We start from the raw sequence: 54546 nt of genomic DNA on the forward strand, positions 1-54546 counted from the left end.
CTGGAACGTCAGACCGCCTTGATGGATATCGCGCAAAGCGATGCCCGGCGTTTGCTGGCGGATGACCCCGATCTGACCGGCCCGCGAGGCCGCGCGGTGCGCAGCCTGCTCTGGCTGCTGGATCAGGATCGGGCGATCCGGCTGATTTCTGTCGGCTAAACAATTCAAGCACTTGTGACCCTTTTGGCGCGGAACCCTGCGGCGTTCCGAGGCGTTGTTCTCATATGTTCTGAAATGTTCTCAAAAAGTTCTTTACAGGTTGTGAACAATATGAGAACAATCAGGCATCAGAGAGCAGAGGAGGTTACCATGCTGAAGGAAGTGAAAAACATCTTCGCCCGGTCGTCCACGCTGGTGGAGGACGCGATCGGCACCGCTGCTATCTTCGCACTTTTGATTGTCGGGCTGCATCTGCTGCCCGCGACGGTTTGATCCCGTCACGTCTTTGAGTTTCTGCCTGCGATCTGACTATCGGCTCGCATCGACCCCAAGCGATGCCCGCGTCACTGTCCCGACGCATCTTGCCCATCAGATACGCGACTGCCGCCGCGAGCCATGCTCGTGGCGGTTTTTTTATGCGCAATCAGGGCTTTGCTGCGTCCAGCAGGGCCGCGATGCTGGCATCCAGCGCCAGCAGGATCGAGGCGTGGCGATTGGTGTAATCGCGGGCAGGGGTCAGCACCTCATAGGCAGGAAAAGGCGGGGGGGCACCTGTGGTCAGCATGGCCGCAAGCCCCGCCCGCGCGCTTTGCAATTCGGGCAGATTACGCCCGATCACCTCATCGCCGAGGATCGCCGCCGAGGCCTGACCAAGCGCGCAGGCCCGCACCTCTTGCGCGAATTGGGTGATGCGACCGTTCTCCGCCATGACATCGACGGTGATGGTCGAACCACAAAGCGGCGCGCGGCATTTCGCGCTTCCATCCGGGGCGGGCAGGCGGCCCTGATGCGGGATATTGGCGGCCAGTGCCAGAATCCGGCCGGAATAGAGTTTCACCAGATCGTCGCTCATCGCTTTTCTCCGCCGCCTGAAGCGCCTAGATAAGCGGCGATCCCCGGATTTGCAAAGGAGCCGCGTATGGCCTTCGATCCCGCCAGCCTGAAATATGACGCCCATGGGCTGATCCCGGCCATCGCCCAGGACTATGCCACGGGCGAGGTGCTGATGATGGCCTGGATGAATGCCGAAAGCCTTGCCCGCACACTGGCCGGCGGCAATGTCACCTATTGGTCACGCTCACGCCAGGCGTTCTGGGCCAAGGGCGAGACTTCGGGCCATGTGCAGCGGCTGGTGGAATTGCGGGTGGATTGCGACCGTGATTGCCTGCTGCTGAAGGTGACGCAGGAAGGGCCGGCTTGCCACACCAACCGGCGCTCGTGCTTCTATACGCTGGTCGAAAACGGTGTGGAGCGCATTACAGCCGATCCAATGTGTTGAGGCGCGCCGCCGTCTCTGGCAGGCGGGCGAGACTGCGCCCGATATGGTCACGCCATTTCGGGCCGCGCGCCATCGCACCGGCATAGGCCTCGGCCAGCTCATCTGGGCGATCCTCGGCCAAGGCGGCAATCAGGAAGGCGGCCTGACGGCGGTCCTTTTCGGATTTAAGCGCATCCGGCCCGCCGCGCCGCCGGTCGGCCACGATCAGCTTGTGGATCGCAAAAGCCTCCGGTCGCGGGATCTGGATCAACACGCCGGAGCGATACAGAAGTGCCGCAGGGATCGGCTGCGCGATCAGGTAATTCAGGAAATGCAGCGACTGTGCCGAGACCCCGAGCGCGGGCAGTGGACGGATATCCTCCTCGGGCCGGAAGGAGGGGGTCAGGAATTCGACCAAGGTGCCGGAACTGCTTTGCCGCCAGCGCCAGACGGCGCTGTCCTGCAGGGATGGCACGGGATCAAAGGCAAGGCCCCGAAACGTCTCTGCCAGATCCTCCTCGACATGATCCCCAAGTGCGACAGAGAGGCGTTCAAACGAGGCAATGTCGAGATCATCGGTTTGCGCCATGGCGTCGATGCCGTAGCGCAGACCCAACTCCATCTCGTAAAGCCGGAAGGCCTGCGTGCCGACCACCGTGCCGCCGAGCCGGAACACCCCATTGCGCGCCAGCGCCGACAGAAGCGCGCCGGTCATCCGGTCGGCCATGGGTGCCCCCTCGGCGCGCAGCAGACGGATCAAGCGGCTGCGTTCGCGGCTGCGGGCCTCGGCTTCGGCTTGCAGGGCGGTGTGACGGGCGATCCTGTCGCGCAGCTCCGGGCTGTCCTCACCGATATAACGGTTCTGCACCGAGGATCCGAGGCGGAAAAGATCATACCAGTAGGCCTTCCCGCCACGCTCCACCAGATGGGGCTTGCCAAGGATTGCGCTGGTGCCATCGTCACGCAGCAGGCGCTTCAGGTCGAGATAGGCGCTATGTGCGATCAGGGAATGCGGTTGGGTCATGGTGTGTTCGACAATGGATGATCATGTATAGCATGGATCGTGCTATACTCCAATCGTATATGTATAGCAGGCGTGTGCTATACTGTAGATTCCTGCGTATAGCATGACTCAGCCCAAAGAAAAACCGCGCGAAGGTTGCCCCTCGCGCGGTTTCAGGTCTGTCGGTGCGATCACTCGTCCGAAGCGGCAGCGCCGACTTCGTCGAACAGCTCGGCGATCTCGAACTCGGCCGCGGCTTCTGCCTCGGCTGCCAGTTCCTGGATCGATTTGCCCGAGGCTTGCAGCTCGGCTTCTTCAACCGAACGCGCGACATTGATGGTCACGCGGACGCTGACTTCCGGGTGCAGCACGACGCTGACCGAATGCAGACCGAGGTCCTTGATCGGACGGTCGAGCACGACCTGGCCACGGGCCACGGTGAAACCGCCCTCGGTCGCGGCTTCCGCCACGTCGCGGGTGGTGACCGAACCGTAAAGCGCACCGGCGTCGGAGGCCGAACGGATGACGATGAAGGCCTGGCCGTCGAGCTTTTCGCCCACGACTTCGGCTTCTTTCTTCGTTTCCAGGTTCTGCACTTCGAGCTGGGCCTTGCGGGCCTCGAAGCTCTTGATATTGGCGTCGGTCGCGCGCAGCGCCTTGCCTTGCGGCAGCAGGAAGTTCCGGCCGTAGCCGTCCTTCACCTTCACCACATCGCCCATTTGGCCAAGTTTGGCCACGCGCTCAAGAAGGATGACTTGCATGTTCGTCGCTCCTTATTTCACGGCATAGGGCAGCAGGGCGAGGAAGCGGGCACGTTTGATGGCTTGCGCCAGCTCACGTTGCTTCTTGGCCGAGACTGCGGTGATGCGCGACGGCACGATCTTGCCACGCTCGCTGATGTAGCGTTGCAGCAGACGCACGTCCTTGTAGTCGATCGCCGGAGCATTCTCGCCCGAGAAGGGGCAAACCTTGCGGCGGCGGAAGAAGGGTTTATTCGCCATGATGAGGTCCTTTCCCTGTCAGATCAACGACGACGGTCGCCGCCGCCGAAGCTGCGCTCACGACGTTCGCCGCGCTCGCCCTCGGGACGGTCGCCACGGTCACCGCGCTCGCGCTCGTCGCGCTTTTGCATCTGGACGGACGGGCCTTCGACATGGGCGTCGACCTTGATGGTCAGCACGCGCATCACGTCATCATGCAGGCGCATCAGGCGTTCCATTTCCTGAACGGCAGCGGCAGGCGCGTCCGATTTCAGGAAGGCGTAATGGCCCTTGCGGTTCTTGTTGATCTTGTAGGCCATCGTTTTGACGCCCCAGTACTCGTTTTCAACGACTTTGCCGCCGTTATCTGCGAGGACGGTGGAGAAATGTTCGATGAGGCCTTCAGCCTGCGCGTTGGACAGATCCTGACGCGCGATCATGACATGCTCGTAGAGAGGCATGTAAGCTCCGTATATAAGGCGCATTTCATAGGGCGGGCCTTTGGCCTTCCACGGCCCGTCCACGAGAGGCTGCGCCGGTTCATGGGTTTGCGGAAGGATACGCGCCTATACACGCGCGCACCCTCTGTCGCAAGCCTTATGCGCGCCTGGCCGGGCTTGTGCAGCGTTTCGGCGGGGATTGGCGCATGGTGCGGGCATGTCAGCCGCTATCGGCGCTTTGCTATGGCATATCAAGCGGCATTCGGCTTTGGCTGGGGGCAAGTCAGGAACCCGAAGCGTGGTTATGCGTTGGGTCAGGCGAATCGTGAAAGGACTGCCTATGAGACGGCTTCTCATCGCAACCACCGCGCTTTCTGTGGCGCTTTCCAGTATCAATCCAGGCTTGGCGCTGGCCGAGTCCAATCCGGGGCAGGTCTGCCCGGCGATGCCCGATGGCAAATGCGGCCCCGATTTCAGCAAGCCCGCCAAGAAGCCCGCAAAGCCCGCGGGCGAGGCAGCAGGCAAGAAGCCGGCCAAACCCGCCGAAGGCAAGCCCGCCAAGCGCAAGGGAGAGGGCAAGCCCGCGGAAGGCCAGGGCAAACCGGCGAAACCGGCGGGCGAAGGCGCGGGCAAGAAGCCCGCAAAACCGGCTGATGGGGCAAAGCCCGCCAAGCGCAACGGCGCAGGCAAGCCTGCCGAGGGGCAGGCCAAGCCCGCGAAACCTGCGGGTGAGGGCAAACCGGCCAAGCCCGCCAAGCGCAACGGCGAAGGCAAGCCCGCCGAAGGTCAGGCCAAACCCGCGAAACCCGCAGGTGAGGGCAAGCCTGCCAAGCCCGCGAAACCTGCCGAGGGTCAGGCCAAGCCCGCAAAGCCCGCCGCCAAGCCGCAAGAGGCCAAGCCCGCGCGCCCGGAAGGTCCGTCTTTCGCGCTGCCCGAGGGGCAACGCGCCTCTGGTCAGGCCGAGGCTCCGGCCCGCAAGCCGCGCCCGCTTGATCCGCCGGCCAAGGATGCGCAGACTGCGCTGGACGATATTTTCGCACAGCCCGCGCCTAAGCGCGGCCAGGATGGCAAGCGTGCCCAGGAAGGGCAGGCTGCGGCCCGCGATCAGCAGGATGCGCCGCGCCGCAAACCTGCCGCAGCCCTGGCTGAAGGCAAGGGGGACCGCGCCCGTTCCAGCGAGGATGGCAAGCCCTCGGGTGCGCGCAAGCGCATCACCCGCGATGACGTGCGGCGTTCTGACCAGGACTTCTCTGCGCTGTTTGCACAGCGCGATCAGGCTGACCGTCCGGGTCAGGCACCCAGTGAGCCGCAGGCGAAGAAAAAGAAAGGTGGCCTGTCCGATCTGGAGAAAGCCGGTCTTGTCGTGTTGGGGGCTCTGGCGGTCGGCGCGCTGATGAAGAATGGCGACCGTGTGGTGTCCAACAGCGGCGACCGTGTGGTGGTCGATCGCGGCGACGGGCGCTATGTCGTGCTCAAGGATGATGACACGCTGCTGCGCCAGCCCGGCACCGATGTCGAAACCGAGAGCTTTGTCGATGGCTCCACCCGCACCACGGTCTATCGCGCCGATGGCAGCCGGGTGATCACCGTGCGCGACGCCGCCGGGCGGGTGTTGCAACGGGTGGCGGTGGATCGCGCCGGCCGCGAGACGCTGCTGATCGACGATCTGGCGCGAGAGGTGCGCCCGGTTGATGTGACGACGCTGCCGCGCGCGGTGCCGCGTCAGGTGTCGGTGTCATCTTCGGATCAGGATGCGGCGCTGCGCGCGGCCCTGGCCCGGGCGCAGACCGAAGAACTGGGGCAGAGCTTCACACTGCAACAGATCCGCGACTATCCGCAGGTGCGCGCATTGGCCCCGACCATCGACGTGGAAAACATCGGCTTTGCCAGCGGATCTGCCGCGATCGACCCGGCCGAGGCGCGCAAGCTGTCGGCGCTTGGGACCTTCATGGCCGATACGATCCGCGCAAACCCGGCCGAGATGTTCCTGGTCGAAGGCCATACCGATGCCGTGGGCGATGCCGCGATGAACCTTGCCTTGTCGGACCGCCGGGCGGAAAGCCTGGCATTGGCCCTGACCGAATATTTCGGGGTGCCGCCGGAAAACATGGTGGTGCAAGGCTATGGCGAGGGCGAGTTGCTGATCCCGACGGAGGCCGCAGAGGTGCAGAACCGCCGCACAGTTGTGCGGATGATCTCGCCGCTGCTGGCGCGTGACTGACGCCGCAGACCAGATCGCAATATGAGAACGGGGGCCGCAAGGCCCCCGTTTTCGTTCTGGTCATTCGTTTCGGTGATTGCGCTTATTTCGGCGCGATCATCATCACCATCTGGCGGCCCTCAAGCTTGGGCATCGACTCGATCTTGCCGGTCTCGGTCACGTCGGCGGCAACCCGGTTCAGCAGTTCAAGGCCAAGTTGCTGGTGCGCCATTTCGCGGCCCCGGAAGCGCAGGGTGATCTTCACCTTGTCGCCTTCGCCAAGGAATTTCTGCACGGCGCGCATCTTCACATCGTAATCGTGGTCATCGGTCCCGGGACGGAACTTGATTTCCTTGATCTCGATGATCTTCTGCTTCTTGCGCGCCTCTGCCTCGCGCTTCTGGGTCTCGTATTTGAATTTGCCGAAATCCATGATCTTGCAGACCGGCGGCTCCGCATTGGGCGAGATCTCTACCAGATCAAGCCCGGCTTCCTCTGCCATCGCCAAGGCGCGCGCCGGGGTCACGACACCCACATTCTCGCCATCGGCGCCGATCAGGCGGATTTCAGGAGCGCGGATACGTTCGTTCACACGGGGGCCCGTCTCGCGCTGCGGCGGGGCGTTGTGGGGTCTGCGGGCTATGGCTGTGATCCTTCTTGCCATGAAATTCCGGCGCAAAATAGTGCTGCACCGCGCCCATTTCAACCGGAATCGCCATGATTTCAGGGGGGATCGGGCATTCGGCTGTCATTGAATCGTGATTTCGCGGGGCGTGGCGGTGCGCCTGATGCGGAAATGGGTGAATTCCCCCCGGAAATCACCGGAAAGCCCTTTCAATCTTGCGCCGTGACTGCCATCTGAATGCCAGCCGTGCGGTGAAACACGGGTCTGGATTGGAGTATCACATGAACAGCAAGGTCATCATCGGTGGGGTCGTGATCGCGGCAGCGGCTGCGGGCTATTACCTCTACGGACAGAATGCCGGCCAGGTGGCGCAGGAAGCGACCCAGGCCGCCACCGAAGCTGCGGGCGCTGCGACCCAGGCGGCACAGGATGCAACGACCCAGGCCGCGACCGCGACCGAGGCGGCGGCTGATGCCGCGCAAGGCGCAGGTGAGGCGGCCGTGACTGCCGCCACCAATGCCGCCGAGGCCGCAGGGGCCGCCGCGAATGAGGCCGCCACCGCCGCAACCGATGCCGCTTCGGCCGCAACCGAAGCCGCCTCCGAGGCGGTGAATGATGCCGCGAATTCCGTGGGCGATGCCGCCTCGCAAGCGGCAACCGATGCCGCCGCCGCCGCAACTGCCGCAGCCTCTGCTGCAGGCGAGGCAGCCAGCACCGCGGCGGATGCCGCCAGCACCGCAGCCACCGCAGCGACCGAGGCTGCGGGCGACGCCGCTGCCGCCGTCGGCACCGCCGTCGATGATGCGGCCACCGCCGCAGGCGCGGCTGCCACTACGGTGACCGGGGCTGCGACCGAGGCCGCGAATGATGCCGCAGCCACCGCAACGGCGGCCGCAAGCGAGGCCTCGGCCGCTGCCGCCGATGCGGCCGCTGCCGCCGACAAGGCCGCGACCGATACGCTTTCGGTGCTGGACCCGGCAAACTTTGACGCGGCCAAGGTGAACGCGCTGATCGACGCTGCGACGACGATCGATGACAGCACCAAATCCGTGCTGAAGGCCGCCGTCGATGGCGCAGCCAAGAGCCCCGCGCTGGTCGATGCGGCGCTGAAGCAGGTCAAGACCGCGCTCGGTCTCTGATCCAGCCGGCAGGGCAAAAGAAGACGCCGCGAGGAAACTCGCGGCGTTTTTCCATATTGCGTCTGATGGTCCGGTGTCTTCTGGCGGCAGGACAGGCAACCGATGCGGGGCCTGTCTGCGCAGCTTCAGATGCCGTCGCCGACAAAGGCCTTTTCGACCACATATTCGCGCGGTTCAGAATTGGCACCTTCGCGCAGGCCGAAATTCTCCAGCACTTCCATGACATCCTTGTTGAAGGCAAGGCTGCCGCAGACCATGGCGCGATCGGTTGCCGGGTCCATCGGCGCAAGGCCCAGATCGGCAAAGACCTTGCCCGAGGACAGGTTGTCGGTGATGCGGCCCATATGGTGGAAATCTTCACGCGTGGTGGTCGGGTAATATTTCAGCTTGTCGCCGACAAGCTCGCCGATCAGCGGATCATCCTTCAGGCTTTCCACCAACACGCGGCCATATTCCAGCTCATCCACCGTGCGGCAGGTGTGCATCATGATGACTTCGTCGTATTTCTCGTAGGTCTCCGGCTCGCGCATCAGCGATGCGAAGGGCGCAAGCCCGGTGCCGGTGGCCAGAAACCAGATCCGCTTGCCAGGCAGCAGCGCGTCATGGACCAGCGTGCCCACGGGCTTGGGGCGCAGGATGATCTGATCGCCGGGCTGGATATGTTGCAGCTTGGAGGTCAGCGGACCTTCCGGCACCTTGATCGAATAGAACTCCAGTTCCTCATCCCAGGCGGGCGAGGCGATGGAATAGGCGCGCAGCAAGGGTTTGCCATTGTCGCCCATGAGGCCGATCATGACAAATTCGCCAGATCGGAAACGCAGCGAGGCCGGACGCGCGACGCGGAACGAGAACAGGCGATCCGTCCAATGCTTCACCGTGGAAACGGTCTGCGCATCGGGCAGGGTGACTTTGGCAGCATTTGTATCGGACACGGGTTTTTGCTCGGTCATGGTTTATCCCTTCCTGAATAGGTCAGCCGTGGACAGGAAGAAAGCACGAAATCAGGCGCGCAGGCGCGACTGATAATCATGGGCCTTCCAGTTGGCACGGAATTTCCACTGATCTTCAGGCTGGCGTTCGGCGAGCGCATCAGGGATTTCCACCGCGTCAAAGCCGACGCGGCGGGCCATTGCATATTGATCGGAGATGACTGGGCCAAGGGCGCGCAATTCGCCCGTGTAGCCCAGCATCCGCAAACGGCGTGCGATGGTGAAGGCGCGGCCGTCGCTGAAGGACGGGAAGGCCACGCGGATCAGCGTCAGTTGCGCCAGAAGCGGCTCCAGCGCGGTCGGGTCATCGGTATGGGCCAGATCGACGGCCGCGCCGGTGCCCAGATCGGCCAGGCCGGGGTTCACGGTGTCGGCGACAGGGGTGAAGCCGGTATCGGTGACGATCACGCTCATGCCGCGTTCTCCTCGGATTTGCCGGTGACGGCATTGCTGCGCACCGGCTTGCCATTGATGAAATGGATGCCGCATTCAGTTTTCTGGCTGCCGCGCCAGCGGCCCGCCCGCGGATCTTCGCCCGGCTTTACCGGGCTGGTGCAAGGCGCGCAACCGATGGAGGGGTAGCCCTTGGCGACCAGCGGATGCCGGGGCAGGCGGTTGTTGACGATATATTCCTCAAGATCCTCGCGGCCCCAATGGGCCAGCGGGTTGACCTTGATGCGTGTCTCGCCCTCGGCCTCGAAAAATTCGACCTCCTGCCGCGTGCTGCCCTGAAAGCGCTTGCGCCCGGTGATCCAGCCATCGAATTGCGACAGGGCGCGCTCCAGCGGCTCCACCTTGCGCACGGCGCAGCAGGCATCGGTGTTGAACTGATGCAGCGTGCCGTCCGGGTCCTCGAACTCCACCTTCTTGGGATGGGCGCGGATGGTGCGGATGTCGCAAAGCGCCAGCTTCTCGGCCAGCTCGCGCTGGTAATCCAGCGTTTCCTGAAACAGCATCCGCGTGTCGACGAACAGCACCGGGGTTTCCGGCGCGATCACGCTGACCAGATGCAACAGCACCACCGATTCCGCCCCGAAAGACGAAACAAGGGCCACGCGGCCAAGATCGGGGTCGCCAAGCGCGCGTTCCAGCACCGTCGTCGCGCCGTGATGGCGGTAGCGGCCGTTCAGCGCAGCGACCCGCTCGACCACAGAGCCAAGCGGACCATGCGATGTATCACGCGGCATCCTTCGCCCCTTCCGCCGGGTAAAGCGCGGCCTTGAACGGCGCGAGGCCGAGGCGGCGATAGGCCTGAAGGAAGGTTTCGGCCGGGCCGTCGCGATGTTCCAGATAGGCCTGAACAATGCGCTCGATGGCGGGGACGATTTCGTCATAGGCAAAGCCGGGGCCGGCGCGCTCGCCGATCACCGCCGTTTCGGTGCCGTCGCCACCCAGCGTGATCTGGTAGTTTTCCACGCCCGCGCGGTCCAGCCCGAGGATTCCGATATGGCCGACATGGTGATGCCCGCAGGCATTGATGCAGCCCGAGATCTTGATCTTCAGCGGCCCGATCTCGTGTTCCAGCTTCAGCTCGTCAAAGCGCAACGCGATCTGCTCGGCCACCGGAATGGCGCGGGCGGTGGCCAGTGCGCAGTAATCCATGCCGGGGCAGGCGATGATATCCGAGATCAGCCCGACATTGGCCGTGGCCAGCCCGTGCTGCGACAGGATCGCATGGATCTTGGGCAGGTCCGATTTGTGGACATGCGGCAGGATCACGTTCTGCTCATGGCTGATGCGCAGCTCGTCATGGCCGAACTGTTCGGCCAGATCGGCCAACACGCGCATCTGTTCGCCCGTGGCATCGCCCGGGGTCTTGCCATGCGCCTTCATGCTGACGGTCACGATGGCATATTGAGCATTGCGATGCTCGGCCAAGTTGGTATCGGCCCAAGCCCGGAACACCGGATCGGCCTTGTAGAAGGCGTCATAGGCATCCACCGGCGCATTGCGGAAGGCGGGCGGGGCAAAGGCCGCGCGGATATCGGCCAGCAATGCCTGGTCATGGCCACCAAACAGCGGGCGCAGTTCGGCAAAGCGCGCCTCGATCAACCGGGTGATCTCATCCTTGCCGGTCTCGTGCAGGGTGATCTTGATGCGGGCCTTGTATTTGTTGTCGCGCCGTCCCAGCGTGTTGTAGACGCTCAGCACCGCCTCGACATAGGGCAACAGGTCTTCGATGGGCAGGAATTCCCGCACCACCATGCCGACCATCGGCGTGCGACCCAGACCGCCACCCACCAGCACCTCGAACCCGGTGACGCCCTTGTCATTCTTCACCATGCGCAGGCCGATATCATGCGCGCGCGTCACCGCACGGTCATTGGGGCTGCCGGTGATGGCGATCTTGAACTTGCGCGGCAGGAACTGGAATTCCGGGTGGTCTGTTGACCACTGGCGCAGCAGCTCCGCATAGGGGCGGGGGTCTTCCAGCTCATCGGCGGCGGCACCGGCAAAGTGATCCGAGGTCACGTTGCGGACGCAATTGCCCGAGGTTTGGATCGCGTGCATCTCCACATCGGCCAGTGCCGACAGGATCGCGGGCACGTCGGGCAGTTTCGGCCAGTTGAACTGGATGTTCTGCCGCGTGGTGAAGTGGCCATAGCCCTTGTCCCAGGTCTCGGCGATCATCGCAAGCTGGCGCATCTGGCGCGGGTTCAGCGTGCCATAGGGGATGGCCACGCGCAGCATATAGGCGTGCAGCTGCAGATAGAGCCCGTTCATCAGGCGCAGCGGGCGAAATTCCTCTTCGGTCAGCGCGCCCTCTAGGCGGCGCTCCACCTGCTGCGAGAACTGCGCCACACGGCTGCGCACGAAGGCTTCGTCAAATTCGGAATAGCTGTACATGGCGTGGCTCTTCGGGTGCGTGGCGGATCAGGAGGGGGGCGGATCAGAGGGGCGGCTACGGTCAGGATGCGGGGGGCGCAGTCAGATCAGTTCGGCCTGTTTGCCAAGGAAGTAATTGGACGGGCCGCGGGTGCGGAACACTTCGCGGAAATGCGCAGGCTCCGGGCCGTTGGGGCCGGGTTTGGCATCAGCCAGATAGGCCCCGACCACGATCTTGCCCTGACCCATTGCATAGAGCAGGCGCAGCTGGGCATGGGCCTCGTCATCCAGATACTCGGCCTCCTGATGGCGGCGCGACCAGCGATTGTCGGCGGTCAGATAGACCACATCGCCCTCGACGAGCGCATTCGCGGTCACGACCTTGGGGGTGAAGCGGGCCATATGTGCCTCCGGGTTGAAAACTCTGACCAGTATATAGGATATTTTCCCATAATCCGGCCAGATACCCCTTGCAGATAAGGAAATATGTTCCATTGTGGCGTCGGAATGGGACATGGTTCTTGTCAGCATAGGAAAATCGGAATGACAGCCCGCCTGGACGAGATCGACCGGAAAATCCTTGCCGAGTTGCAGGAGGATTCCGGCCAGTCACTGGATGAAATCGCGCGCAAGGTCGGCTCCAGCAAGACCCCGGTCTGGAATCGGATCAAGCGCATGAAGGAAACCGGGGTGATCACCCGGCAGACCGCGATCCTTGACACCGAGGCGCTTGGGCTGGAGGCATGTTTCTTCGTGTTGATCCGCACCTCGGAACATGAGGCCGACTGGCAGCGCAAATTCCTGCAAACGTTGCGGGATCGCCCCGAAGTGCTGGAGGCGCATCGCCTGGCCGGGGATATCGATTACATCCTGAAAGTGCGGGTCAAAAACGCCCGCGCCTATGACCAGTTCTATCAGGCGCTGATCGCGCAGGTGAAGATCCACAACGTCACCGCGCTGCTCAGCATGGAAGAGATCAAGTCGACCACGGCCCTGCCGTTGTAAGGCCGAAGGCGCGCGCCAAAGAGGGGGGCTTTGCGCCCCCCGCCTCCGTGCCGGAGGCGCCCCCCGCAGGATATTTTTGAACAGATGAAATGGGGGCGGATCTGTCCGCTCACCTGTTTTCAAATATCCCCCGGGGTGAATGGGGCCGTAGGGCCCCAGAGGGGGCGGGTAGCCCCCTTTTCTCAATCGCGCGGGCGTGATGGAACATGGCCTGCGCCGCGTTCAATCTGCCCGCACCATCAGGCGCGTCAGCCCGTGGAAATGGTAGACATCGCCATAGACCGGCGCTTCGGTCAGCCGCAGTTTCGGCAGGCGGTCAAACAGGATCGGCAGCGCGATCTGCAATTCCATCCGTGCCAGCGGCGCGCCGACGCAGAAATGCACGCCCGCACCGAAGCTCGCATTGGGTTTGACCGGGCGGCCGGGGCGGAACGTATCTGCATCCTCCCACACGCCCGGATCACGGTTGGCGGCGGCCAGCAACAGTTGCAGCTCGGTGCCCTTGGGGATCAGGGTGCCCATCACCTCGATATCCTCATAGGCCCAGCGGGTGAAGATATGCAGCGGCGGATCGAAGCGCAGGGTTTCTTCCACCGCGGCCTCGATGGAATTGGGGCCAAGTGCCGCAAGCGGGGTCGCGGTTTCCAGCAGCGTTTTCACCCCGTTGCCGATGCTGTGCACCGTGGCCTCATGCCCGGCATTCAGCAGCAGGATGCAGGTGGTGATCAACTCATCGGTCGACAGCTTCTCCCCCGCCTGTTCCGCCGCGATCAGGGCGGAGATCAGATCGTCGCGCGGCGTGCCGCGGCGTTCCTCCACATAAGACCGCATGAAAGCCACGAAATCCTCGGTCGCCTGTACTGCCCGGTCTTCGCGCGCGCGGTCGCGGCCCGCCATATACATGCCGACCATCGCATTGGACCAGCGCAGCAGGTCGTCGCCCATCTCCTCGGGCACGCCCAGCAGGCGGGCAATGACGGTGACCGGCAGGCGTTGCCCGAAATGCTGCAGCAGGTCAAATTCGCCTGTTGGCAGGGCATCGACCAGATCATGACACAGTTGGGTGATTTCCGGTGCCAGTGCCGCGATCCGGCGCGAGGTGAAGGCGCGCAGCACAAGGCCGCGCAGCCTTGTATGGCGCGGCGGCTCCAGCTCCAGCATGGAATGCGCCTCGACCGCGTAGAAGGGTTTCAAGTGATCGGGGATCGGGCTTTGCCGATCTGCCGGCACCTCTCGGCCAAAGCGGCGGTCGCGGAAGATCGCGTTCACCGCCGCCGCATTGCCGGTCGCGATATGGCCGTAATCCTGCCAGTAGAAGAACGGCCCCTGCGCCCTTGCGCGCTCATAAAACGGATAGGGGTTCTGCACGAAACCCGGATCGGTCGGCGACTGGTGCAAGATGGCGAGGTCCGGCATGGGGCAATCCTGTGGTCAGACGGTCTTTGGCTTGCTGCGCTATCAGGCCGCAGCCGGGCGGTAAAGGGCGGGGCGGCTTTGCGCGATCAGCACCCCAAGCCCCACGATCAACGCGCCGAAGGTCTGGGTCCAGCTCCACTCCGCGCCCAGCAGGAAGGTGAAGATCATCACATAGAAGGGGGCGGCATTCAGGTGAAGCGAGGCAAGCCCGATGCCCAAGGGGCCGACGCCCGCAATCCACAGCAGTTGCGTCAGGGCAAGGCCGATCACGCCGAAGACCAGGAGCGCGGCCCCTTGTGTCCAGCCAAGCGCCGGCCATTGCGGCGCGGGCAGGCCGAACCCGGCTCCGATCAGCGCCAGCATCACCATCACGCCCGCCGCCCCGGCAAGGGTGATGGTGCTGCGGCCCAGCGGGCTCATCCCCGGCAGGCTGGTGATCGTCAGGCGCGAGCCAAGCGTGTAGAAGAAGACCGAACCGAAGGCCGCCAGTGCCCCAAGTCCAAATTCGACCTGACCCAGCGTATCCGACAGCGCGAAGACCCCGCCCGCCAGTGTCAGGCCAAGGCCAATCACCAAGGCGGGTGTGATGCGGCGGCCGTCAAACAGCGTTTCCAGCGTGATGCCGATGATTGGCGAGGTGGCCGAGATCACCGCGACGGTCACCGCATCGGTGCGGGCCTGCGCGACGACGATCAGAAGGCCCGGCAGGCCGAGCATGACAAGTCCGATCAATGTGCCACGCCACCACGGCGCGCGGCCGAGTGTGGGCGCGCCTTCGACCATCAGCCAGAACGGCACCAGCATGATTGCGGCCACGCCAAGTCGCGCCGCAGCCAGGGGCAGGGGCGGAACAAGCCCGATCAGCAGATCGGCCGCGGGCAAGCCCATGGCCCAGGCGATCATCGACAGCAGGCAGAACAGGTTGGCCCGGAAAGCCGACATGGAAGCAGGCGCGGTGGAGGCAGGCGACATGGAAACAGGCGACATGGCAGACCCTCATCGCGCGACATATGCCGTGACGATGCTGGGCAATCTGGTCCGGGGCTTTGTCATCTGCGACGGATTCTGTCGCGGTTGAGCTGCCGATTGCGGCGGGTCAACCCGCAGATCAGGCCGAAAGCGCCGCGACGATGGCACCGAAATCGGCGGCCTTCAGGCTGGCCCCACCCACCAGCGCGCCGTCGACATTGGCCAGTGCAAAGATCTCTGCCGCATTCGAGGGTTTGACCGAGCCGCCGTAAAGCAGCCGCACGCCTGTGGCCTGATCGCCGATCCGCGCCGCCAGTTCGGCACGCAGAAAGGCATGAACTTCGGCAATCTCGTCCAGCGTGGGGGTGCGGCCGGTGCCGATGGCCCAGACGGGTTCATAGGCGATGACCACGTTTTCGGCCGTGACCGCATCGGGAACCGATGCCTTCAACTGTGCGCCGACCACGGCCAGGGTCTGGCCGGCATCGCGCTGCAATTCGGTCTCACCGACGCAGACGATGGCGATCAGCCCCGCGTCCAAGGCGGCCTCGGCCTTGGTGCGCACCTCTTCGTCGCTTTCGCCGTGATCGGCGCGGCGCTCGCTATGGCCAAGGATGACATAGGTGGCACCGGCATCCTTCAGCATCGCGGCAGAAATGTCGCCGGTATGTGCGCCCGCGGCCTTGGCGTGGCAATCCTGCCCACCGATGCGCAGCGCAGAGTTGCGCGCGGCCCAGTTCATCTGCGCGATCAGCGTGGCGGGCGGGCAGAGCAGCATCTCGCAGGTCGGATCGGGATGCGCGGACAGCAGCGCCGTCACCTCGGACAGTGCGGCCGCATTGCCATTCATCTTCCAATTGCCTGCTGCCAGTTTGCGCATCGCGATCCCCCGCTTGTCTGGTGTCGCGGCAGTTATGGCAGGCGCGGGCGGTAAGGAAAAGTCCCCAATCCCGCGTCACGCCGGATCGGGCGTGGGATCGGGGATAGGGCCCAACCCCGCATCAGGCGCGATCCCCCGCAAGCCCTCCGCGATGCGCAGCCCGATCCGGCCTCAGGCCGTCGGCTGGTCCTTGAACTTGATGGATTCCCCGCAGCCACAAGCCTCGGAGACATTGGGGTTGTTGAACTTGAACGCGGCTTCCAGCGCGGAAATCTGATAATCGATTTCGGTGCCGAACAGGAACATCTGCGCCATGGGCGCGATCATGACCCGCGCGCCATCCTGTTCAACCACTTCGTCCAGCGGATTCACTTCGGTCACATAATCCATGGTGTATTCCATGCCCGCGCACCCGCCCTTCTTGATGCCGATGCGCAGACCCTGCGAACCCTGCTTGGTCATCAGTCGCGCGATCTGCTTGGCGGCGGCGGGGGTGATGGTGACGGCCTGCTTGCCGGGGATGCCGAACATGGGATGGTCCTTATGCTATGGCACAAAGATAGGATTTCGCGCAGGGGGCCTCAAGGGGGCGTCGCGCTTTGCCGGGGGATTTGTGGCGAACACCCCTCGCGCATTCGCCCCTGCGTGCATTGCCCTTGGCGGCAACGCTTGCCCGTCTCATCGGATCGGCTGATCGGATTGCCCGATCAGGCCGGGCTTAGATCTGGCAGGGCTTACATGAAGCCAAGTTCCAGCCTGGCCTCATCCGACATCATCTCCATGCCCCAGGGTGGGTCAAAGGTCATGGCGACCTGAACCGATTTCACGCCGGGCACGGATTCGACCGCATCGCCGACCCAACCGGGCATTTCGCCCGCGACGGGGCAACCCGGGGCGGTCAGGGTCATCACCACATTCACATCGCCTTCTTCGGCAATCTCGACGGTATAGACCAGGCCGAGGTCATAGATATTGACCGGAATTTCCGGGTCAAAGACCGTGCGGCAGGCTTCCACCACGCTGTCATACAGCGGATGTTCGGTGGTGGAGGGCTTGATGAGCGGGGCGCCTTCCAGCGGCAAGGTTTGCTCGGTCATGTCGGGTCTCGCGCTTGGTTGAGCGTTTATATAGGGAATGGCGGGCCCAAGGTCCAGTGGGCGTGGTCGGGTTGGGCCAACTGTTCTGCCCGGTCACAACAGCCGCGCGGCAAGACCGCTGCGGCGCAAGGCCCAGACCCCAAGGCAGGACCCCAGGACGGCAATGGACCAGACCGCCGGGCGATAGGCCGGGTCGGTCAGGAAGGTATGGCGCAGCAGCAGCGCGACAAAGGCCACATGCAGGAAGTAGATCCCGCTGGCGTAATCGCCAATGGTGCGGCCCGTCATGCCGCCGGGCCATTGCAGCGCGGCGATCATCAGCGCGGGGGCGGCGAGTGTCAGGCTCAGCATCGTGTCATGCGCAATGCCGCGCGGGGCAATATAGCCCACAGCCAGGGATTCGACGGGGACCAGAAAAACTGCCAGCATGGCCACCATGAGCACCGGGCCCCGCGGCAGAGTTGCGGCCAGATCCAGCCGCCGGATCAGCATTCCGATCAGCATGTAAGGCAGGCACAGCGTCAGCGCATTGCGATGCGCGGGCAGCGGATCCTGCCACCAGGGGCTTTCGATACGGAACATATCGAAGGACTGGCCGTAAAACAGCGCCAGCCCGAGGCCGAGACACCCCGCCGCCAGCAGCGCCAGATGCCGGGGCGACCAGCGGGCGATCGGCAGGATCAGCGCGGTGGCCAGTGCCATGCCCGACAGATACCAAAGATGCCAATAGCCGAAGACCAGCATCCTCAGGTTCTGCCACCAGTTTTGCGCCATCAGCGCGGTCCAGTAGATCGGCAGATAAAGTGCCATCCAGATGAGATAGAGCGTGACCGCGCGGCGCAAGGTGGCAAGGCCGCGCCCCTTGGTCAGCGCGGCCTGCAGGAAATAGCCGTTCAGCAGCAGGAAGATCGGCACCGCCAGCCGGTAAAGCCCCTCGCCGGTGATCAGCATCGCGGTGCGGCCCAGCTCGCGGAAGGGGTTGGCATGGATGCCCACCACCATCAGCGCGAGGAGCAGCTTCAGCAGATCAACGGCGCGGCTGCGCCCGGCGGCTGACATGGTCTTGCCGCTCAGAACGGGATTTCGTCATCCATGTCGCTGCGGCCACCGGAATTGCCCCCCCCGGAATTGCCGCCGCCATAGCCGCCCGAATTGCCGCCGCCATAACCGCCACGGCCGCCACCCGAATTGCCGCCACCATAGCCGCCACGGCCACCGCCGGAACTTCCGCCCGAGCCGCCCTCGTAATCGCCGCCGCCCTGGTCGTCATAGCTCGGCCCGCCGCCGCCATCGCCGCGCCCGCCCAGCAGCGTCAGTTCGCCACGGAACTGGCGCAGCACGATTTCGGTCGTGTAGCGATCCTGCCCGGACTGATCCTGCCATTTGCGGGTTTCCAGCGCGCCCTCGATATAGACGGTGGAGCCTTTGCGCAGATATTGCATGGCGATCTTGCAGAGGTTTTCGTTGAAGATGGCGACCGAATGCCATTCGGTGCGCTCTTTCCGTTCTCCGCTGTTGCGGTCGCGCCAGGTTTCGCTGGTGGCGATGCGCAGGTTCACCACCTTGCCGCCGTTCTGGAAGCTCCGCTCCTCGGGGTCGCGCCCGAGATTGCCGACGATGATGACCTTGTTGACGCTGCCCGCCATGGCGACCCCCTGATTCCGCGTGTTGCGGGCCAGTTTTACCTGAACTGGTAAAGCAAATCTTGACCCTTCAGGCCATTCCTAGACCTGTATGAAGGCTCCGTCTAGCAGGGGGTGCGGGGGCTGGCAACGACCCGAAGGCCGGTTCCCATGGTATGGCCGCTGCGGGCGGGAAGCTGCCGGGTCGGGCCGGCCTGGGCGGAAAAACGCTGGCAGGGCAGGGTGAAATCGGTATAGTTCCGCCCGAAGATCAAGAATTGCCTATGGTGACGAATGCGGCGGAAGACGATTGTGATGGCGGCTGCGGCAGCCTTGGCCCTGATCGGCCTGGGGGCGGCACCATCGGCAGCCGAGGGGCTGCGTCTGTCGGGATCGACGAAATCGCGGGCCGGTCTGTTCAGTTCGCAGACCGCGCTGCTCGACGGGCGACTGGCCAAGCAATATGCGGGTTCGAGCCGGTTGAAGCCGGGCAAGCCCAAGCTGGAAGAGGCGAGCGCGCAGGTTGTCGCGCCGGCCTATCGCGGGGCATACAAGGGGCAATATCTGGCAGTCGCCAAGGAAATGGCCCGCAAACATGGCGTGCCGGAAGATATGTTCCTGCGCCTCGTGCAGCAGGAAAGTGGCTGGAACCCCGGCGCTGTCTCGCCGAAAGGTGCGACCGGCCTTGCCCAGCTGATGCCCGATACCGCGCGCTATCTGAAGGTCGATATCAACGATCCGCATCAGAACCTTGAGGGCGGGGCGCGCTACCTGTCGATGATGTATGGAAAATTCGGCAACTGGCGCCATGCGCTGGCCGCCTATAATGCCGGGCCGCTGGCGGTGGAAAAGCATGGCGGCATCCCGCCTTACGCCGAAACCAAGAATTATGTGAAAGTGATCCTGGGTGGCTGATCTGGCACCGCAGATTTGACTGGGCCAGAGATCTGTGCACCAGCGATACGCGCGTGCCAAGGATCTGATCGAAAACAAAAAGGGGGGCTGTCTGCCCCCCTTTGCCTTTCAGGCAAACTTCCCCCAAGGGAAATTGTCGCGAAAAAGAATGATGCGGGGGCTTCGAGGCCCCCGCCTGTCGTCAATTACTCCAGCGTGCCTTGCGCCGAGATGCGCGTCTTGCCGCCCAGATAGGGGTGCAGAACGGCCGGCAGTTCGACCGAGCCATCTGCCTGCTGGCCATTTTCCAGGACCGCAATCAGGCAGCGCCCGACAGCCAGGCCCGATCCGTTCAGCGTATGGACAAATTCGGGCTTGCCCTCGGCGCGGCGGAAGCGGGCATTCATGCGACGGGCCTGAAAATCCCCACAGACCGAGACCGAACTGATCTCGCGATAGGCGTTCTGGCCGGGCAGCCATACCTCCAGATCGTGGGTCTTGGTCGCGCCAAAGCCCATATCGCCGGTGCAAAGCACGATGGTGCGATAGGGCAGCCCCAACTTTTCAAGGATGTTCTGCGCGCATTCGGTCATGCGGGCATGTTCGGCAAGGCTGGTCTCGGGCGTGGTGATCGACACCATCTCGACCTTTTCGAACTGGTGCTGGCGCAGCATTCCGGTGGTGTCCTTGCCCGCCGACCCGGCCTCGGAGCGGAAGCATTGGGTATGGGCGGTCATGCGGATCGGCAGCGTCGCCTCGTCCAGCACATCGCCCGCCACGGTGTTGGTCAGCGTCACCTCGGAGGTCGGCACCAGCCACCAGCCATTGGTGGTCTGATAGCTGTCCTCGGCGAATTTCGGCAGCTGGTTGGTGCCATACATCGCCTCTTCCTTGACCAGAACCGGGGTCCAGGTCTCGGTCAGGCCATGATCATTCACATGGGTGTCGAGCATGAACTGCGCGAGCGCGCGGTGGACACGGATCACCGCGCCGCGCAGCACCACGAAGCGCGAGCCGGACAGTTTGGCCGCAGTCGCGAAATCCATGCCGGGCTTCACACCGGCAATGTCGAAATGCTCTTTGGGGGCGAAATCAAAGACGCGGGGGCTGCCCCAGCGATGGATTTCGACATTGTCCGCCTCATCCGTGCCCTCGGGCACTTCGGGAAGCGGGCTGTTCGGGATGGTCAGCAGCATGTCGCGGAGTTCCGCATCCTTGGCGCTGGCCTCATTGGTCATCGCGGCGACCTCGGCCTTCTTTTCAGCGACAAGGGCGCGCAGACGCTCGAACTCGGCATCATCGCCACGGGCCTTGGCAGCGCCCACCTCTTTGGAGGCGGCGTTTTGCGCGGCCTGCGCAGTTTCAGCGGCGCGGATCGCGTTGCGGCGCGCCTCATCCAGCGCCAGCACGGACGACGACAGCGGCGACAGCCCGCGACGCACCAGAGCGGCGTCGAAGTGTTCGGGATTTTCGCGGATCGCGCGGATGTCGTGCATGTTGTCACCATTGGCTTAATAGGTGCCCTTCTATGCATCATCGGGACAGGCGGGGCAACATCGCGGGCGCGGGTGGGCAATGCCGGGCAGGCGGGGGCAGGAAACCGCCACGATATGACGCCGATCTCGTGATCGGGGCGCGCCTTGCCATCAGCCCCTTGCATGGATAGGGTGCGCCACCAAATTGGGGCAGGGCTTGCCCCGATCCGACATATCAGACCCCGGCCCGACCGGACGAAAACAAGGACGCTCCATGTTCGTGACCCCCGCTTTCGCACAGGCCGCCGGTGGCGCCGGTGCTGCTTCGGCCTTCACCAGCTTCGTGCCGCTGATCCTGATCTTCGCGATCATGTATTTCCTGATGATCCGCCCGCAGCAGAAAAAGATGAAAAGCCATCGTGCGATGGTCGATGCGCTGCGCCGCGGCGATCAGGTGCTGACCCAGGGCGGCATCTTCGGCAAGGTGCAGAAAGTGCATGATGACGGCGTGCTTGACGTCGAGATCGCGCCGAATGTGGTCGTGAAGACCCCGCGTTCGACCATCGTTCAGGTCATGAACAAGACGGAACCGGCGGCCTAAGGCCCGCCGACAGACGGGACATCCAGGATGACCGATACGCCCCTGTGGAAAAGCATCGTGGTCTGGGGGCTTGTTGCCCTCAGCCTTCTTTATGCCTTGCCGAACGCCTTTTATGATCGGGTGGAGCGTCATAATGACGCTGTTGCCGCGATGGAAAAGGCCGATGGCAGCGCGACGCCGGAACAGGTGGCGGATCGGGCGCTCTGGCCCGACTGGCTGCCCTCGTCGATCGTGCCGCTTGGCCTCGATCTGCGCGGGGGGGCGCATCTTCTGGCCGAGGTGAAGGTGGCGGATGTCTATGCCGCCCGCATCGACGGCATGTGGCCCGAAGTGCGCGACGCCCTGCGCGACGTGCGCGATCAGGTCGGCAATGTGCGCCGCCAGCCCTCGCCGGAAGGCGTGCTGCGGGTCGCCATTTCCAACCCAGAGGGCATTCAGGTCGCGCTGGAAAAGGTGCGCGCGCTGGCGACCCCTGTGGTCAGCCTGACCGGGATGGGATCGAGCGATATCGAGGTCTCGCTGGATAATGGTGAGATCGTCGTTCAGCTTTCGCCTGCCGAGCGCGTGGCGACCGATCAGCGCACCGTGCAACAGAGCCTGGAGATCATCCGCCGTCGCGTGGATGAGGTCGGCACCCGCGAACCCACCATCCAGCGCCAGGGCGAGGACCGGATTCTGATCCAGGTGCCGGGCATCGGATCGGCGGCCGAGCTGAAAAGCCTGATCGGCACCACCGCGAAACTGGGCTTCCACCCAGTGACCCGGGTGACCGGCGACGCCGGCACCAAGCCGGGCGCGCGCGAGGAACTTCTGCCCGCGATGGACCAGCCCAACACCTATTACATCGTCGAGAAGACCCCGGTCGTCACCGGCGAGGAACTGACCAACGCACAGCCCGCCTTTGACCAGAACGGCCGCCCTGCGGTAGAGTTCCAGTTTGACGCGACCGGCGCGCGCAAGTTCGGCGATTACACCGCGAGCAATATCGGCAAGCCTTTCGCCATCGTGCTGGACCAGCAGGTGATTTCGGCCCCGACCATCCAGAGCCATATTCCGGGTGGGCGCGGCATCATCACCGGCCAGTTCACCGTCGAGGAAAGCACCGAGCTTGCGGTTCTGCTGCGCGCGGGTGCCTTGCCGGCTGAGATGACCTTCCTAGAAGAACGCACCATCGGCCCGGAACTTGGTGCCGACTCGATCCGCTCCGGCCAGATGGCGGCGGTTGTGGGCGCGGGCCTTGTCTCGGTCTACATGATCGCAAGCTACGGTCTGTTCGGCACCTTCACCATCATTGCGCTTGCGATCAACATCGCGATGATGTTCGCCATCCAGTCGGTGATCGGTGCCACGCTGACCCTGCCGGGGATCGCGGGGATCGTGCTGACCATGGGCATGGCGGTGGATGCCAATGTGCTGATCTATGAGCGGATGCGCGAGGAGTTGCGCGACGGCAAATCCCCCTTGGTCGCGATCCATGAGGGCTATGACAAGGCGCTGTCGGCCATCACCGATTCCAACGTGACGGCGATGCTGACCGCGATCATCATGTTCTTCGTGGGTTCCGGCCCGGTGCGCGGCTTTGCCGTCACCACCACGATCGGCATCGTCACCTCAATGTTCACCGCCGTTTATGTGACGCGGGCGATCATCTCGCTTTACATGGGCTTGCGTCGCCCCAAGACCATCATCGTGTGAGGTCGCATCATGGCATTTCGTCTGAAACTGGTTCCGACCCATACCAATATCGACTTCTTCAAGTGGCAATGGCTGACCTTCGGGGCATCGGTGGTGGCGGTGGTGGTCTCGCTGCTGGCGGTCGCCATCATGGGGCTGAACTTCGGCGTCGACTTCAAGGGCGGCACCACGATCCGGGTGGAAAGCACCCAGAACATCGACATCTCGGTCTACCGCGAGGCGACCGATGCGCTTGGTCTGGGCGAGGTCTCGATCACCGATGTGTTCGACCCCTCGTTCCGGCCTGACCAGCATGTGAAAATGCTGCGCGTGGCCCCGCAGGATGGCTATGAGGCGGTGACGCCCGAGGTCATCGAACAGATCGAGGCGGCGCTGCTGCAGGTCGACCCGGCCGTGACCTTCCCTTCGGTGGAATCGGTCGGCCCCAAGGTCTCCAACGAACTGATCTGGAAGGCGCTTGCCGCCGTGGCCATCGCCTCGACCGGGATCTGGATCTATGTCTGGCTGCGCTTTGAATGGCAGTTCGCTGTGGGCTGCGTCGCCGCCCTGATCCATGACGTGATCGTGACCGTGGGCTTTTTCGCGATCTTCCAACTGAAGTTCGACCTGACCATCGTGGCGGCGCTGCTGACCATCCTGGGATATTCGGTGAACGATACGGTGGTGATCTTCGACAGGCTTCGTGAGAACCTGCCGAAATACAAGCAGATGCCGCTGCGCGATCTGATGAACCTCACCACGAACGAGACGCTGTCGCGCACGGTGATGACGATGACCACCACGGCCCTGGCTTTGACGGCGCTGGTGATCTTTGGCGGCGACGTGATCCGGGGCTTTGTCTCGGCCATGCTGTTCGGCGTGTTCATCGGCTGTTACTCGACACTTTATGTGGCGAAGAACATCGTTCTGATGCTTGGCCTTGACCGCACCGAAAAGGCCAAGAAAGAGCGCAAACCCGGCGATCACGAATTCGCCAATATCGACGCCTGAGGGTGATCCATGCGGCTGACCGAGATCGAATATGGCACGGCACAGCCGGTTGAAAGCTACGGCCCCGGATTCTTCCGGATCGGGGGCCGTATCCTGCAGGGCGCGGTGATCGTCACGCCCTGGGATGCCGGTCCCTGGGGGGGCTTGGATGACATCGCGGCGCTGACCGGGCTTGCAGGCGAGATCGACGTGCTGTTCCTTGGCATGGGGCCAGAGATTGCCCATGCCCCCAAGGCGCTGCGTGATGCGCTGGAAGAACAGGGGATCGGGGTGGAGGTCATGGCATCCCCCGCCGCCTGCCGCACCTATAATGTCTTGCTCAGCGAAGGCCGCCGCGTGGCTTTGGCGTTGCTGCCCGTCTGATCGGACGTTTTCCGGCTGACCTGTTTTGACGATCAGGCTTCCATGCCCGGTTTTCCGCGCAGGGTTGCGGGATTTGCGGCCATGCCTGATGCCGATCAGGTGCTTGCCTGAGCGGCCAAGGCAGGCAGCTTGATCCGGCGCACCGCCCCGTCCGAAAGCACAAGATTGCGTGGCACCCTGTCGCAGCGCCGGGCTTTGCCATGACGCTGCGGATCGGCTAGGGAGGGGGCATGGAATTCGTCATCGAAGATCTGGCGGTGGCGCGCGGCGGCGTCTGCGTGCTGGAGGGGGTGCGCCTTGCGCTTTCCCCCGGTCAGGCCGTGATCCTGCGCGGCGCCAATGGCATCGGCAAGACGACACTTTTGCGCACCCTGGCGGGCCTGCAACCGGCGCTGCGCGGCACCATCACCGCGCCGCCCGAAAGCATCGCTTATGGCGCCCATGCCGACGGGCTGAAATCGGTGCTGACGGTGGAGGAAAATCTGGCCTTCTGGGCCGCGATCCATGGCACGAGCGGGATAGAGCCTGCCCTGGTGCGCATGAACCTTGCCGATCTGCGCGACCGGCGCGCGGCCAACCTGTCGGCCGGGCAGAAGCGGCGGCTGGGGCTTGCGCGGCTGCTGGTCTCGGGGCGGCCCTATTGGCTTTTGGATGAACCAACCGTCAGCCTTGATACCGCCTCGGTCGCGCTGTTCGCTGACGTGCTGCGCGATCATCTGGCGGCGGGCGGTGCGGCGCTGATCGCCACCCATATCGATCTGGGCTTGCCCGAGGCGCGCGTGCTGGACCTCAGCCCCTTCAAGGCCCGCGGCGGCGTGATCGCCAGCCGCGGCTTTGACGAGGCCTTTCTGTGATCGCGCTGCTGATCCGCGATCTGCGCCTCGCGCTGCGCGCTGGCGGCGGCTTTGGCCTTGGCCTTGCCTTCTTCCTGCTGGTCGCGGTGTTGGTGCCGCTTGGCGTCGGGCCCGAGGGCACCACGCTGGCGAAAATCGCCCCCGGCGTCTTGTGGGTCGGTGCGCTGCTGGCCTGCCTGCTCAGCCTGGATCGCATCTTCGCGCTGGATTTCGAGGATGGCACGCTTGATCTTCTGGCCACCGCCCCCATCCCGCTGGAAGGGGTGGTGGCGATCAAGGCCTTTGCGCATTGGCTGGTGACAGGGCTGCCGCTGGTGCTGGCTGCGCCCGTTTTGGGGGTGCTGCTGCATCTGCCGCAGGCAGGCTATGGCTGGCTGGTGCTGTCGCTGCTTTTGGGCACTCCCGGCCTCAGCGCCATCGGGGCCTTTGGTGCGGCGCTGACCGTGGGGTTGAAGCGCGGCGGCTTGCTGCTCAGCCTGCTGGTGCTGCCGCTTTATGTGCCGACCCTGATCTTCGGTGCCGAGGTGGTCAAGCGTGGTGCGGCCGGCATGGCGGTGGAGGTGCCGCTGCTGCTCTTGGCCGGGATCACGCTGGGGGCGCAAGCGGCGTTGCCCTTCGCATCCGCGCTTGCGTTGCGCATCAATCTGCGGTGAGGCTGTCTTGCCGTTGCAACCTGACTGGATCTAGCGAGGCCCGATGTCGATCTGGGAATATGCCAATCCGAAGAAATTCATCGAGACCGCAGGCCGCATCCTGCCGGTGCTGCTGCCGTTGGCTATGGGCTTTCTGCTGATCGGGCTGGTCTGGGGCTTTTTCTTCACGCCCGAGGATTACAAGCAGGGCGCGACCGTCAAGATCATGTTCCTGCATGTGCCCGCCGCGATGATGGCGATCAATGCCTGGGGCATGATGCTGGTGGCGTCGCTGATCTGGATCATCCGCCGCCACCATGTCAGCGCCCTGGCCGCGCGGGCGGCGGCCCCCGTGGGCCTGACCTTCACCCTGATCGCGCTGGTGACCGGCGCGCTCTGGGGCCAGCCGATGTGGGGCACCTGGTGGGAATGGGACCCGCGGCTGACCTCGTTCCTGATCCTGCTTCTGTTCTATCTGGGCTATATCGCGCTCTGGCAGGCGGTCGAAAATCCCGATACCGCCGCCGATCTGACCGGGCTTTTATGCGTGGTCGGATCGGTCTTTGCGCTGCTCAGCCGTTATGCGGTGAAGTTCTGGAATCAGGGGCTGCATCAGGACAGCACGATCCTGAAGGTCGGCGAAAAGGACCCGCTCGACCCGGCCTATTACTGGCCGCTGATCTTTTGCCTGATCGGGATCGTGCTGCTGTTTCTGGCGCTGGTCCTGATCGGCACCGTCACCGAAATTCGCCTGCGCCGCCTTGCGGTGATCGAGGCGCGCGAACGTCAGGAGGCATGATGCCCGAACTTGGAAAATACGCCTTCGCGGTACTGGCCTCTTATGGCGCGGGGCTGGCTTTGCTGGGGGCTGTGGTCGCGCTTGTCGTCTGGCGCTTTCGGCGCGCGAAAGCCGCCTTGATCGCGGCCGAGGCGCGGCTTGCCGCGAGGGCGGCCCAAGGTCATCACGGCCAAGCCAATGGGGGGCGCGCATGAAAGGCCGGGTTCTGTTCTTCCTGCCGCTGGCGATCATTGCGGTCTTCATGGGGGCGATCGCGCTGCCCAAGCTGTTGAACCTTGCGGGCAATCCCGGTGCCAATGAAGACCTGCCTTCGGTCTTTATCGGGCGGCAGGCGCCGGTCCTGCCGGACACCACGCTGCCGGGCCAGACCCAGTTGCGGGCCGAGGATCTGCGCAGCGGTCAGGTCACGGTGCTGAACTTCTGGGCCAGCTGGTGCCCGCCATGCCGGGCGGAGCATCCGGTTTTGAAGAAGATGGCGGCGGATGGCATCCGTGTGGCGGGCATCAACATGATGGATCGCGACGCCGATGCCACCAAATATCTGACCGAAGATGGCAATCCCTTTTTCGCCCTGGCCACCGACCCGCGCGGGCGCAATCGGGTGGAATGGGGGGTGACCAACCCGCCAGAGACCTTCATCATCGGCGGTGATGGCACGGTGCTGTTCAAGTTCATCGGCCCGCTGGTCGGCACCGACTATGAACGCCGCTTTGTGCCAGCCTTGCAAGAGGCACTGAAGCGGTGAGGGGGCAGCCGGTGTGCCCGGCCCGCTGCCCGCACGCAGGCCATAGCCCGCACACATGCCGGTGCCTGGCTTTGCATGGATGTGCTTCCTGAAGCGGATACCTGCTCTGGTGCGGATATCGGCCCTTGCGCTGATCTGGCACGGTCCGGCCGTGGCCGAGGATCAGGTGCCGCCCGCCGAGTATTTCACTGGCACCTATCAACGGGTGGGGCGCGATGGTGCGACGCCACCGGGCTTGGTCGATGATCTGGTGCGCATTGATCCCGGGGCCGCGGGGCTGGAATTGCGGGGCTGCGCTGCGGGTGCTGACGCGCCGGCGCAAAGGCTGGCCTTCGACGGCTGGGGCGAGGTGCCCAATCTGCTCAGCGGCGGCGCGCAGGATCCGAGCCTTTGGTGCCTTTACCACAATGATGGCAACAACTACCCGCTGCTGAATTGCGCGGCCCCGGACGGGCGGCGCTTCACCCTGTGGCCTGTGCCGGATATGGCCTGCGCCCGCTAAGCCCCTGCCAGCATGATCAGCAGCGGCAGGGCCAGCAGCCATTCCTGCCATGGAAGCGTTGTGGCCCATGCCCGCATGGGCGGCGGCGGCCCCCGAGGGCGCGCGGCAATCGGATGGATTTGGGATCGCATGATGCCTCCTGCCGATGTGGTTGGGGCAAGCATGGCGGGGTCGGGTAAAGAGTGGCCTAACAGATAAAATTGGGGGCTTCTTTGGAGGGGCGGCCTGCTGGCGGCCCGGGCTGGAACGAGCCGGGCGGTCCTGCTCGCGGCGCTGCCTGCGGGGGCACGGGCAGGCCTCGCTTCAGGAGGACGGCAATAGCAGCCTGACCGGACCTGCGGGCCGCAAGGACATGCGGGCTTGGTCGAAAACGGTGCCCAATTCACCGGCCTGCCTATCACTGGCCTGCCTGTCACGGGCAAGCCTATTCCGGGCCAGCCTGGCACGGCTGGGTCTGGCAAGGGTGGTCTGGCCCGGATCTGCCCGATGGAAAAAAGGCCGGGTTTCCCCGGCCTTTTGTGCGGCTCAGTTCTGCGCCAGATCGCGCAGAACGTAATGCAAGACGCCGCCATTCTCGACATATTCGATCTCGATGGCGGTATCGATCCGGCACTTGATTTGAATCGTGATCTCACGCCCATCCGCATAGCGGATGGTGCAGGGCACAAGGCTGAGCGGTTTCAGATCACCTGCAAGGCCATGGATCGACACGGTTTCATCGCCGGTCAGACCAAGCGTCTTGCGGTTTTCGCCGGGCTGGAACTCGAACGGGATCACACCCATGCCGACAAGGTTGGAACGGTGGATGCGCTCGAAACTTTCGGCGATCACCGCCTTGACGCCCAGTAGGGCGGTGCCCTTCGCGGCCCAGTCCCGCGACGATCCCGCGCCATATTCGACGCCGCCAAAGATCACCAGCGGGGTATCGCGCGCCTGCCATTCCATCGAGGCATCAAAGATCGAGGTCTGCGCGCCATCGGGGCCCTTGGTATAACCGCCCTCGACGCCGTCGAGCATCTCGTTCTTGATGCGGATATTGGCGAAGGTGCCACGCATCATCACCTCGTGATTGCCGCGCCGCGAGCCGTAGGAGTTGAAATCGCGCACCGCCACCTGCCGCTCGGTCAGGTATTTCCCGGCCGGGGTCGTCGCCTTGAACGAGCCCGCGGGCGAGATATGGTCGGTGGTGATCATGTCGCCCAGGATCGCCAGCACCCGCGCCCCCTCGATATCCGAGATCACGCCCTTGTCGCGCCCCATGCCCTGGAAATAGGGCGGGTTCTGGATGTAGGTCGAGGCGGGCGGCCAATCATAGGTCTCGGAATCGGTGATCTGCACCGCCTGCCACCTTTCGTCGCCCTTGAAGACATCGGCATATTTGGCCTGGAACATCTCGCGCGTCACCACGCGATCGACCATCTCGGCCACTTCCTGACTGCTGGGCCAGATATCCTTCAGGAAGACATCGCGCCCGTCGGGCGTCTGGCCGATCGGATCGCGGGTCAGGTTGACATTCAGATCGCCCGCAATGGCATAGGCCACGACAAGCGGCGGCGAGGCCAGGAAGTTCGCCCGCACATCCGGGGAAATCCGGCCCTCGAAATTGCGGTTGCCCGACAGCACGGCGGTTGCCACCAGATCATGGTCGTTGATCGCCTTGGAGATCGCAGGATCCCCCAGCGGCCCGGAATTGCCGATGCAGGTGGTGCAGCCATAGCCCACAAGGTTGAAGCCAAGCGCATCAAGGTCTTCCTGCAGGCCAGAGGCCGCCAGATATTCGCCCACGACCTGGCTTCCTGGCGCGAGCGAGGTCTTGACCCAGGGCTTGGCGGTCAGACCAAGCGCGCGCGCCTTGCGGGCCACCAGCCCGGCCCCCATCATGACATAGGGGTTGGAGGTATTGGTGCAGGAGGTGATGGCGGCAATCACCACCGAGCCATCGGTGAGGCTGTAATCCTTGCCATCGACCGCCACGACCTTGCGCACGTCGCGGGGCGGAGCGGTGACGGCGCCGCCCTCGTCACCCATGCTCAGCGCATCGGGGGATACATCGATGCCGCGATAATCGGCGACCACCTTGTAGAAGGTCCGCGCCGCATCGGTCAGCGGCAGATAATCCTGCGGGCGCTTGGGGCCAGAGATCGCCGGGACGATCTCGCCCATGTCGAGCGCCAGTGTCGAGGTATAGATCGGGCTGTAATCGGCCCCGCGCCAGAAACCGTTTTCCTTGGCATAGGCCTCGACCAGCGCGATCCGCGCCTCATCGCGGCCGGTCGCGCGCATATAGCGCAGGGTCTCGGCATCGATCGGGAAGAAGCCGCAGGTCGCGCCATATTCGGGGGCCATATTGGCGATGGTGGCACGATCGGCCAGCGGCAGGTGGTCGAGTCCTTCGCCGTAGAATTCGACGAATTTGTTCACCACGCCATGCTTGCGCAGCATCTGCACCACTTTCAGCACCAGATCGGTTGCCGTGGTGCCCTCGACCATCTTGCCGGTCAACTTGAAGCCCACAACCTCGGGAATCAGCATCGACACGGGCTGACCCAGCATCGCGGCCTCGGCCTCGATCCCGCCGACACCCCAACCCAGAACCGCCAGGCCGTTCACCATCGTGGTATGGCTGTCGGTGCCCACCAGCGTGTCGGGATAGGCCACCATCTCGCCATTCTGGTCGGTATCCGTCCAGACGGTCTGCGCCAGATATTCCAGATTGACCTGATGGCAGATGCCGGTGCCCGGCGGCACCACGCGGAAATTGTTGAAGGCCTTCTGGCCCCATTTCAGGAAGGTGTAACGCTCCAGATTGCGCTCATATTCCAGATCCACATTCATCTGGAAGGCGCGGGGCGTGCCAAATTCATCGATCATCACCGAATGGTCGATGACCAGATCGACCGGGTTCAGCGGGTTGATCTTTTGCGCATCGCCCCCAAGGCCAAGGATGCCATCGCGCATCGCGGCCAGGTCGACCACCGCAGGCACCCCGGTGAAATCCTGCATCAAGACACGGGCCGGACGATAGGCGATCTCGATCGGGTTCTGCCCGCCCTGCTTGCCCCAGTCGGAAAAGGCCCGGATGTCATCGACCGTGACGGTCTTGCCATCCTCGAAGCGGAGCATGTTTTCCAGCACCACCTTCAGCGAGGCGGGAAGCCGCGCGAACTCGCCCAAACCCGCGGCTTCTGCCGCCGGGATCGAATAATAGGCAACCGTCTGGCCACCTGCGGTCAATGTCTTGCGGGTTTTGCTGCTGTCGCGTCCGACGGTGACGGTCATCTGTCGCCTCCTGGCTTTGGCTCGGAAATTCTGACGTTGATGTCTGTGCTTGCGGGGATCCTTGAAGATTTGCCGCATCATGAGGCGCTGTGCAAGGAAATCCGCAGGGCTAATGTATGCAATAGTATGCCGAGTTTCCAGCCCCGTATTCGGCCTTTTGCGGGCATCTGGGCGGATGGGCGGTTTTGTGCGCCCCTGATCGCGGCACCTGGTGCAGTTCCTTGCCGCGACGGGTTGATCACGGGGGCGGGCTCGGGCTATCGCAAAACCTTGATTGGTTCGGGATTGGGTGAACGGTTAGAACGGGTTTGCAAAAGAGGGATCCAGCATGATGATGAAGCCTTTCGGCTTGGCCTGCCTTCTGTCTCTGTCTGGGGCTGCCATGGCCTCGGCGCAGACCGCAGCGGTCGAAAGCGCGCCTCAAGGTGGCGCAGCCCCGGCCGCCGAGACGGCAACGCCGCCGGTTCTTCTGGAACTTTACACCTCGCAGGGCTGTGTCTCTTGCCCCGCTGCTGATGCGCTTCTGGCGGAACTGGTCAAGGATCCGGCGCTGATCCCGCTCGCCCTGCATGTCGATTACTGGGATTACATCGGCTGGGCCGACAGCTTTGCCAGCCCGCAATTCACCGAACGCCAAAAGGCCTATGCCCGCGCGGCAGGTAGCCGGATGATCTATACGCCGCAAATGGTGGTGGCTGGTGGCGCAAGGGTGGAGGGCAACGACCCGCAAGCGGTGGCAGAGGCGATTGAGCAGGCAAAGGCCCTGCCGCAATCCGCCGGGCTGCAGCTGACGCGCGAGGGGGACGGGCTGCGCATCCAGGGCAAGCTGGCGCAGCCGGTCGCGCCGCTACGGGTGCAACTGGTGCGCTACAAACCCGAAGAAACGGTTGCGATTGCGCATGGCGAGAATGCCGGGCGCACCGTGACCTATCACAATATCGTCACCGATTGGCAGGTGCTGGCGGATTGGCCGGGCGAGCCGCCACTGGACATCCTGGTGCCGCAGGTGGGCGAGGGGCCGCTCGTCGTGCTGTTGCAGCGGGTGGCCGAGGGCAGCAGCGGCCCGGCCGAGATCGTGGCCGCAGCGCGGATCGACTGATCGCGCGGGCCTGTTGAGCCGCTGATGGGGCCGCCCGTCTGTCTGTTCGATCGCCTGTTTCACAGGTTTGTCGATCCGTCCACCTGTCCGGGCGTCAGATCTTCCAGCGTTTATGGATCCAGAACCACTGATCCATATGCTGGCGCACATGTGCCTCCAGATGGTCATTCAATGCCTGGGTCATCGCTTCGGCATTGCTATGTGGCAGAGGCGCATCGACCCAGATATCGAAATTCAGCCGGTCGGGCAGGCGTGTCGCATAGGCCGGGATCAGCAGCGCATTGTATTTCAAGGCAAGTTCCGAGGCAGAGAGCGCCGTCATGGCATCGCGGCCAAAGAACTTCATCGGCACACCCAGCTTCATATGCTGGTCCTGCACGATGCCCAACATGCCACCACTGCGCAGGAAACGGATCATCGCGCTCATGCCCTGACGCCCGCGCGGGAACAGCGGTTCACCGAAATAGGCCATGGCAGCGACGTAATGGGCGTTGAAATAGCGGTTCGACATTGGCCGATAAAGGCCACCGATGCGGAAGCCGCGTGCGGCCAGCGCCACGCGGCTGGCGTCGTAATTGCCGAAATGCCCGGTCACCAGCACGACGGGGCGACCCTCGGCCCGTGCCTGTTCCAAGGCCGCCAGACCTTCGCCCCGGATCGGGCTTGCGGCAACACGGGCACGAAATTCCTCGCCTGAATACATCTCGATGATGGTGCGGCCGACATTGTCGGGCACCGCACGGCACATGCGCGCGACCTCTGCCTGCGGCATATCGGGCATGACAAGCGCCAGATTGTTGCGGATGCGGCGGGTATATCCGGCCAGCGGCGCGATGACATAGGCGAAGACCTTGCCACAAAGCGGCACCCGCCAGCGATAGGGCAGCAGCAGCAGCGCGCCGATCAGCCCGCGCAATATGGCATTCTGAAGCCAATGGCCCAGCCGGAAAATCTGCTTGCTGTTCTCGGTCTCGGCCATGTCTCAGCTGGTGCCCTGCACCCTTGTTTCGCGGTGCCAGACATAGAGGCCAGCCCCCGCGATCACAAGGGCACCGACCGCCGTCCAGAGATCGGGCCATTCGTCGAAGATCAGGATGCCCCAGATCGTGGCGAACAGGATGCCGACATAGCCAAAGGGCGCGATGACCGAGGCCTCGGCCAAGGTGAAGGCGCGGATCAGGAAGAATTGCGCCAGCGACCCTATCGCGCCGATCACCAGGAAACCCCAAAGATCGCCGCTGGCAATCGGCTGATAGACCACCGGCATTGCGGCGCTGCTGACCAGCGTGCCGAACAGCGCCGAATAGATCAACGAGGTGGCCGGCGATTCCGTGGCACCCGCCTTGCGGGTGGCCAGCGCAAAACCGGCATAGCAGATGGCGCAGCAGAGCGGCAGCAGCGCGGCGGGCTGGAACACACCGGCACCGGGGCGGATGATGATCAGCGCACCGACCAGTGCGGCCAGCACCCCGGCCATGCGGCGCGGCCCGAAGCGTTCCCCCAGGAATACCGCGGCCCCCAGGGTGATCAGCACCGGGTTGATATCGGTGATCGCGGTCGCCTCTGCCAGACCGATCTGGCCAAGGCTGAGAAAGAAGAACGCCGTCGCGCCGAACTGGAAGATCGAGCGCAGGATTTGCAACCATGGGCGGCCGGTGCGCAGCACCTGAAACAGCCGGGGAAGGAAGACCAGCGCCACGATCACCGTCTGGCCCAGATAGCGCGCCCAGATCACCTGAAAGGCGGGGTAACCGCTCAGGATCAGGTATTTTGCCAGCGCGTCCATGCTGGTGAAGGTGGCGACGGCCGCAAGGATCATCAGGATGCCTTGCCCGGTCTGGTTCTGCGTCATCTCTGGCTTGATCTCCCGGCCTTGCGTGCCGGGCGGACCCTAGTGGGGGGCTTACGGAAGGGCAAGGCCAGGCTGAACCCCGGCAGAGAGGATCCGGGGCATCGCAGACACCCGAGGATTGGGCTTCATGCGCGGGTCGTCAGGCGTGTTGGGCGGCTTCATCTGCGCCAAGGTGGTTGGCGATAGGATCGGACGATGACAGGATGCGCCTTGCGCGCCGCTGCGCAGACCTGCCTTGCACTGTATGATGTCTTGGAGCAGCCCAAGTCTAGGTCTAGGTCTAGGTCTAGGTCTAGGTCTAGGTCTAGGTCTAGGTCTAGGTCTAGGTCTGGGTCTGGGTCTGGGTTCAGGTTCAGGTTCAGGTTCAGGTCATTCCTCCTCCTCGTTGCGGATAAGTGTCAGTTCGCCCGCCGTCTCCATCGCGCGGATCGCCAGAACCAGGCTGGATTGCGCGGCCTCTGCCTCGCGTTCGCGCACGGTGCCGCGTTCGGCGATCTCGTCGCGCAGGGCCTGGGCCATGCGTTGCGACAGATTGGCCAGGATGAATTCTGCCGCAGCCTCACGCTCGGCCACGCCGCCGGTTCCGGCAAGGGCGGTGACCAGTGTCGGTTGATCGACCGCGCGGGTCAGTTTCGGCACGTCGCGCGGGCTGAGACGGGCGGGCAGATGCACGAAGGTGAAGATCGCCTTGCGCACCTGTTCGGCAAAGCCTGCATCGGTTTCGTCCAATCCGCGCAGCACATCCTCGCGCGTGAGTTCGGGCGAGACATTGAGGATCGCACCCACCCGTTCCACCGGGCCGGTGTCAAAGGCGCGGGCGGGCTGGCTGTCGAACTGGGTCAGCAGGGACACGCCGATCCGGCGCACGGTATCGGGGGCGACCTGGGCAGTGCGCGACATGGCAAAGGCCACCCTTCGGGCCTTTTCGCCCGGCAATCCCCCCAGCAACGCGGCGGCCTTGCTGACCGGCAGTTTCGACAGAAGGATGGCCGCTACCTCGGTGCTTTCCTCCTCCAGCAGCGGGGCCAGCGCCTCGGCCGGTTGCGCGGTGATCCGGTCCCAGGGGTCGCGGTCAGGGCGGATGCCGACCAGCCGGCGCAGCCGTGAGGCGGTGCCATTGGAGATATGCCCATCCATCAGCGCCAGCGCGCCCTCCAGGCCACCGGGGAAGGACAGGCCGACCTGTTCCAATTCCGACAGGAATTCGGTCACCACCCCCTCCACCGTACCGCGATCCACCAGCCGCATCTCGCCGATCTGCTGGGCCAGTTCGGCCTGCATGGCATCGGGCAGCGATGACAGCGGCAGGGGCGATCCCTCGGCCAGCATCAGCCGGACGATGATCGCGGCCTTTTGCCGTCGCGTCAGCGTAATTGCGCCGGGCGGGCGCGGACGGGGCACAGCCACGGGGCCAGAAGGCTTCTGGACGGGCTGGATCTGGGTGAGGGCCTGCTGTGCCATGGCGTCTCCTGATTCCGGGTCAGGATCAGCCTAGACGGGCACGGGTTAACGCGGGCTTAGCTGCTGGCGGTTTCGCAGGCGCGCGTCTCGGGGTTCCATTGCAGCCCCTCGGCGCAGCTCAGCCGCGCTTCCTCATGGCCGGAACAGGCGGCGGCTGCGATGGAAGGGGCAAGCAGGGTCAGGGCGCAGAGGGCGAAGGCAGGGAAACGGCAGATCATGGCGGTCTTCCTTTCTTGCGATGCAGATTCTGATGCTACCCCGAATCATCCGGCATCCGCGCATGAAAAATGGGCGGCGCGCAGGCCGCCCTTGCAGGAATGTGCGGGGGGATGAGGTGCCCGCAAATCAGGCACCCCAAACTCAGGCGCCAAAGACGCGCTTGAAGATCGTATCCACATGTTTGGTGTGATAGCCGAGGTCGAATTTCTCTTCGATCTCGGCGGGGCTGAGGGCGGCGGTCACTTCCGCATCGGCCAAGAGCTCGGTCTTGAAATCGGCACCCTTTTCCCAGACCTTCATCGCATTGCGCTGCACAAGGCGATAGCTGTCTTCGCGCGAGACACCGGCTTGCGTCAGCGCCAGCAGCACGCGCTGCGACATGACCAGGCCTTTGAACTTGTTCATGTTGCGCAGCATGTTTTCCGGGTAGATCACCAGTTTCTCAATCACACCAGCCAGACGGTGCAGCGCGAAATCAAGGGTGATCGTGGTGTCGGGTCCAATCGCGCGCTCCACCGAGGAATGCGAGATGTCACGCTCGTGCCAGAGCGCCACATTCTCCAGCGCGGGCACCACCGACATGCGCACCAGACGGGCAAGGCCGGTCAGGTTCTCGGTCAGCACCGGGTTGCGCTTATGCGGCATCGCAGACGAGCCCTTCTGGCCGGGGCTGAAGAATTCTTCGGCCTCCAGCACCTCGGTGCGCTGCATGTGGCGGATCTCGATCGCGATGTTTTCAATGCTGGAGGCGATGACGCCAAGGGTGGCAAAGAACATGGCGTGGCGGTCGCGCGGGATGACTTGCGTCGAGACCGGCTCGGGTTCCAGCCCCAGTTTCTCGCAGACATATTCTTCCACGAAGGGGTCGATATTGGCGAAGGTGCCGACCGCGCCGGAAATCGCGCCAGTGCGGATTTCCTCGCGTGCGGCGACTAGACGGCGGCGGCCGCGATCCATCTCGGCGTAGAAGCGGGCGAAGGTCAGGCCCATCGTGGTCGGTTCGGCATGAATGCCATGGCTGCGGCCGATGCGGACGGTGTCCTTGTGTTCCAGCGCGCGGGTCTTCAGCGCGGCCAGAACCCGGTCCATGCCGACCAGCAGCAGGTCGGCAGCGCGCACGAGCTGAATGTTCAGCGTGGTGTCCAGCACATCCGAAGAGGTCATGCCCTGATGGACGAAGCGCGCCTCGTCATTGCCGATGATCTCGGCCAGATGGGTCAGGAAGGCGATGACGTCATGCTTGGTGACGGCCTCGATCTCGTCGATGCGGGCGACATCGAAAGTCACGTCGCGGGCCTTCCAGACGGCTTCGGCATTGGCCTTGGGGATCACGCCAAGCTGGGCCTGGGCGTCGCAGGCATGGGCCTCGATCTCGTACCAGATGCGGAAGCGGGTCTGCGGGTCCCAGATGGCAACCATGTCGGGGCGGGAATAGCGCGGGATCATCGGCGGGCCTTTCGCTGCGGCAAGGGAACTTGCCTGCCGCATAGACCCAAGCGCGCGCCGGTTCAAGGCGCGCAGGGCGGAAAGGCAGCTATGGCCGCGCAGAAAGGTCCAGGCGCGCAGGGCAGGGCGGTGCAGAACCGGGGAGGCGCAGGAGCGGGCGGCAGCGCCGCCCGCAGGTCCGCGCCCTTAAAGGCTGTTCTTGCCGCGGAACAATTGCCACTCCTCGACGGTAGAACCATCGGGCAGGTGGCAATAGCCTGCCTCGCCCGCCTGTTCCTTGCGGATTTCCAGCCGCCCGCCCAGTTCCGCGCAGTATTTCGAAGCCGGGTTCGACATGGAGGCCCATTGCCCGGGGGCCTGTTTCGCCGTGCCGCCACCACCACCACCACAGGCCGAAAGCATCAGGATCAGGGCAGGGATGGCAATGCGATACATCGGGAACTCCGGCTGATGAGCGGTTGATTGTTCCAAGATCGCCACGGTTTGGCAAGGGCATCTGGCATCTGTCGCGTCCTCTTGCCGCCCCCGGTCTGGCTCGGCTAGGCTGCCGGCATGAGCCAGCCAATCCTGCAAGCCCGCCTGCCGTTCTACCCATGGATGGATCCGCGCACCGCCCGCCTGCCCGGTATCTTGCCGGTGGAGGGCGATGACTGGCTGCGCGTCGATGAGGCCTATGCCGGGCAGATGGCAGAGCGCGACATGCGGATCGCGACACAAGAGGCTGCGGTGCACGCCCTGCTGCCAGAGGCCGGGGCCGCCGCGCAGGAATTGCTGGATGCGGTTCTGGTCAAGATCGCGGGTCTTGGCGGCTTTCAGATCAGCCCCGACCGGGTCATCCGCCCCGATGGTGTCGGCGTGGCGCTGGATCGCACCCATCCCTTGCGCACGGCGGGCCTGCTGGTGCAGGAGGATCTGTGTCTGTTGCAGCATGACGGGCTTGAGCATTGCCTGACCGGCGCGATCCTGTGCTTTCCAGCCAGTTGGACCTTGGCGCAAAAAATCGGGCGGCCGATGACCACGATCCATGTGCCGGTCACACCCTATACCGAGGATGTGGCCAAGCGGGTGCAGCGCCTGTTCGACGCGATCCGCCCGGAACAGGCGCTGTGGCGGATGAACTGGCTGCTTTATGATGAATTTGCGCTGTTCCAGCCAAGGCTGGAAGGGGTGGCGCGGCCCCGTCCGGTGGAAAACCTGTTCATCCGCTGCGAGCGCCAATGCCTGCTGCGCCTGCCGGTCAGCCGGGCGGTGGTGTTCTCGATCCATACCTATCTGGTGCGGGTCGCCGATCTTCCGCTTGAGGCACGCGACAGCCTGATGGCCGCCGCGCATTGACGGGCCTCAGGCCAGATCTGCCGGGGCATCCACCCTCTGGGCCGAGATCAGCAGCGCGCCGTGAAAGCTGCGCGCCGACAGCCGCAGCGGCAGGGCCGGGCGGTCGAGCAAGGCCGCATCGGGCTGCCATTCGCCGGCCGGGAACAATCGTCCGAATTGCAGGCGGCGCATGGCCTTCGGGCCCGCCTCGGTCTGGGCGGCCTCAAGGGCGGCGCGGCTCGGAAGGCGGGCAAATTCATGCTCGGGCAGATCAAGGTCGAGCGGATGGTCACCATGGCGCCAAAGCGCCGCCGCATCCGGTGCGCGGGCCAGCAGGCGCGCCGCCAGATCGGCACAGATCCGGCGCAGCTGCGCCAGCCGGGCCGGCAACGCGGGCTTCGCCGCCTCTGGGTCGCTGCCGACCGCGAGCAGCAGCGCGCCCGCATGGCCATGCTGCGGGCGTTCGCTGACCGCGACCATCAGCCTTGCATGGCCGATCTCGAACACGGCAATCTCGTCACTGTCCCAACGCAGGCGGAAGCCGTCAGGCCAGCTTTGCGTCAGCCGCGCCTCGGCTTCGGCCAGCAGATGGGCAAGGCTCAACTCTGGCTGATCGGGGAACAGCAGGACGGCGATTGTGGTATCGGTCATCGGGTCAGGATCGGTTCCTGCTGGCGGCAATTTGTCGGGCATGGCATTGAGTGTGGCATCTGGCGGGCTGTCGGGTGGCACGCGCATGGCGGGAGCTTTCGTCGGAGTTGAAAACAACCTGACGGCGAATTGTGTCCGAAATTCGGCCAATGCTGAAAATCGACGCAACCGCGCAGCGGGCTGCAGGCCTTTGCGCGACATCCTGCCAGGTTTCAGGCGCAGTCTATGCAAAAGGGCGCCACAGGGGCGCCCTTTCCGTCCTCAAACCAGCTTGGCTCAGGCCAGAACCAGATGCGGCACCCCGTCAGAGGTGGCGCTGACCGAACGGCCATCTGCCGCGATGGTGCTGCGGATCCGCCGACGGGGCGCCTCGAACAGCGCCGAGCGCGAGACGTTGATCGGTTGATCCAGCTGGATCTCGATCTCGGTCAGCGTCGCGCCCTTGCGGCGCAGGCCATGAATGCGGCCCTCGAAGGGCTGGCCCAGATAGCGCCCGCGCACATGACCGCCAAGCTGCCAAGCGGCGGGGCCATCCTCGGCCCGCGGCTTTTGCAACTGCGCCGACATGGTGTTCCAATCGGCAAAGCCCGCGCTTTGCGCCAGCATCTCATAGGCCCGGGCCAGCGGCACGGACTGGCCGTTTTCGCCCATAAGGGTGCTCAGCCGTTTGGCCTGTGCCTTGGCCTGGGTCAATTGGGTGGTATGCGTCGTCATGATGAAGTCTCCACGGGGGAAGATCCCGCCGCTCCGGTGCCTGCATTGCCGAAGTGTCACCCCCGAAAGATGTGACATGGTCCCGGAACTTCACCAAAGGTTTTCACCCGCAGGCGGCTGGCGTCCGGCGCCGATGCGTCAGATGGGGTCTGCAGGGCCGGCTGTCAAGGGGACTGCGGCGGGGCTGCGGCGGGGCTGCGCCGCCCCCAGAGGGCCGCGCAGCATATGGGCAGGCACCGCGAGTGGCCCCGAGGCGGCGAAAGACGGATTGGCCAAAGACGGATTGCCCGGGGAAACAGCCTGCCACAGAGCGGGGAGAAAGATCGGGCGAACGGCACGCAAAGAACCCTGGGCCGGATGAAAGACCAGACTGAAAGCAGACCGGGCCGAACGGAGACTGGGCCGAACGGCGAGTGAGCCGAATGCAGAAAGGTCCGGTCGAGAAATGAAGCCAGATGAAGACGGGGCCAGATGATGAGGAAGCAAGACGAAAGATCTGGCCCGATGATAGACCGGGCTCAGCGACAGGCCAGGCTTTAGAAAGGCCGGGCTCGGCGAGAGACCGCATTCTGCGAAAGGGCGGAAGCAGAGGCGCGATCGGAGCAAACCTGCCACCACCCGCCGTCGGATTGTGGCCGTCCGATCGCCAAAGCCCATCTTTCCCCAGCCATCCTCCCCCCAAAAGGAAAAGGGCGCCCGAAGGCGCCCTTTGGCTGTTGATCGAAAGATCCGATCAGCAGGAATAATACATCGCATATTCGACCGGGTGGGGCGTATGCTCATAGGCATAAACCTCTTCCCATTTCAGGCCGATATAGGCTTCCAGCTGTTCCTTGGTGAACACGTCACCGGCCAGCAGGAAGTCCATGTCTTTTTCCAGCTCTTCCAGCGCCTCGCGGAGCGACCCGCAAACCGTCGGGATCGCGGCCAGTTCCTCGGGGGGCAGATCATAGAGATCCTTGTCGGAGGCCGGGCCCGGATCGATCTTGTGCTTGATGCCGTCAAGGCCGGCCATCATCAGGGCGGCGAAAGCCAGATAGGGGTTCGCCGACGGATCGGGGAAACGGGCTTCGACACGCTTGGCTTTCGGCGATTCGGTCCACGGAATACGGACACAACCCGAGCGGTTGCGGGCCGAATAGGCGCGCAGAACCGGGGCCTCGAAGCCGGGGATCAGGCGCTTATAGCTGTTGGTCGACGGGTTGGTCAGCGCGTTCAGCGCCTTGGCGTGCTTCAGGATGCCGCCGATGAACCACAGGGCTTCCTGCGACAGATCCGCGTATTTGTCGCCTGCAAACAACGGCTTGCCGTCTTTCCAGATCGACATGTTGACATGCATACCGCTGCCGTTGTCGCCCTTCATGGGCTTGGGCATGAAGGTCACGGTCTTGCCATAGGCATGCGCCACATTGTGGATCACATATTTGTATTTCTGGATGTTGTCGGCCTGTTCGACCAGACCACCGAAGATCATGCCCAGCTCGTGCTGGCAGGTCGCGACCTCGTGGTGGTGCTTGTCGACCTTGATGCCCATGCGCTTCATGGTCGAGAGCATCTCGCCGCGCAGATCCTGCGCCTCGTCGATCGGGTTGACCGGGAAGTAGCCCCCCTTGTAACCCGCGCGATGCGCCAGGTTGCCGCCGCCGATTTCGGCATCGGTGTTCCAGGCAGCCGCTTCGGCGTCAAGCTGGAACGACACTTTGTTCGGGGCAACCGAATAGCGCACGTCGTCAAAGATGAAGAATTCGGCCTCCGGGCCAAAATAGGCGGCATCGCCCACGCCGGAGGACTTCAGATAAGCCTCGGCCTTTTTGGCGATCTGGCGCGGGCAGCGGTCATAGGCTTCGCCGGTATCCGGCTCGACCACGTCGCAATGCACGCAAAGGGTTTTCTCGGCATAGAAGGGGTCGATATAGACCGAGGTCGCATCGGGGATCAGCTTCATGTCCGACTGGTCGATCGACTTCCAGCCCGCGATGGAGGATCCGTCGAACATGAAGCCTTCTTCGAAGAAGTCTTCGTCGATCAGGTCCACCACGATGGTGACGTGCTGGAGCTTGCCTTTCGGATCGGTGAAGCGAACGTCGACATATTCGACTTCCTCGTCCTTGATCAGTTTCAGAGCATTCGCAATCGCGCTCATCATGCTGCCTTTCGGTTGGGGTTTTGCGGGTCTGGCCATTGCGGGCCGGTGTGAGCTGTGATGTCAGGGCAGGGCGCGGATTTTCGTCGAAAATCCGTGACCCCGCGGCCGGATCAGATCGCGTCGTCGCCGGATTCGCCGGTGCGGATGCGGATCGCCTGTTCGACGGGGGAGACGAAGATCTTGCCATCGCCGATCTTGTCGGTGCGCGCGGCCGAGATGATCGCCTCGATCGCGGTGTCGACCATATCATCCGACAGGACGACCTCGATCTTCACCTTGGGCAGAAAGTCCACGACATATTCGGCACCACGGTAAAGCTCGGTATGGCCTTTCTGGCGACCGAACCCCTTCACCTCGGTGACGGAAAGGCCCTGGATGCCGGCTTCCTGCAGGGCTTCCTTCACCTCGTCCAACTTGAAGGGCTTGATGATCGCTTCGATCTTCTTCACCTTTCGACCTCCCCGTAACGTGACCTGTGACATCTGTCGCGGTCCAGTGACCACTTCCCCGGCGGCGCGACAATCGGCTAGGCTGGCTGGCATGGCCGCGCGGGTCGGGAAAACCGGGTGATTGCCTAATATATGTGCATATTGCCGCCTATTGGGGCGGTATTGGAATCCAAAAGCTGCAAAACATGCCTGAATTGCTGACCTCTGCCCAAATGCGCGCCGTTGAGCGTGCGGCCATCGAATCCGGCGCAGTCACTGGGCTGGAGCTGATGGAGCGTGCCGGGCGCGGGGTGGTGGCGGCGATTCTGGCCGAATGGCCGGAGCTTGAGCGGGGGCCGTCCGTCGCGGGGGACAGCCCCGGGGCGCTGCCCCGGACCCCGGGATATTTGGGAACAGATGAGGGGGCATTGCGGGCGGCTGTGCTTTGCGGGCCGGGCAATAATGGCGGCGACGGGTTCGTGGTGGCGCGGCTGTTGCGGGAGCGCGGCTGGGAGGTGCATCTGTTCTTCCATGGCGAGCCTGACCGCCTGCCGCCCGATGCGCGGGTGAATTATGAACGGTGGCAACAGGCTGGTGGCAAGATTCTCGGCTATTCGGAGCTTATTGAGGCAACTTGTGTCGGGTTTGACGGCTATGCGCTGATCGTCGATGCCCTTTTCGGCATTGGTCTCTCCCGCCCGCTTGATGCCTGTTGGCGCGCGGCGTTCGACAGACTCCACTGGCATCAGGATGGGACGAAGGCGATTGCCATCGACATTCCATCCGGGTTCAACAGCGATACAGGCCAGGTTGTTGAACACCCGCCCGAGTATCTGGCGCAGACCAGCTCTTGCGAGGACCCGCAGCAGATTGCCTTCTTCGACATGACGGTCACGTTTCATCGCATGAAAGTGGCACATGGCGTGCCTGAATGCGCGCGTCACTGCGGCAAGATCATCGTCGTCGATCTGGGGTTGTCGGATGGCTGAACCTGCGCGTCTCGGTCCCGAGGGGATCCGGCTTGACCTTTTGGCGAAGCCACAAGGGCACAAGTTCACTCACGGCCATGCCCTGATCCTTTCGGGTTCCATGGGCCGTGGCGGGGCGGCGCGGCTGGCGGCGCGCGGCGCGCTGCGGATCGGGGCGGGGCTGGTGACCATTGCGGCCCCGCCGGATGCCATGGCCGAACATGCAGCGCAGCTCAATGCCATCATGTTGCGTGAGGTGGCCGGGCCAGAGGCGCTGACCGAAGCCCTTTCCGACAAGCGCATCAATGCGCTCTGCCTTGGACCGGGGCTGGGGGTGGCGCGGGCGGCGGCGCTGCTGCCCGTGGCCTTGCGGGCGGAACACGGAGCCTGTGTCGTGCTGGATGCCGATGCGCTGACGGCCCTGGCAGGTATGGGCGACCTTGCGGCATGGCTTTCCCCCCGCTGCATCCTGACACCCCATGCGGGAGAATTTGCCCGGCTGTTCCCCGATCTTGCCGCCAAACTGGCCGAACCCGCGACCACCGGACCCGCCTATTCCAAACTGGATGCCACACGCGCGGCCGCTGCGCGGGCGGGCTGCGTGGTACTGTTCAAGGGGGCCGATACCGTCATTGCCGCCCCCAATGGCGATGCGGCCATCAACGCCGCCGTTTATGACCGCGCGGCACCCTGGCTTGCCACCGCAGGTTCGGGCGATGTGCTGGCGGGGTTCATCGCCGGCTTGCTGGCGCGCGGCTTTGATCCCTTTGCTGCCGCCTGCACCGCCGCCTGGCTGCATGTGGAGGCTGCGCGCTGCTTTGGCCCGGGATTGATTGCCGAGGATCTGCCGGAAGAACTGCCGAAGGTGTTTCGCGCGCTTGGGATCTAAGCTGGCCCCGAACGTGACGGTCCCTGAATGGCAAAGGCCGCCCGGTCGGGGCGGCCCTGCAAATCAATGATCGGGAGCCGGATCAGACCAGCTCGACCGCCGGAGCGATGGCCAGTTCCAGACCACCGGCATAGATCACGACATGGCTGTCGAAATCGAGCGCATAGAAGGCGGCGGGGCTGGTCTCTTCAAAGCGGATATATTCGCCATCGACCAGACGAGAGGCCTCGATCACCGCCTGATCGCAGCCTTTCAGTGCCTTCGCGCGCCAGTCGCGCACCAGAATGCGGGTATCGGCCGAGATCACCATATCTTCTTCGGGCTGTTCGATCCCGATGGCCGAGGCCGAGACACGCACCATTTTCGGGGCCGCCACCTCGCGCAGACCCAACAGCACACGGGCACCGTCGCGGGTCACGATCCGGTCGCCGGCGCGCAGCGCCTCGACCGGCAGGGCACCTTTCAGCGTGAGCACGGTGGTGCCGGCAGTCAGGGCGGTCAGGCAGGCGGTATCATGCGCAAGGGCGCCGAGGCTCTCGGGGATCATGGTGTGACCTGTGTGTTTTTGCTTCTGCTCTTTTCGGGGCAGAATATGGCAGGAATGGGCCGGGGGCGAGGTCTTTTTCCGCGCAGGCCCGCCACATTCCGGCCACAGGTGCCGCAATTGCCGGGGCGCCGCCAGCAGGGATTAGGGCCGGAAACCGGAAATGCGGCTGCGCATGCGCCATTTGCCCTGCGGATTTGTGCCATAAATGCGGCCAGAACCGACCCGACGCGCGGCATGATCCATTCCCCGAAATGGGCCCCGATTTGGGCCATGTGACAGCAAGGTCACGGGACAAGATTTTTCCCTCGCTTCCCGCGCGGGGCTTTGCTAGAAGGGCGCGGATTTTCAGGGCGCGACAGGCCTCTCAGGGGGCGTGCCGCGTGTTGGAGAAGCGGGTGTGGCGAAATTGGCAGACGCACCAGATTTAGGTTCTGGCGCCGCAAGGCGTGGGGGTTCAAGTCCCTCCACCCGCACCAGAGATGTGAAAAGGACGGAACACGCATGCAGGTCACCGAGACCCTGAACGAAGGTCTGAAGCGCGGCTACACCATCACGGTGACCGCCGCCGAGCTGGACGCAAAGGTCCAGGCCAAACTGGTCGAGGCGCAGCCCGAGATCGAGATGAAGGGCTTCCGCAAGGGCAAGGTGCCGATGGCCATACTGCGCAAGCAATTCGGTCCGCGCCTGATCGGCGAAGCGATGCAGGAAGCCATTGACGGTGCGATGCAATCGCATTTCGAGGCCTCCGGCGATCGTCCGGCGCTGCAGCCCGAAGTGAAGATGGTGGGCGGCGAGGACTGGAAAGAAGGCCAGGACGTCGTGGTCGAGATGTCCTATGAGGCGCTGCCGCCGATCCCGGATCTGGATGCCTCCAACGTGACGCTGGAGCGTCTGGTGGTGAAGGCCGATCCGGCCGCCGTTGATGAGGCGCTGGCCAATCTGGCCGATAATGCCAAATCGTTCGAAGACCGCAAGAAGGGCTCCAAGGCCAAGGATGGCGATCAGGTGACGATCGATTTCGAGGGCTTCATCGATGGTGAGGCTTTCGAGGGCGGCAAGGGCGAATCCTATCCGCTGGTTCTGGGGTCGGGTTCCTTCATCCCCGGCTTTGAAGAGCAACTGGTCGGCGCCAAGGCCGAGGATGAGGTCGAGGTCAAGGTTTCCTTCCCTGAAAACTATGGCGCCGCGCATCTGGCAGGCAAAGAAGCCCTGTTCAAATGCAAGGTCCATGCGGTGAAGGCCCCGAAAGCGGCTGAGCTGGACGACGAACTGGCCACCAAATTCGGTGCCGAGTCGCTGGAGGCTCTGAAAGGTCAGATCGCCGAGCGTCTGGAAGCAGAATACAAAGGTGCGGCCCGCGCCGTGCTGAAGCGTTCGCTGCTGGATCAGCTGGACGGCCTGGTGAAGTTCGACCTGCCTTCGAAGCTGGTGGAAGCCGAAGCCGCGCAGATCGCGCATCAGCTGTGGCACGAAGAAAACCCGGACGTGCATGACCATAATCATGGTCATGTCGAAGCGACCGACGAGCACAAGAAGCTGGCCGAGCGCCGCGTCCGTCTGGGCCTGCTGCTGGCCGAAGTGGGCCGCAAGGCCGACGTGACCGTGTCGGATCAGGAAATGACCCAGGCCGTGCTGAACGCCGCCCGTCAATATCCGGGCCAGGAACGCGCCTTCTTCGAATTCGTGCAGAAGAATGCCCAGATGCAACAGCAACTGCGCGCGCCGATCTTTGAAGACAAGGTTGTCGACCTGATCGTGTCGGGTGCCAAGGTCAGCGACAAGGAAATCTCGAAAGAGGATCTGCAGAAGGCCGTCGAGGCGCTGGACGAGATCTGATCGGAATTTTCGATCTGAAGAACGGGGCCGCGCCGAAAGGTGCGGCCCTTTGCTTTCCGGGCGGGGCGACATGCGTTCCGGCCCGTCGCAGGGCGTGGGGTCAGGCCCGGCCGCGGCGATTCATTCGGGCGATGCAGCTTGGCTGAGCGGATCGGCGATATCGGGATATGATCCCGGGGATAGGGCGAAAAGGTTTCGGGGGGCCGGCCATCGGATTGTCACCCGCATGACTGTCAGGCCAGGCCAGGCCGGGTCGCACCGGGGCGCAGGTGCAGATGAGGGCGGCGCGCCCGCGCCCGCACCGGTCGCCGCCCTGATGTCGCAGGGGCCTGTTCCGCCGTGCTGAACCATCAATCAATACAGGGCCTGGCGCGGCAGCCGGGGCAGAGGTCGGTCGCCGCCGCTGGTCAGGCCAATGCGGGGCTGCGGCTTTCCACCCGGCGTTCCTGCGCCTCGCGCCACAGCACGACCAGGCCCGATCCGACAATGATGACGATCCCGATCCAGGTGCTGCCATCCGGCCAATCGCCCCAGAATGTCCAGCCCCAGACCAGCCCCCATAGAAGCGCGGTATATTCAAACGGGGCCAGCACCGGCGCAGGCGCGATGCGGTAAGCCTGATTGAGCAGCGTCAGGCCAAGCGCGGCGATCACCCCACAAGAGGCCATCAGCCCCATATCGACCCAAGACGGCATCACCCAGCCGCGCGCCAGAAAGCCGATGCTCGGATGCAGGTCGGCACTGTTCCAGGTGCCACGCCCGAAGATCAGCGACAGCAGCAGGGCCAGCGTCAGAAAGACCAGATTGCCATGGAAGGCCAGGGCCGCCGCACTGTGCTTGGCCCCCTGCATCCGCGCCAGGATCATCGAAAAGGCATAGGCGACGCCCGCCAGCACCGCAAGGATCGCGGCCAGATCAACCGGCGCCGCGTCGGGGCGCAGGATGAACAGCATCCCCAGAAAGCCGAAGCCAATGGCAAGCCAGCGCGGCAGGCTGACCCGGTCTCCCAGCATGAAGACGGCAAAGACCACGATCATCAGGGGAGCCGAGAAATAAAGCGCGATGGTGGTGGCGATCGGCATGGCAGGCAGCGCCAGATAATAGCAGGTATAGGCGGCAAAGCTGACAAAGCCGCGCATCACCATCTGGGTCCAGCCCGGTGCGAACAGGCTGCGCGCGCCGCCCGCAGCGACCGCCAGCGCAAACAGCAGGGGGGCTGCTGCAAGGCTGCGCAGCACCATGGCCTGATGCAGCGGATAATCCCCTGACAGCCGTTTCAGGATCACATCCTGAAGCGAAAACACTGCAATCCCCGCAACAAGGCAGAAGACACCCAGCAGGGCGGAGTTGCGGCTTGGCATGGACGGAATCCTTGGGCGGAAGGGCGCGATGCGGGCGAAACTATGCGCCCTGTTGCCGAATGCTGATCCGGCTGCGACATATCTTGCCGTATTCAGGATGTCAGCGGCAGGCAAGCACCTGTGGCACAGGTCAAAGGCCAAGCACCGCATAGCATTGGCGCAGCAGATCCGGCCCGATGCGATCCGCCATGGCGGCGTGAACGGGGTGCAGCACTGAGACGAAGGCTGCGCGTTCGGAAGGCGTCATCTGATGAAACTGTGTGGTGCCTGCCGCCTGCATCGCAATCAGCGCCTGGGCGTTCTCGTCGCGCGCGATCGAATTGCCATGCAACGTGGCCTCGGCCACCGCCTGTTCCAGCTGGTCGCGCATCCGCCGGTCGAGCCGGTCCCAGAAGCCGCGATGGACGATCAGCGCATAGCCCAGATAGCCGTGATCGGTCAGCACCGCATGGCTTTGCACCTGATGCATGTTCTGGGTGAACATGTTGGAGGGCGGATTTTCCGTGCCATCCACCAGCCCGGCTTGCAGCGCCTGAAAAACCTCGGAGAACGCCATGACCTGCGGCAGCGCACCAAGGGCTGTCATCTGCGCCTCCAGCGTGCGTGAGGCCTGAATGCGCAGGATCAGCCCTTTGAAATCTGCGGGCGTGACCAAGGGACGGTTGGCCGAGAACAGCTTGAACCCGTTATCCCAATAGGCAAGCCCGGTGATGTCGCGCGTGGCAAGCTGGCCCAGCAGATCGCGGCCGATCGGGCCATCGGTCAGGCGGCGCAGCGCCGCATGGCCATCGATCAGGAAGGGCAGATCGAATAGCTCGAATTGCGGCAGGCCCAGCAGACTGAACTTGGCAAGCGAGGGGGCGAGCATCTGCACCGCGCCAAGCTGCAGCGCCTCCATCTCGTCCTTGTCCTTGTAAAGCTGGCTGTTGGGATAAACTTCGACGACCGCCGCACCCTCGGTATAGGCAGCGGCGAGGTCCGCAAATTTCTGTGCGGCCTTGCCCTTGGGCGTATCGGGGGCCACGACATGGCTGAATTTGATGGTGACGGGTGCTGCCCGCAGCGGCAGGGGGGCCGCCAGCCCAAGCGCCGCAGATCCCGCGACCAGACCAAGGCGGCGGCGGGTGATCGTCTTGCGGATTGTGGCGGGGGCGTCTGGCATCATCTCTCCGGCTATGGGGGGATCTTAGGGGGGCGATCTCATCCCGGCTCATCTTGCCACCGCCGGGCGCGGATCGCTATGGTGCAAACGCAATCTTGAACCGGCGGGAGGGGCCGAGGCTGGCACGCAAGCGCATCGATAGGCCGGTTTCCGGGCATGACGCCTGGAATGCGGCGGGGGATCTGCCGCGCCGCCGCGACCTGCTGTCGCTGGTGCCGCTGGCGGCGATTGTGGCGCTGGTCGCGGTGGTGGGGCTGCTGGTCTGGCTGGTGACGCGCAACGAGGCCGAGCAGCTGCGCATGAAGCTGGCGACGGACGCGCTTTGGGTCGAACAGACCCTGCGCTTTCAGCTGTCGGTGGATGAGGATATGCTGACCCGTCTGGCGCTGGACGCGGCGAATGGCACGGAACAGGACCTGCTGGATGCACGGGCGCGGTTGCACATCGCCTCGAACCCCGAGGTGCTGTCGATCAACTGGTATGACGCCGCGGGCCGCCTGATCCGGGTCTTGCCCGGGGGCGGTGTAGGGGATGGCGATCTGATCCGCCGGGTCGGACGGGCGTCGGGCTTGTCGCGCCCGGTCTATGGCGCGGTCGATGCCGCGGGCCGGGTCAGCATGGCGATGCCGCTGGAACAGGGGGCGGGCCATGTCGCGGTCACCCTGTCGCTGCCTTTGATCCTGGAACGCCATGTGCCGTGGTGGATCGCCGAACAATATGGCGTGCAGTTGCGCGACAGCGGCGACCGTCTGCTGGCGGAACGGCAGCGGCTGGCACCGCCGCAGGGCAACCCAAGCCACGCGATCAGCTTTGACCCGCCGCTACCCGGCACCATGCTGCGCATCACCGCCTATGATCCGCCGACCGCCGGGCGCACGGCGCTGTTGTTTGGTGCCATTGCGGCGCTGGCGGGCTTTGCGCTGCTGGCGCTTTTGGTGCTGGCGCGCAGCGCACAGCGCCGCCGAAGCGCCGAGATGCGGCTGCGCGGCGAGACCGCTTTCCGCCGCTCCATGGAGGAAAGCCTGACTGTCGGTCTGCGGGCCAAGGATCATTCCGGACGCATCCTTTATGTCAACCGCGCCTTTTGCCAACTGGTCGGATTCGAGCCGGAGGAACTGGTCAGCCGGGACCCGCCGATGCCCTATTGGGATCCGGCGCATCTGGCCGAAACCGAGGCGCGCCACCGCCAGTTGCGCGAAGGTGCTCTGACCAGCCAGAGCTTCGAGACCCGCTTTCGTCACCGCGACGGCCATGAGATCGAGGTGCAGGTCTATGAGGCGCCGCTGATCGATGCATCGGGGGTGCATCGGGGCTGGATGGGATCGGTCATCGACATCACCGAGACCAAACGCGCGGCGCGCCTTGCCCGCGCGCAGGATGAGACCATGGCCCGCACGGGGCGGCTGGTCACCCTGGGCGAGATGGCCTCGACCCTTGCGCATGAGCTGAACCAGCCGCTATCGGCGATCGCGTCCTACAGCGCGGGCATGTTGAACCTGCTGGAGCGCGGCAATCCCGATCCAGGGATGCTGCAAGCGGCAACGGGCAAATTGGCGCAGCAGGCCAGCCGCGCGGGCCATATCATTCGCCGCATTCAGGATCTGGTGAAGAAACGCGAGCCGAAACTGTCAGAGGTCGTGCTGCGCGAGGTGATCGCTGAAACCGTGGGCTTTCTGGCCGCTGACGCGCGCGAGCACCGGGTGCGGCTCGTGACCGATATGGGCACGCAGCCGGTGCCGCCGGTCGCGGCGGACCGCATCTTGCTGGAACAGGTGCTGATCAATCTGATCCGCAACGGGATGGAGGCCATGGCCGAGACCCGCCATGGCGATGCGGTGACCATCCGCCTGGCGCGGGACGAAGATCAGGCGGTGATCGAGATATCCGATCAGGGTGCCGGCATTGCGCCGGAGCTGGAGGCGCGGCTATATGATGCCTTTGCCTCGACCAAGGCGCAGGGCATGGGGATGGGGCTGAAAATCTGCCGCTCCATCATCGAACTGCATCGCGGGCAATTGGCGCATCACGCGCAAGCGGGGGGCGGCACGCTGTTCCGCGTCACGCTGCCGCTGATGCCGGAGGAGGAGGCACAATGAGGGATCCGGGCACCGATGGGGTGATGATCGACATCGTCGATGACGAGGAGACGATCCGCGATGCGCTGTCCTTTCTGCTGGCTTCACGCGGGCTTGGGGCGCGGGGCTGGGCCTCTGGCGAGGAGTTTCTGGCGGCCCAACCGCTGGAGGATGGTGCCTGTGTCATTCTGGATGTGCGGATGGGTGGGCTGTCTGGCCCCGAAGTGTTCGAACGGCTGCGCGCGATGGGCAGGCTTGTGCCGGTGATCTTTCTGACCGGCCATGCCGATGTGCCGGTCGCGGTGCAGACGCTTAAGGCAGGCGCCTTTGATTTCGTGGAAAAGCCCTTCAACGACAACCAGATCGTCGATCTGGCGCTGCGCGCCATCGAGGCGCATCGGCTGGCCGAGGCATCAGCCGCGGTGCGGCGCGATCTGGCGGCGCGGCGGGCAACCCTGTCCGCACGTGAGGATGAGGTGATGCGCGCCATGCTGAGCGGGGCCCTGAACAAGCAGATCGCCGATCAGCTGGGCATTGCCATACGCACGGTCGAGGTGCATCGCGGCCGGGTGCTGGCCAAGATGGGTGTGCGCAACGCGATCGAACTGGCCGCCATGCTGGGCGGCGAAAGCTAAGTGCCACGGATTTTCGTCGAAAATCCGCAAGTCACGAAAATTCGACGAATTTTCGGCCTTCAAGGCTGTGGTCATTCAAGCAAAAGGCCCGGGGCTTCCCCCGGGCCTATGTCGCAAGACGTGATCAAGGATCATTCCTTGAAGCGTTCCACATAGGAATTGTCTTCGGTGTTGATCACGATCTTGGTGCCCGATCCGATATGCGGCGGCACCATGACGCGCAGACCGCTATCGGTCATCGCGGGCTTGTAGGACGAGGAGGCGGTCTGCCCCTTCACCACCGGCTCGGTCTCGGTGATCTCCACCACGATCTTTTGCGGGAATTCGATGGCAATGGCATTGCCCTCAAAGGTTTTCACCCAGCAGCGCATACCTTCCTGCAGATAGACCTTGTTGTCGCCAACGACATCGGCACCCACCACGATCTGCTCATAGGTCTGCGGCTCCATGAAGTGATAGCCTTCGCCATCTTCATAGAGGAAATCATATTCATATTCGTCGACATGGGCGCGTTCGACCTGCTCGGTCGTGCGCCAGCGCTCCGACACCTTCACCCCGTCCGAAATGCGGCGCATATCGACCTGGGTCACCGGGGTGCCTTTGCCGGGATGGACGTTTTCGACGATGAGAATGGCATAGAGGCGGCCGTCGATATCGACGACATTGCCTTTGCGCAGGCTGGAGGCGATGACTTTGACCACGGAACAATCCTTGTTTATGTCGTGTCGCATCGGGTGAGGGCTTGGCCTGAACCCATGCGCGATTGCGCCGCTCTTAGCGGGAAGCGCGTATGATTTCCAGCCAAAAGAGGCGCAAATGACCGGATCGACAGTGGAGTGGTGGAGACCCGAGATCCATGAGGGCAGGCGGCCCGCGCTTCTGGCCCGCAACCGCATCCAGGGCGCGATCCGGCTTTGGCTGGCACAGAACGATTTTCTGGAGGTCGATCCAGCCGCCCTTCAGGTCAGTCCCGGCAATGAGGCGCATCTGCATGGCTTTGCGACCGAAATGATCGGCCATGACGGGCAGGTGCGGCGGATGTATCTGCACACTTCGCCGGAATTTGCGATGAAGAAGCTGCTGGCGGCGGGCGAGACGCGGATCGCGAGCTTTGCGCACGTCTGGCGCAACCGCGAGCGCGGGCAGCGCCACAGCCCCGAATTCACCATGATGGAATGGTATCGCGTCGGCGAGGATTACACGGTGCTGATGCGCGATTGCGCCGACCTCATGCGCCTTGCGGCCGAACAGGCGGGCACGAAACAGCTGCGCTACCGCGATGCGGTTTGTGATCCGTTTGCCGAACCTGAGCGCCTGTCGGTGGCCGAGGCCTTCAGCCGCTTTGCCGGGATCGACCTGCTGGCCACGATGGACGGGCAGGGCGAACCTGACGCGGTTTTGCTCGCCGCGCAAATGGATCAGGTGGGCATCCGTCGCGCGGCGGATGATACATGGTCCGACATGCTGAGCCGCGTTCTGGTCGAAAAGGTCGAACCCCATCTGGGCCATGGCGTGCCGACCATTCTGGATCTTTACCCTTCGGCCGAGGCCGCCCTTGCGCGGCGCGCGCCGGATGATCCTCGGGTGGCCGAACGGTTCGAGCTTTACGCCTGCGGGGTGGAACTGGCCAACGGCTTTGGCGAATTGACCAACCCGCAGGAACAACGTCGCCGCTTCGCTCTGGAAATGGATGAAAAGCAGCGCGTCTATGGGGAACGCTATCCGCTGGACGAGGATTTTCTGGCAGCCCTTGCCCTGATGCCTGCGGCCAGCGGCATCGCGCTCGGATTTGACCGGCTGGTGATGCTGGCGACCCATGCGCCGGGGCTTGACCATGTGATCTGGACTCCGGTTGCGTAAATATATGCGCAACCTCTGGTATTGGCCGCGCATTGCCCCTATCTTCGCCTGATCCTGCCGGCCCGGCCCGGTGCTTCCCCCTGAAAGTCAGATGTATCTTGAAATCGCGATTGTCGTCCTGCTCACCCTGGTGAACGGAGGCTTGGCGATGTCCGAACTTGCCATTGTCTCGGCGCGCACGGCGCGCCTCAAGGTTATGGCGGACAAGGGATCGAGTGGCGCACGCATCGCCATGGGGCTTGCCGAAAACCCGGGCCGCTTCCTGTCTTCGGTGCAGATCGGCATCACGCTGGTCGGCGTCTTGTCGGGGGCCTTTTCGGGGGCCACGCTTGGTGCGCGTCTGGTGGATACGCTGATGGCCTCGGGCGTCTCGCCTGCCCTGGCGCAGCCTCTCGGCGTGGGTTCGGTCGTTGTTGCCATCACCTATCTGTCGCTGATCGTCGGGG

General features: G+C 64.0%; 59 protein-coding genes, 1 tRNA gene and 1 pseudogene (2 of these 61 cut by a window edge). 26 read left to right on the forward strand and 35 right to left on the reverse strand.

From position 1 onward, the window contains the following. On the forward strand, positions 1-159 hold the 3' end of the coding sequence (recG, locus tag GBJ34_RS10725; protein ID WP_151719263.1) for an ATP-dependent DNA helicase RecG. It extends 1926 nt beyond the left edge of the window; only the last 159 of its 2085 coding nucleotides appear in the window; its start codon lies off the left edge, out of view; it ends in the stop codon at positions 157-159. A gap of 150 nt (positions 160-309) precedes the next feature. Further along, positions 310-432 (forward strand): hypothetical protein, encoded by a 123-nt coding sequence (locus GBJ34_RS21075; protein ID WP_264177067.1) that lies wholly within the window; start codon positions 310-312, stop codon positions 430-432. Positions 433-583: 151 nt separating this feature from the next. Here GBJ34_RS21075 and GBJ34_RS10730 read toward each other — a convergent pair whose 3' ends face one another. Further along, positions 584-1012: an iron-sulfur cluster assembly scaffold protein gene (locus GBJ34_RS10730; protein ID WP_151719264.1), complete on the reverse strand. Its 429-nt coding sequence runs from the start codon at positions 1010-1012 to the stop codon at positions 584-586. A 66-nt stretch (positions 1013-1078) separates the two neighbouring features. On the opposite strand from GBJ34_RS10730, the gene hisI reads away from it, so the two are divergent. Continuing rightward, complete coding sequence (hisI, locus tag GBJ34_RS10735; RefSeq protein WP_151719265.1) at positions 1079-1438, forward strand: phosphoribosyl-AMP cyclohydrolase; 360 nt, start codon at positions 1079-1081, stop codon at positions 1436-1438. On the opposite strand, the gene GBJ34_RS10740 is transcribed toward hisI, so the two are convergent. The 4 genes from GBJ34_RS10740 to rpsF all read right to left on the reverse strand — a co-directional run bounded on the left by GBJ34_RS10740 (position 1416) and on the right by rpsF (position 3861). Further along, complete coding sequence (locus GBJ34_RS10740; RefSeq protein ID WP_151719266.1) at positions 1416-2441, reverse strand: nucleotidyltransferase family protein; 1026 nt, start codon at positions 2439-2441, stop codon at positions 1416-1418. The genes hisI and GBJ34_RS10740 overlap by 23 nt on opposite strands. 170 nt (positions 2442-2611) lie before the next feature. Beyond that, positions 2612-3181, reverse strand: a complete 570-nt coding sequence (gene rplI, locus GBJ34_RS10745; RefSeq protein WP_151719267.1) for a 50S ribosomal protein L9 — start codon at positions 3179-3181, stop codon at positions 2612-2614. Positions 3182-3193: 12 nt separating this feature from the next. After that, a complete protein-coding gene (rpsR, locus tag GBJ34_RS10750) occupies positions 3194-3421 on the reverse strand; it encodes a 30S ribosomal protein S18 (protein WP_151719268.1) in 228 nt (75 codons plus the stop codon). Between the two features lie 23 nt (positions 3422-3444). Beyond that, entirely contained in the window at positions 3445-3861 is a 417-nt protein-coding gene (gene rpsF / locus GBJ34_RS10755; RefSeq protein WP_151719269.1) for a 30S ribosomal protein S6, read from the reverse strand. A gap of 319 nt (positions 3862-4180) precedes the next feature. Between rpsF and GBJ34_RS21080 the strand changes: the two genes are divergently transcribed. Next, the gene (locus tag GBJ34_RS21080) at positions 4181-6061 is read left to right on the forward strand and encodes an OmpA family protein (protein ID WP_151719270.1); all 1881 of its coding nucleotides are present in this window, start codon (positions 4181-4183) and stop codon (positions 6059-6061) included. Positions 6062-6143: 82 nt separating this feature from the next. Here the strand turns inward: GBJ34_RS21080 and infC are convergent, their stop codons facing one another. Then, the gene (infC, locus tag GBJ34_RS10765; RefSeq protein ID WP_264177068.1) at positions 6144-6632 is read right to left on the reverse strand and encodes a translation initiation factor IF-3; all 489 of its coding nucleotides are present in this window, start codon (positions 6630-6632) and stop codon (positions 6144-6146) included. A 314-nt stretch (positions 6633-6946) separates the two neighbouring features. Here infC and GBJ34_RS10770 point away from each other — a divergent pair, with 314 nt between their 5' ends. Continuing rightward, positions 6947-7804, forward strand: a complete 858-nt coding sequence (locus GBJ34_RS10770) for a hypothetical protein (RefSeq protein ID WP_151719271.1) — start codon at positions 6947-6949, stop codon at positions 7802-7804. A 125-nt stretch (positions 7805-7929) separates the two neighbouring features. On the opposite strand, the gene GBJ34_RS10775 is transcribed toward GBJ34_RS10770, so the two are convergent. The 5 genes from GBJ34_RS10775 to GBJ34_RS10795 all read right to left on the reverse strand — a co-directional run bounded on the left by GBJ34_RS10775 (position 7930) and on the right by GBJ34_RS10795 (position 12021). Continuing rightward, the gene (locus GBJ34_RS10775) at positions 7930-8754 is read right to left on the reverse strand and encodes a ferredoxin--NADP reductase (protein WP_151719272.1); all 825 of its coding nucleotides are present in this window, start codon (positions 8752-8754) and stop codon (positions 7930-7932) included. 51 nt (positions 8755-8805) lie between these two features. Beyond that, positions 8806-9207 (reverse strand): DUF934 domain-containing protein, encoded by a 402-nt coding sequence (locus tag GBJ34_RS10780; protein WP_151719273.1) that lies wholly within the window; start codon positions 9205-9207, stop codon positions 8806-8808. Next, positions 9204-9980, reverse strand: coding sequence for a phosphoadenylyl-sulfate reductase (locus GBJ34_RS10785; protein ID WP_151719274.1), 777 nt, complete (start codon positions 9978-9980; stop codon positions 9204-9206). Before GBJ34_RS10785 ends, GBJ34_RS10780 begins: the two co-directional genes overlap by 4 nt. Further along, on the reverse strand, positions 9970-11640 hold the full coding sequence (locus tag GBJ34_RS10790) for a nitrite/sulfite reductase (protein WP_151719275.1): 1671 nt from the start codon (positions 11638-11640) through the stop codon (positions 9970-9972). Before GBJ34_RS10790 ends, GBJ34_RS10785 begins: the two co-directional genes overlap by 11 nt. 81 nt (positions 11641-11721) lie before the next feature. Further along, on the reverse strand, positions 11722-12021 hold the full coding sequence (locus GBJ34_RS10795) for a DUF2849 domain-containing protein (protein ID WP_151719276.1): 300 nt from the start codon (positions 12019-12021) through the stop codon (positions 11722-11724). 141 nt (positions 12022-12162) lie between these two features. Here GBJ34_RS10795 and GBJ34_RS10800 point away from each other — a divergent pair, with 141 nt between their 5' ends. Then, on the forward strand, positions 12163-12624 hold the full coding sequence (locus GBJ34_RS10800; RefSeq protein WP_151719277.1) for an Lrp/AsnC family transcriptional regulator: 462 nt from the start codon (positions 12163-12165) through the stop codon (positions 12622-12624). Between the two features lie 222 nt (positions 12625-12846). Here the strand turns inward: GBJ34_RS10800 and GBJ34_RS10805 are convergent, their stop codons facing one another. The 7 genes from GBJ34_RS10805 to ssb form a co-directional block, all read right to left on the reverse strand. Continuing rightward, positions 12847-14040 carry a cytochrome P450 gene (locus GBJ34_RS10805; RefSeq protein WP_151719278.1) on the reverse strand — a complete coding sequence of 398 codons (1194 nt, stop codon included), beginning with the start codon at positions 14038-14040 and terminating at the stop codon, positions 12847-12849. Between the two features lie 42 nt (positions 14041-14082). Further along, positions 14083-15027: a DMT family transporter gene (locus tag GBJ34_RS10810; protein WP_151719279.1), complete on the reverse strand. Its 945-nt coding sequence runs from the start codon at positions 15025-15027 to the stop codon at positions 14083-14085. Positions 15028-15148: 121 nt separating this feature from the next. Then, the gene (tpiA, locus tag GBJ34_RS10815) at positions 15149-15889 is read right to left on the reverse strand and encodes a triose-phosphate isomerase (RefSeq protein ID WP_151719280.1); all 741 of its coding nucleotides are present in this window, start codon (positions 15887-15889) and stop codon (positions 15149-15151) included. A gap of 171 nt (positions 15890-16060) precedes the next feature. Further along, positions 16061-16420, reverse strand: a complete 360-nt coding sequence (locus GBJ34_RS10820) for a HesB/IscA family protein (RefSeq protein WP_151719281.1) — start codon at positions 16418-16420, stop codon at positions 16061-16063. 203 nt (positions 16421-16623) lie between these two features. Beyond that, entirely contained in the window at positions 16624-16986 is a 363-nt protein-coding gene (locus GBJ34_RS10825) for an SUF system Fe-S cluster assembly protein (protein ID WP_151719282.1), read from the reverse strand. Positions 16987-17079: 93 nt separating this feature from the next. Then, the gene (locus GBJ34_RS10830; RefSeq protein ID WP_151719283.1) at positions 17080-18045 is read right to left on the reverse strand and encodes an acyltransferase family protein; all 966 of its coding nucleotides are present in this window, start codon (positions 18043-18045) and stop codon (positions 17080-17082) included. Between the two features lie 11 nt (positions 18046-18056). After that, positions 18057-18632 (reverse strand): single-stranded DNA-binding protein, encoded by a 576-nt coding sequence (gene ssb / locus GBJ34_RS10835; RefSeq protein ID WP_151719284.1) that lies wholly within the window; start codon positions 18630-18632, stop codon positions 18057-18059. A gap of 270 nt (positions 18633-18902) precedes the next feature. On the opposite strand from ssb, the gene GBJ34_RS10840 reads away from it, so the two are divergent. Continuing rightward, positions 18903-19523 carry a lytic transglycosylase domain-containing protein gene (locus GBJ34_RS10840; protein WP_151719285.1) on the forward strand — a complete coding sequence of 207 codons (621 nt, stop codon included), beginning with the start codon at positions 18903-18905 and terminating at the stop codon, positions 19521-19523. A gap of 185 nt (positions 19524-19708) precedes the next feature. On the opposite strand, the gene serS is transcribed toward GBJ34_RS10840, so the two are convergent. Beyond that, positions 19709-20998 carry a serine--tRNA ligase gene (gene serS, locus GBJ34_RS10845; protein ID WP_151719286.1) on the reverse strand — a complete coding sequence of 430 codons (1290 nt, stop codon included), beginning with the start codon at positions 20996-20998 and terminating at the stop codon, positions 19709-19711. A gap of 253 nt (positions 20999-21251) precedes the next feature. On the opposite strand from serS, the gene yajC reads away from it, so the two are divergent. The 10 genes from yajC to GBJ34_RS10895 all read left to right on the forward strand — a co-directional run bounded on the left by yajC (position 21252) and on the right by GBJ34_RS10895 (position 28158). Next, complete coding sequence (gene yajC, locus GBJ34_RS10850) at positions 21252-21578, forward strand: preprotein translocase subunit YajC (RefSeq protein WP_151719287.1); 327 nt, start codon at positions 21252-21254, stop codon at positions 21576-21578. 27 nt (positions 21579-21605) lie between these two features. Further along, positions 21606-23273: a protein translocase subunit SecD gene (secD, locus tag GBJ34_RS10855; protein ID WP_151719288.1), complete on the forward strand. Its 1668-nt coding sequence runs from the start codon at positions 21606-21608 to the stop codon at positions 23271-23273. Positions 23274-23282: 9 nt separating this feature from the next. Continuing rightward, positions 23283-24263 (forward strand): protein translocase subunit SecF, encoded by a 981-nt coding sequence (gene secF, locus GBJ34_RS10860; protein ID WP_151719289.1) that lies wholly within the window; start codon positions 23283-23285, stop codon positions 24261-24263. 9 nt (positions 24264-24272) lie between these two features. Then, positions 24273-24626, forward strand: coding sequence for an Mth938-like domain-containing protein (locus tag GBJ34_RS10865; protein WP_151719290.1), 354 nt, complete (start codon positions 24273-24275; stop codon positions 24624-24626). Between the two features lie 230 nt (positions 24627-24856). Then, on the forward strand, positions 24857-25480 hold the full coding sequence (gene ccmA / locus GBJ34_RS10870) for a heme ABC exporter ATP-binding protein CcmA (RefSeq protein ID WP_151719291.1): 624 nt from the start codon (positions 24857-24859) through the stop codon (positions 25478-25480). Then, positions 25477-26133 carry a heme exporter protein CcmB gene (gene ccmB / locus GBJ34_RS10875; RefSeq protein WP_151719292.1) on the forward strand — a complete coding sequence of 219 codons (657 nt, stop codon included), beginning with the start codon at positions 25477-25479 and terminating at the stop codon, positions 26131-26133. The genes ccmA and ccmB overlap by 4 nt, the downstream gene beginning before the upstream one ends. Positions 26134-26176: 43 nt before the next feature. Then, positions 26177-26911 carry a heme ABC transporter permease gene (locus GBJ34_RS10880; RefSeq protein ID WP_151719293.1) on the forward strand — a complete coding sequence of 245 codons (735 nt, stop codon included), beginning with the start codon at positions 26177-26179 and terminating at the stop codon, positions 26909-26911. After that, positions 26911-27105 (forward strand): heme exporter protein CcmD, encoded by a 195-nt coding sequence (ccmD, locus tag GBJ34_RS21215; RefSeq protein ID WP_404811424.1) that lies wholly within the window; start codon positions 26911-26913, stop codon positions 27103-27105. Before GBJ34_RS10880 ends, ccmD begins: the two co-directional genes overlap by 1 nt. Then, complete coding sequence (locus GBJ34_RS10890; protein WP_151719295.1) at positions 27102-27656, forward strand: DsbE family thiol:disulfide interchange protein; 555 nt, start codon at positions 27102-27104, stop codon at positions 27654-27656. Before ccmD ends, GBJ34_RS10890 begins: the two co-directional genes overlap by 4 nt. A gap of 79 nt (positions 27657-27735) precedes the next feature. Continuing rightward, positions 27736-28158 carry a hypothetical protein gene (locus GBJ34_RS10895; RefSeq protein WP_192931192.1) on the forward strand — a complete coding sequence of 141 codons (423 nt, stop codon included), beginning with the start codon at positions 27736-27738 and terminating at the stop codon, positions 28156-28158. Here the strand turns inward: GBJ34_RS10895 and GBJ34_RS21085 are convergent. Together GBJ34_RS21085 and acnA are read right to left on the reverse strand one after the other, a co-directional pair. Continuing rightward, complete coding sequence (locus GBJ34_RS21085; RefSeq protein WP_264177069.1) at positions 28155-28289, reverse strand: hypothetical protein; 135 nt, start codon at positions 28287-28289, stop codon at positions 28155-28157. The genes GBJ34_RS10895 and GBJ34_RS21085 overlap by 4 nt on opposite strands. Positions 28290-28683: 394 nt before the next feature. Further along, positions 28684-31437: an aconitate hydratase AcnA gene (gene acnA / locus GBJ34_RS10900; protein ID WP_151719297.1), complete on the reverse strand. Its 2754-nt coding sequence runs from the start codon at positions 31435-31437 to the stop codon at positions 28684-28686. Positions 31438-31765: 328 nt separating this feature from the next. Between acnA and GBJ34_RS10905 the strand changes: the two genes are divergently transcribed. Next, positions 31766-32536 carry a DUF1223 domain-containing protein gene (locus GBJ34_RS10905; protein ID WP_226341128.1) on the forward strand — a complete coding sequence of 257 codons (771 nt, stop codon included), beginning with the start codon at positions 31766-31768 and terminating at the stop codon, positions 32534-32536. A gap of 94 nt (positions 32537-32630) precedes the next feature. Here GBJ34_RS10905 and GBJ34_RS10910 read toward each other — a convergent pair whose 3' ends face one another. From GBJ34_RS10910 to GBJ34_RS10935, 6 genes are all read right to left on the reverse strand, one after another. Beyond that, positions 32631-33515: a lysophospholipid acyltransferase family protein gene (locus tag GBJ34_RS10910; protein WP_151719298.1), complete on the reverse strand. Its 885-nt coding sequence runs from the start codon at positions 33513-33515 to the stop codon at positions 32631-32633. A 3-nt stretch (positions 33516-33518) separates the two neighbouring features. Continuing rightward, positions 33519-34388 (reverse strand): DMT family transporter, encoded by an 870-nt coding sequence (locus tag GBJ34_RS10915; RefSeq protein WP_151719299.1) that lies wholly within the window; start codon positions 34386-34388, stop codon positions 33519-33521. Between the two features lie 369 nt (positions 34389-34757). Next, entirely contained in the window at positions 34758-35849 is a 1092-nt protein-coding gene (locus tag GBJ34_RS10920) for a flagellar motor switch protein FliG (RefSeq protein ID WP_151719300.1), read from the reverse strand. Positions 35850-35905: 56 nt separating this feature from the next. Beyond that, the gene (locus GBJ34_RS10925) at positions 35906-36067 is read right to left on the reverse strand and encodes an adenylosuccinate lyase (RefSeq protein WP_151719301.1); all 162 of its coding nucleotides are present in this window, start codon (positions 36065-36067) and stop codon (positions 35906-35908) included. Positions 36068-36209: 142 nt separating this feature from the next. Beyond that, positions 36210-37514: an adenylosuccinate lyase gene (gene purB / locus GBJ34_RS10930; protein ID WP_151719302.1), complete on the reverse strand. Its 1305-nt coding sequence runs from the start codon at positions 37512-37514 to the stop codon at positions 36210-36212. A gap of 186 nt (positions 37515-37700) precedes the next feature. Continuing rightward, positions 37701-37949 (reverse strand): putative hemolysin, encoded by a 249-nt coding sequence (locus GBJ34_RS10935; RefSeq protein WP_151719303.1) that lies wholly within the window; start codon positions 37947-37949, stop codon positions 37701-37703. Between the two features lie 117 nt (positions 37950-38066). Here GBJ34_RS10935 and GBJ34_RS10940 point away from each other — a divergent pair, with 117 nt between their 5' ends. Next, positions 38067-38849: a heme-dependent oxidative N-demethylase family protein gene (locus tag GBJ34_RS10940; RefSeq protein ID WP_226341129.1), complete on the forward strand. Its 783-nt coding sequence runs from the start codon at positions 38067-38069 to the stop codon at positions 38847-38849. Between the two features lie 6 nt (positions 38850-38855). Here GBJ34_RS10940 and GBJ34_RS10945 read toward each other — a convergent pair whose 3' ends face one another. The 4 genes from GBJ34_RS10945 to GBJ34_RS10960 form a co-directional block, all read right to left on the reverse strand. Next, positions 38856-39479 (reverse strand): hypothetical protein, encoded by a 624-nt coding sequence (locus GBJ34_RS10945; protein ID WP_151719304.1) that lies wholly within the window; start codon positions 39477-39479, stop codon positions 38856-38858. 276 nt (positions 39480-39755) lie between these two features. Further along, complete coding sequence (locus tag GBJ34_RS10950; protein WP_151719305.1) at positions 39756-40193, reverse strand: glyoxalase superfamily protein; 438 nt, start codon at positions 40191-40193, stop codon at positions 39756-39758. Positions 40194-40926: 733 nt separating this feature from the next. Further along, positions 40927-42336 carry a type I glutamate--ammonia ligase gene (gene glnA / locus GBJ34_RS10955; protein ID WP_151719352.1) on the reverse strand — a complete coding sequence of 470 codons (1410 nt, stop codon included), beginning with the start codon at positions 42334-42336 and terminating at the stop codon, positions 40927-40929. Positions 42337-42449: 113 nt separating this feature from the next. After that, positions 42450-42788 carry a P-II family nitrogen regulator gene (locus tag GBJ34_RS10960; RefSeq protein ID WP_151719306.1) on the reverse strand — a complete coding sequence of 113 codons (339 nt, stop codon included), beginning with the start codon at positions 42786-42788 and terminating at the stop codon, positions 42450-42452. A 185-nt stretch (positions 42789-42973) separates the two neighbouring features. Here GBJ34_RS10960 and GBJ34_RS21220 point away from each other — a divergent pair. Next, positions 42974-44624: pseudogene (locus GBJ34_RS21220) on the forward strand (NAD(P)H-hydrate dehydratase). An 82-nt stretch (positions 44625-44706) separates the two neighbouring features. Here GBJ34_RS21220 and GBJ34_RS10970 read toward each other — a convergent pair. Further along, on the reverse strand, positions 44707-45171 hold the full coding sequence (locus tag GBJ34_RS10970) for a Hint domain-containing protein (RefSeq protein ID WP_151719307.1): 465 nt from the start codon (positions 45169-45171) through the stop codon (positions 44707-44709). A gap of 391 nt (positions 45172-45562) precedes the next feature. Here GBJ34_RS10970 and GBJ34_RS10975 point away from each other — a divergent pair. Together GBJ34_RS10975 and tig are read left to right on the forward strand one after the other, a co-directional pair. Continuing rightward, positions 45563-45647 (forward strand) — tRNA-Leu (locus GBJ34_RS10975). Between the two features lie 25 nt (positions 45648-45672). Further along, positions 45673-47007: a trigger factor gene (tig, locus tag GBJ34_RS10980; RefSeq protein WP_151719308.1), complete on the forward strand. Its 1335-nt coding sequence runs from the start codon at positions 45673-45675 to the stop codon at positions 47005-47007. A gap of 407 nt (positions 47008-47414) precedes the next feature. On the opposite strand, the gene GBJ34_RS10985 is transcribed toward tig, so the two are convergent. Together GBJ34_RS10985 and GBJ34_RS10990 are read right to left on the reverse strand one after the other, a co-directional pair. Further along, positions 47415-48368 (reverse strand): DMT family transporter, encoded by a 954-nt coding sequence (locus GBJ34_RS10985; RefSeq protein ID WP_192931194.1) that lies wholly within the window; start codon positions 48366-48368, stop codon positions 47415-47417. Between the two features lie 130 nt (positions 48369-48498). After that, positions 48499-49530 (reverse strand): DctP family TRAP transporter solute-binding subunit, encoded by a 1032-nt coding sequence (locus tag GBJ34_RS10990; RefSeq protein WP_151719310.1) that lies wholly within the window; start codon positions 49528-49530, stop codon positions 48499-48501. Between the two features lie 95 nt (positions 49531-49625). Between GBJ34_RS10990 and GBJ34_RS10995 the strand changes: the two genes are divergently transcribed. Then, positions 49626-51626 carry a PAS domain S-box protein gene (locus GBJ34_RS10995; RefSeq protein WP_226341130.1) on the forward strand — a complete coding sequence of 667 codons (2001 nt, stop codon included), beginning with the start codon at positions 49626-49628 and terminating at the stop codon, positions 51624-51626. Next, positions 51623-52240: a response regulator transcription factor gene (locus GBJ34_RS11000; RefSeq protein ID WP_226341131.1), complete on the forward strand. Its 618-nt coding sequence runs from the start codon at positions 51623-51625 to the stop codon at positions 52238-52240. The genes GBJ34_RS10995 and GBJ34_RS11000 overlap by 4 nt, the downstream gene beginning before the upstream one ends. Positions 52241-52371: 131 nt before the next feature. On the opposite strand, the gene efp is transcribed toward GBJ34_RS11000, so the two are convergent. Then, positions 52372-52971 (reverse strand): elongation factor P, encoded by a 600-nt coding sequence (gene efp / locus GBJ34_RS11005; protein WP_151719311.1) that lies wholly within the window; start codon positions 52969-52971, stop codon positions 52372-52374. A gap of 85 nt (positions 52972-53056) precedes the next feature. Here efp and epmA point away from each other — a divergent pair, with 85 nt between their 5' ends. Further along, entirely contained in the window at positions 53057-54100 is a 1044-nt protein-coding gene (gene epmA, locus GBJ34_RS11010; RefSeq protein WP_151719312.1) for an EF-P lysine aminoacylase EpmA, read from the forward strand. Positions 54101-54191: 91 nt separating this feature from the next. After that, positions 54192-54546 carry the 5' portion of a hemolysin family protein gene (locus GBJ34_RS11015; protein WP_151719313.1) on the forward strand. The gene runs 926 nt beyond the window's last position, so the window shows 355 of its 1281 coding nt (coding positions 1-355); its start codon is at positions 54192-54194; the stop codon falls past the right edge of the window.

This window comes from Gemmobacter serpentinus (genome assembly GCF_008973825.1).
In the GTDB taxonomy this organism is placed as follows: Bacteria; Pseudomonadota; Alphaproteobacteria; order Rhodobacterales; family Rhodobacteraceae; genus Gemmobacter; species Gemmobacter serpentinus.

Bases quoted from the DNA above. Each gene is read 5' to 3' on its own strand.
- GBJ34_RS10905 (WP_226341128.1), top strand. From the start codon at position 31,766: ATGATGATGAAGCCTTTCGGCTTGGCCTGCCTTCTGTCTCTGTCTGGG.
- ccmA (WP_151719291.1), top strand. From the start codon at position 24,857: ATGGAATTCGTCATCGAAGATCTGGCGGTGGCGCGCGGCGGCGTCTGC.
- GBJ34_RS10810 (WP_151719279.1), bottom strand. From the start codon at position 15,027: ATGTCGCCTGTTTCCATGTCGCCTGCCTCCACCGCGCCTGCTTCCATG.
- rpsF (WP_151719269.1), bottom strand. From the start codon at position 3,861: ATGCCTCTCTACGAGCATGTCATGATCGCGCGTCAGGATCTGTCCAAC.
- GBJ34_RS10945 (WP_151719304.1), bottom strand. From the start codon at position 39,479: ATGACCGATACCACAATCGCCGTCCTGCTGTTCCCCGATCAGCCAGAG.
- epmA (WP_151719312.1), top strand. From the start codon at position 53,057: ATGACCGGATCGACAGTGGAGTGGTGGAGACCCGAGATCCATGAGGGC.
- ccmD (WP_404811424.1), top strand. From the start codon at position 26,911: ATGCCCGAACTTGGAAAATACGCCTTCGCGGTACTGGCCTCTTATGGC.
- GBJ34_RS10795 (WP_151719276.1), bottom strand. From the start codon at position 12,021: ATGGCCCGCTTCACCCCCAAGGTCGTGACCGCGAATGCGCTCGTCGAG.
- GBJ34_RS10790 (WP_151719275.1), bottom strand. From the start codon at position 11,640: ATGTACAGCTATTCCGAATTTGACGAAGCCTTCGTGCGCAGCCGTGTG.
- purB (WP_151719302.1), bottom strand. From the start codon at position 37,514: ATGATCCCGCGCTATTCCCGCCCCGACATGGTTGCCATCTGGGACCCG.
- efp (WP_151719311.1), bottom strand. From the start codon at position 52,971: ATGCGACACGACATAAACAAGGATTGTTCCGTGGTCAAAGTCATCGCC.
- GBJ34_RS10950 (WP_151719305.1), bottom strand. From the start codon at position 40,193: ATGACGACGCATACCACCCAATTGACCCAGGCCAAGGCACAGGCCAAA.
- GBJ34_RS10910 (WP_151719298.1), bottom strand. From the start codon at position 33,515: ATGGCCGAGACCGAGAACAGCAAGCAGATTTTCCGGCTGGGCCATTGG.
- GBJ34_RS10785 (WP_151719274.1), bottom strand. From the start codon at position 9,980: ATGCCGCGTGATACATCGCATGGTCCGCTTGGCTCTGTGGTCGAGCGG.
- GBJ34_RS10820 (WP_151719281.1), bottom strand. From the start codon at position 16,420: ATGTTCGGCATCCCCGGCAAGCAGGCCGTCACCATCACCCCCGCCGCC.
- GBJ34_RS10890 (WP_151719295.1), top strand. From the start codon at position 27,102: ATGAAAGGCCGGGTTCTGTTCTTCCTGCCGCTGGCGATCATTGCGGTC.
- ssb (WP_151719284.1), bottom strand. From the start codon at position 18,632: ATGGCGGGCAGCGTCAACAAGGTCATCATCGTCGGCAATCTCGGGCGC.
- GBJ34_RS10985 (WP_192931194.1), bottom strand. From the start codon at position 48,368: ATGCCAAGCCGCAACTCCGCCCTGCTGGGTGTCTTCTGCCTTGTTGCG.
- GBJ34_RS10915 (WP_151719299.1), bottom strand. From the start codon at position 34,388: ATGACGCAGAACCAGACCGGGCAAGGCATCCTGATGATCCTTGCGGCC.
- GBJ34_RS21080 (WP_151719270.1), top strand. From the start codon at position 4,181: ATGAGACGGCTTCTCATCGCAACCACCGCGCTTTCTGTGGCGCTTTCC.
- GBJ34_RS10730 (WP_151719264.1), bottom strand. From the start codon at position 1,012: ATGAGCGACGATCTGGTGAAACTCTATTCCGGCCGGATTCTGGCACTG.
- tig (WP_151719308.1), top strand. From the start codon at position 45,673: ATGCAGGTCACCGAGACCCTGAACGAAGGTCTGAAGCGCGGCTACACC.
- GBJ34_RS10780 (WP_151719273.1), bottom strand. From the start codon at position 9,207: ATGAGCGTGATCGTCACCGATACCGGCTTCACCCCTGTCGCCGACACC.
- hisI (WP_151719265.1), top strand. From the start codon at position 1,079: ATGGCCTTCGATCCCGCCAGCCTGAAATATGACGCCCATGGGCTGATC.
- GBJ34_RS10740 (WP_151719266.1), bottom strand. From the start codon at position 2,441: ATGACCCAACCGCATTCCCTGATCGCACATAGCGCCTATCTCGACCTG.
- GBJ34_RS10865 (WP_151719290.1), top strand. From the start codon at position 24,273: ATGCGGCTGACCGAGATCGAATATGGCACGGCACAGCCGGTTGAAAGC.
- GBJ34_RS10805 (WP_151719278.1), bottom strand. From the start codon at position 14,040: ATGCCGGACCTCGCCATCTTGCACCAGTCGCCGACCGATCCGGGTTTC.
- GBJ34_RS10830 (WP_151719283.1), bottom strand. From the start codon at position 18,045: ATGTCAGCCGCCGGGCGCAGCCGCGCCGTTGATCTGCTGAAGCTGCTC.
- GBJ34_RS21085 (WP_264177069.1), bottom strand. From the start codon at position 28,289: ATGCGATCCCAAATCCATCCGATTGCCGCGCGCCCTCGGGGGCCGCCG.
- acnA (WP_151719297.1), bottom strand. From the start codon at position 31,437: ATGACCGTCACCGTCGGACGCGACAGCAGCAAAACCCGCAAGACATTG.
- yajC (WP_151719287.1), top strand. From the start codon at position 21,252: ATGTTCGTGACCCCCGCTTTCGCACAGGCCGCCGGTGGCGCCGGTGCT.
- glnA (WP_151719352.1), bottom strand. From the start codon at position 42,336: ATGAGCGCGATTGCGAATGCTCTGAAACTGATCAAGGACGAGGAAGTC.
- rpsR (WP_151719268.1), bottom strand. From the start codon at position 3,421: ATGGCGAATAAACCCTTCTTCCGCCGCCGCAAGGTTTGCCCCTTCTCG.
- GBJ34_RS10970 (WP_151719307.1), bottom strand. From the start codon at position 45,171: ATGATCCCCGAGAGCCTCGGCGCCCTTGCGCATGATACCGCCTGCCTG.
- GBJ34_RS10940 (WP_226341129.1), top strand. From the start codon at position 38,067: ATGAGCCAGCCAATCCTGCAAGCCCGCCTGCCGTTCTACCCATGGATG.
- secF (WP_151719289.1), top strand. From the start codon at position 23,283: ATGGCATTTCGTCTGAAACTGGTTCCGACCCATACCAATATCGACTTC.
- GBJ34_RS10825 (WP_151719282.1), bottom strand. From the start codon at position 16,986: ATGACCGAGCAAACCTTGCCGCTGGAAGGCGCCCCGCTCATCAAGCCC.
- GBJ34_RS10770 (WP_151719271.1), top strand. From the start codon at position 6,947: ATGAACAGCAAGGTCATCATCGGTGGGGTCGTGATCGCGGCAGCGGCT.
- GBJ34_RS10990 (WP_151719310.1), bottom strand. From the start codon at position 49,530: ATGCCAGACGCCCCCGCCACAATCCGCAAGACGATCACCCGCCGCCGC.
- GBJ34_RS10920 (WP_151719300.1), bottom strand. From the start codon at position 35,849: ATGGCACAGCAGGCCCTCACCCAGATCCAGCCCGTCCAGAAGCCTTCT.
- serS (WP_151719286.1), bottom strand. From the start codon at position 20,998: ATGCACGACATCCGCGCGATCCGCGAAAATCCCGAACACTTCGACGCC.
- GBJ34_RS10935 (WP_151719303.1), bottom strand. From the start codon at position 37,949: ATGTATCGCATTGCCATCCCTGCCCTGATCCTGATGCTTTCGGCCTGT.
- GBJ34_RS10895 (WP_192931192.1), top strand. From the start codon at position 27,736: ATGTGCTTCCTGAAGCGGATACCTGCTCTGGTGCGGATATCGGCCCTT.
- secD (WP_151719288.1), top strand. From the start codon at position 21,606: ATGACCGATACGCCCCTGTGGAAAAGCATCGTGGTCTGGGGGCTTGTT.
- tpiA (WP_151719280.1), bottom strand. From the start codon at position 15,889: ATGCGCAAACTGGCAGCAGGCAATTGGAAGATGAATGGCAATGCGGCC.
- GBJ34_RS10925 (WP_151719301.1), bottom strand. From the start codon at position 36,067: ATGATCTGCCGTTTCCCTGCCTTCGCCCTCTGCGCCCTGACCCTGCTT.
- GBJ34_RS10800 (WP_151719277.1), top strand. From the start codon at position 12,163: ATGACAGCCCGCCTGGACGAGATCGACCGGAAAATCCTTGCCGAGTTG.
- GBJ34_RS11000 (WP_226341131.1), top strand. From the start codon at position 51,623: ATGAGGGATCCGGGCACCGATGGGGTGATGATCGACATCGTCGATGAC.
- GBJ34_RS10840 (WP_151719285.1), top strand. From the start codon at position 18,903: ATGCGGCGGAAGACGATTGTGATGGCGGCTGCGGCAGCCTTGGCCCTG.
- rplI (WP_151719267.1), bottom strand. From the start codon at position 3,181: ATGCAAGTCATCCTTCTTGAGCGCGTGGCCAAACTTGGCCAAATGGGC.
- GBJ34_RS10775 (WP_151719272.1), bottom strand. From the start codon at position 8,754: ATGACCGAGCAAAAACCCGTGTCCGATACAAATGCTGCCAAAGTCACC.
- GBJ34_RS21075 (WP_264177067.1), top strand. From the start codon at position 310: ATGCTGAAGGAAGTGAAAAACATCTTCGCCCGGTCGTCCACGCTGGTG.
- GBJ34_RS10880 (WP_151719293.1), top strand. From the start codon at position 26,177: ATGTCGATCTGGGAATATGCCAATCCGAAGAAATTCATCGAGACCGCA.